This window comes from Exiguobacterium sp. N4-1P, assembly GCF_002214325.1.
This window is the reverse complement of the sequence record NZ_CP022236.1, coordinates 2,916,166-2,973,836: the sequence shown is the minus strand read 5'-3', so window position 1 is coordinate 2,973,836 and position 57,671 is coordinate 2,916,166. Positions and strand designations below refer to the sequence as shown.

Here is a 57,671-nt window from a genome sequence, read left to right as displayed (position 1 = left end):
TTGCTAGAGGACGACAGGACGGAAGTGAGACGGCAATTCATAGTATTCAAACAGGTTGATCATGTGGATGATGCGTTTCATTTGGGTTCTCCTTCCTTTTGCCAATACCGCTCAAATAACGCAGTGTGCCCGGTGTCATACATGGATGATGTTCTCCGAACTGGTAAAACAGTTCGGTTTGATCTTTCGCATAATCGAGATGATCCAGATCTTGTACTTCATGATATTTATAAAACAGCTGGTAACGGTATCTTCAGCAGGTTCATATGCTTGAGGTTGGCTCTGACTATACCCTTTTTTCGCAAATTGTATCGTGGTCGTGTGAAAGAGAACAAAAAAAGAACGATCCGAAGATCGTTTTGTCTCGTTTTATTTTTTGAACGATACGCTGTGAATCTCTTGTCCGTTCGAATCAAGAATCCGCATCGATTTGTAAGGTGCCTGAATACGATCCGCTTTCTTCGCTTTCGGACCCTGGTCCTCTATGAAGGTCATCGGATAAAAAACAGCCGGATCTTCGGAGCCGACGTTGCTGACGCCAAGATAATACACCCAGTTGTACCGGGTGTCGTAACAATAGAACATGACCTTAGCTGGTCCTCTTGTTTTTTCACCGATTTTTGGATTGGTCATCAATTCCACCATTAGACTGAAGAACATGATGCGGTACTCCATTTCTTCATACGTTTGCGGGTTCTTCTCTTTAAGAGAAGCGATCGTCAGCTCGCCTGATTTGATCATGGTGTTGATCTCAAGGTTTGTCCCTAAGTTAAAATAATGCAATCCAATCAAGTGAGGGAACTGCGCATACTTGAAATGAATCTGAAGCGGAGAGACTTTATTGTCAGTCTCGTAAATAAAGGTCTTGTTTGCGAAATGTTCTTCATACATTTCGAGTAGACCAAATAAAGTAACCTGATCAAAGAAGTCAGGACGATTTTTTAGTCGTTTCATCACGATTAATCTCCTTAGAATGAAGTCTACAAAAAAGAGTGACCCTCGAAAAAGGGTCACTCCCGAAAATTAATCGTACGGTACGACTGGACATTCTCCAGTGGGATGCTCCTGTGTATTATTTCTCAGCTTGTCCTTTGTAAAAACATAAAGACAAGTGTGCCCCCAGGCGGGTCCGGATAGTACCACGTATCCTTCATAAGTATATTACCCCTAATACGACTGTTAAAACAAGCAAATTCGCTCAGTTTATGTCCTTTTTCGACAGTTTTATGTCTAAATCGGACACTTTCGTAACGTATTGGCATCGGACGACTCCACTCGCTTCGAGGAGATGGTCGTGCACATCAGGCATATACTTAGAAGACTGTCGAGGCACCAATCAGCTGATCGAAGCGTACGATTTCTTCTTGGAAATTACTTTTTCGTAGTAAAATAGTGTCTTTTTCATAATTGAGTTTCTCAACATATGCGTTGAACTTATATTCGATTTCGGTGTGATGCGTGACAATACGGAGGAGCCCTCCGTTAAAGATTGCATCATTCAACACATTTTCGATTTGTGGATCCAATAGCTCGTCGTAATTCGGGACATCCAGTTGATGTACTTCCCGGTGATACTGTTTGAGCATCGCCTCGTGTTCAGGCATGAGAAATAATACCCATTTCAAGTTTCCGCGGTTGACGTATCGCGTCATTGTGAATCACTCCTCTAGGTTTCGAAAAATAAAGAACATTCGTTCCTAATTTATACCCCAGATTCGTGATCCGCAATTCTGCTCTTCGCAACGGGTACCACGTCGAGAATGGCGTCGGCACCGCGCTAACTTTGATGGGTCTGGTTGTTTTTATGCATGTTGGCTCAGCGGCACTCAGACGACGTCTCGTCCGTTTACAGCCGATTAGAGTGCGATATTGCACCCATTTTGATAGAATTTTGCAGGAATTCGCTCGTTTTCGCTCGATTTCTGCACGTTCAGGAAAAAATGATGATTGTTATTGCGTTGAATGGCTTCGCTGCAGTCGTATGATCAAGACGAACTGAGCAGGTCTCCTTCTCGTGAAACGATGGTGACATTAAAATATATAGGAAAAATAGGAGATTTTTTTAACAACAATTTTAATTTTTTTGATTTTCATAAGCATACGCCAACGTTGATGAAGCGGAAGGGCACTTTCGTACGCCTTCACTCATTCAATTATGGGGCTGCAACATGCCTAGTAACAAGCATAACTGACCTTACTGACAAGCATAATTTTAAAATAGTGCGTTGAATTGGAGTAGCAGCAGGTGACCTACCTGATGCCGATGATAATACATGTGTTTTATTCTACTACATACGATAATTTTTGTGATGTCGATAAACGTCTTCCGAACAAATATCGGAATGCGTCAAACAGCGGAATCACGCTGTGCCAAGCTGTCATCGTACGGACGAATTGATTCGTTTCAAAGTAAAACAAATACTCCATTCGAGGCGTATTAATTGAATCCTTTAATCGTTCCCCTGAAGAATCCCTCCATGTGTACATCATAGATTAAATTATGACAGGTTTGCGACCGAAGTTCGACTCACTGATGAACTACATCTAGTAAACGAGGGGTAATCCTTACTGTGTTTCGTTGGTATTGCTGGCGTCATAAAAAAACGACATACCCGGTGAGACCGAACATCCTCAACGTGAGTTACCGCTTGCATATGATTCCCCGAACAGTGTATATAGAAAAGGAATCTGCACGAAAGGTGACATGATGGTGGAATTTGCTACCGGCCAGCTGAACCGGTAGCGCCTCCACAAGAGATATTTCGAGCATATATGAGAACTGTGACCGCGAATGGCTCGAAATGCGATTCACAGTGTAAGAGATGTATGATTGTGACGAAATCGAAGAATCCCGATTTGTAGCAAAGTGGCTCCGCGGCTTTAACGAATCCGTTTAGTGGTGTTCGCTGCTTGTTCGTCAGCCGATCAGGTGCGATTCACATTTCGAAGCGAATGCAAATGCCGAACTGGGAACTCGAAATAAAAGACCGCCGCGTGACCAAAATGGCTTGTCACCCCCGATACTTCCTCATCGAAACCATTAGAGGTTTCAAAGTCAATATACTTCGCAAACTTTATGAATATTCCGCTCAGATGTCCGAGCAGTCGGGAAAAGGTGTCTGATAATGATCCAGAAACGCACGCCCTTTTCTTCCCTGTATTCTATGCGGCGCCATCCGAAAATTTTTTTACATGATATCTATTTTTGAAAATGATTGGAGTTATAAGGAGGGGCGACGTCCTTTTTGATGTATGCTCTCCTCATGTACGTCATTGTGTCACAAAATCAAAACGAATGTGCGGTTATTCGGTGTGACGTCGAAAACGAAACTTTGGTATTGCTAGAGAAATCGATGACGACGCTGAACGAATCATCCGTCATCGTGTTCATCCTTCCTATTTCCGTACTTGCCAAAAACGCGATAAAAAGGACATTTGTTGATGAAATAGTGTATCGAAACTATAAAAGTTGTTCGATGATCTATCTTCTCGTCGTACTTCCTTTGATCTTCTCGACACTCGGATAGACTTTTTGACCGTTCCATGATTCGTCTTGTTAACTGTGATTGGTAATTTGAATCACACCAAAAGAAGGAATCATCATGAACAACACGAAGCACTCAAGACCCGCGGCAAAGTCAAGATTCATCAAATCGGTAAATGGTCATGGATTTGGAAGAAACGCTGTTTCCTGCACATTTACTAGACGCTTGGCGGGAAGAAATTCAAGTTTAACGCCCGCTATACCGACGAACCGCTCTACGGTCAACTCTGGTACAAAGGACGAGTCGATGAATATTGAGCGCGACTTCGGTCGTTCTTTTTTAAGCTGATGAAATCCGCTACCGCTTGCCACGTATAATAGAAGAGATACTAAGAAACGCGGTGATTAATTGATGGACTGGAGTGGATGAAGATGGAGGCACAGCACAAGACACGCCAACAAAAATAGACGTCGCGTCCGATTACCTTGACCGAGATCAAGAATCGCGTGAACGGTGGAACCGGCGTCCACACCTCACAGACAGCGGAAGAAGTTGTTCACGTTCGGATTCGCACGATTGACGAGCAAGAACATCAATGCCATCACGAAGATGGTGAAGTCGTCGGGACGGAGTATAATCTCCGCGTGTTCCAGATACAATTCGGTGGGGGAGAGGACTATGAGTTCAGCATGCCGCATTTCGCCGACGACCGCGATCATTGATTGATCATACAACGTCACCTTCAAACGAGGGTGGCGTTTTCTCGTGTTTAGGCAGGAGAAACGGTGGCATGAGTGGTAGTAAAGGTTGACAAGGAGGTAACGTCATTGAGGAAGCAATCAGTCAGAGCACCGCGCGTCGTCCGCTACACCGAATTAAAAGAACAGGGACTCGTCGAGATGTTGCATGAAGGAGACGACCTGATCCGTTTGCTGCAAGAGCGAGGATTCATCTGCGTAGAAGGAAAGGTCACCTTTGCTCCGTATCGTCTTATGTTGGAACTGGAGGAAGAAAGAATCGAGTATCAAGTGAAATCGTTCGGGGTCGATGATGTGCATGTGAATCCACACAGCGAATTCAGCTTGCCGCATTTCATCGATGACCGCATTATTAACGTGGATGGCTTCCGCGAACCACGACGGATCAAGCCGCCGAACTTCGTGCCGCGCAATATTTTCGACATGACGTTCAGTGAAGCGTCGGCTTACACACCGTTTCTGACGGAGGATAACAAAAAGGGGCTCTTGCAGATGATCCGAAATTTTGGATTCGTTGGGACGAATCATCTGTCGTACCGCTTAGTGCATAACTTGAATCTCCGGAAGACGGAATTCATGATGCGGAGCTATGTCGATCATGAATCCATCTCGTATGAATTCCAACTGGAAGGATTCATCGATGACCGTGAGGACTCGGATTGAAGGGAAGGGACTTGAGGTCTCTTCTTTTTATTGTCGTCGAATAACTGTGATTAGTATGGTGAATAAAAATCATCCACACAAAATGAGGAAATCGTAATACATCAATTAAAGGAGGAATGGAAAACTACGATAACTTGAATTTCATCATCAATAACATCGATTAGGTGATAGAAAGAACTATTAGACGCTATCTTGAATAAACAGACATTACTGATGGGAGATACTATGACGAATAGATTTAACCATCGGTACGGGAAGATTTACATCATTGCCTACTATGAAATAGTATCTTATCGATCTCTCGATGGGACTCGTCATTTCGAGTGTGATGGGAGATCACGATCTGACGAGGTGTTAAAGAAGAACGAAACTTTGTGAGGAACGAGAGGCAATTTCACAATCAGTTCTTTTAGATGGTGAGTGAGAAGTTGATTTATGAAGAGACGATATCTTCATTGCAATGATTAAAGAGCATTCGAAATATATCCGCTACGAATAATAAATTTATGATGTGTACAACCATACATAAATTTATGTACTCAAGTATGAATGAGTACATATATATAGTTATATTCGAGTACATATACACGCAAAATGGCTGAAGGATTTGTGATTCAACTATTAGGCGCTATGATCAAAGAAACGATCAAGACAATTAGTATAAAACGAAGGATATCACGGAACTCTATAGCATCAACGAAAGATCGTAACTTGAACTATCAACACTTGACGATATATGCCTGGAAAATATTATTTCGACAACAACAATGTTCCAAATCGATCCAAACGGTTAGTAATTTAACACCTTCAAGATGTTAAGTGACGAAGGGTGTTCCATATGGTCGTCTCCAAGACAACCGAATATCTGTACCTGAAACAATATCAGAAGGTGATGGCACAGATCGACGCCATGCTGAAAAAAATTGGAGCTTGCTCGTTCAGACTGTTCGCCGCTATTGATCCACTAAACTAAAAAAGACAGGTTTGACCTGTCTTTTCATATAGTTACCAAGCTTCTTGAATCGCATCGCGCTTGCTCGCACTGCAGCTTGCCGACTTCGAACTCCAACACCTCGATGTATTTCGTATAGTACTTCGCGATTTACTGGAGTGATTTCGATTCCGAGTCGAGCGTCTGAACATAGACGCTTGTTGTGAAGGGGATCGCATCTTAGATATACTTCATTGCCTTCTCGATGTAATCAATGCGATTGATTTTATTCACGGTCGGCGCATCCGTCATTTCTTGATGAACGGGATTGATTGACTCCAAGGTAAAGTCATCAAAAACATTAGAGAATAAGCAGTTATCTAGAAAACAAGGAAATGCATTCTTAAAAAAATGGATTTTTTTATTTCATTTACTATAATTCCAAAAATAACAACACGAAAAAAGTCTCCTTCATTATCTACAAAATGATCATAGATACATTTTCATTCTTATCTGAAGAGTGCTTGAGACCAAGATCAAAAACGACATGAAGAGATATACCCTATTTTTTAAAATTGATCTCGTGCTTCTTAAGAAATCGCTAATCCATCTTTAGTTAGTATCACGCTTGATCAATTACTTGTACGATTTCGCTAACGCCTGGAACTCCTATAATTGGTTTCTTTCTTCCTTTTTTGACGCCAATCGTTCATACACGTTAGATTTGCATCTATAAACACCTATTTTTAATTTCGCTCTCAGTTGCATCGACAATCAATTCAATGACCAACCACCTGACTCGATGCAACTGAACGAAAAAACGACTTATTCCCTTATTTTAATTGTAAATCGACGATTAGTAGATTCTTCCTCGAATTTCAGATCGCTCTCTTTTTTTTGCTATTTTTCACATCATTGCGTGAAATGATAATTTCACGACATTTTATTATTGGTATTAAGCCAATTACTATTTCACGCATCTAGATACTGAGATGCGAACATACTTTCACCTGGTTGTATGATTTACATAATTTTTTTATTGTAATTAAGGTGTTTGAAATAAATATTTTAATTCCTAAATATTGGATAGAGTATAATCACTCAGATACATAACCCGATTTGATCCATACGAAAATGTGTCCAAAACCGACGTATCGATAATTTTACGAGGATTAAATAGTTTTTATGATTAAACGTGGTGAAGGGAAGATAAATTTTATAATTGGAAATAAAATTGTGATTATTCAGGTGATTAATAGCACTTAGAGTGTCCTTTGTAGGATTACACAACACCACTTAACAACCGACGAAATGTTCGTTGTCCTCACGAACTTCGACATCCATCAAGAGGACTCGACTATGAATCAGCTAGCTACTCGCTTAATTGAAATCACATCTTTAATCTTATAAAGAGTAAAGCAGACGCTTTACTCTTTCCGAAAGGTGACACATATCATGAAGAAAATTGACGTCATTCGTATCTCCATCCGACTTCTTGAAACGAACGCTCCCCATGCCATCCTTGCCTTACCAGCAAAGAAACGAGAACTTGACCGATTGCTCGCGGACAAGGAATACGTCCCGTCAAGTTCCTGTCGACGACCTGAAAGGGGCACTTCGCATGAAGCAGATCGACAGTCGGATCGCGGAACTGAACAAGAGCCTCGAGAAGTTGGAGCACGCGATTAAAGGGTATAAATATCGGCTTCCGCAACTCAAGAAGATGCTCTAAAACCTTGAAGCGATTGAGCGACGAGAAAGCATCATACTAGCGCCTTGAGAACTATTTTCTTTGCCTGAAATTTCGTGTACATGTACTTATGTATGGTTGTACATATATATATTTTCATAGTTGTACACGCTGAAAACGGACTCATGTTAACGAATATCGGTACCCTGCATTCTTTCGAGGTCTCATCGTCTCTGATCTTCTCGAGCTACATTTCGTTTACTTTACCTCCTCGTCGTCGTTGCGAAGGAAGACGTGCAGAAAGGACTCAGCTACGATATTTTTCAGGCGACGGTCAACCAGGTATATGTCGAGTACCATCATGAGTTCGTCCGCGAAATCGCTAACTTCAATCACAACTTTGAAATCTGATATCGACCCGCTGCCTCGTCACCCAATAGGAAGAACACATTATGCAACGTGAAGAATATTATCAATCGTTTCATTTCAAAACTCGTCTCGCTCGAACTTCCACGCATCTTTGACGCTGCCATCGTCCATACCTTCGAGAAATACGGGAGCGTCGTCAAATGTCCGAAGACGTTACTCGAGCAGCGGATGATCTATGCCGACATACCTGTCTTATGCCTTAACCGAAATCGAAACAATCCTGACCTCCGAAGCACACAACGACGTCGAAGTGCATGGTCTTGAACGCATATAACTGTGATTGATAGAGTGAAGAAAGGTAGCTTGGTAAGAGCATTCGTAACAACGCGAAAGAAGTCGGTTCGAATACGACCATCCTATTTTTGACGAAGGAGGAAAGTGTCATGCTGGAGATCATTGAAGTCATCTTGGGCGAGTGCATCTGCCGGCTCTGTAACGCTGTCATCGTCAATCGCTGGTTAGGTCCTTAAATCCGAAAGGGGAATAACAACATGCCTTTATTTTATGTCGAAGAAAATCAAATAAACTTCTTACAAATAATTATCAGTCACCTCGAAAACATCCCATCCCTCGACGCTAAAGCAGAAGCTCTTCATCTCAAAGGAAAGTTCGTCGAAGAGAACAGTTGGTCCGTCATTGAAATGCAAATCGAGAATATCATCAGCGAGGTCGAATAAGAAAAAGGCATCACCATCCACTACTCGAAAGACGACCTCAAAACGATTGCGCGTAACCTGCGCCATTTCGACAACTCAGACCTGTATGATTCGATTGAGGGAGGGATTCACGATACCTTGTTGTGAATATGGAGGTAGTGCTTCAATCCGCATGTCTTATAATATAGGAGACACCAATGAGAGGAGCACTCCCACGGAACCATTCGAACTCGAAGAAGAACAACGCCAGCAAGTCGATACTGTCTATGACATCGACATTCATGGTCCCATATCGATCGACGTCGTCACAGGACAACCGTTAGGCGTCGGTGACCACCTCTCAAGGTCATCGACAAGGGAACGTCGGATCGACAAGTACTTGTCGAGCTGACCGTCGCTGGCCCCGCCTACCTGGTACTCGATCGACTCCGCTTCGCACTCTTGAACTTCATGAACGGCAACATCCAGCGGAGCGAAATCGAAACGTACTTCCGCTCATTGTAAGACGCCCTCTAAAGAAGAATCATCATGAAAAAACCGAAGACACTGGAGCAATCCGTATCCCTGAAGAAGACCTATCGTTCCATTCGTATGTACAAGGTCGAAGAGGTACTCGATGAGCAATTGAGCTATGACCCGGTTCGTAACCCTAAGACGCTCGCCACAGTCGCTAAGAAATTGATCGACGACAAAGACCGGGAGCACTTCCTCTTCCTCGTCATCGCCCTCAACTAAAAAATGAGGTGATCGGTGTTCACATTGCTCACGTCGGTCAGCTCAATTCTTCCTTGATGCATCACGTGAAATTTTCAAAATTTTAATCATGTGTAAAGCTGCGTACTATGCCTTAGCGCATAACCATCCTTCCGGAATGACCGAGCCTAGCGAGGTAGACGTCCAGGCGACAGACCGCATGACCGACGCCGGATACTTGATCGGGATTCCACTCATCGACCACGTCATCGTCAGTAAAGACTATATGCGTGAATTCTCGAAACGACAACATTTCGTTATTCACGGACTGAATTTCAACAAACCCAACCCGATATTCAAAGACCCTAGTTCCATTCATATTTTATGAGAGATAACCCACTGCTTATCTGAAATAACCCGGCATGTAAGTGTCGGATTTTCTTATTATCCTCGCTTGTCAAGTTATATTTTCGACGTTCCAACTGGAAATTTTTTCCGTTTACTGAAGCTAATTTTCACACCCATAGGAGGATCACTTATGTAAATCCAACAACTCACCCGTTCACACTAGAAAGCGTCCCGACTGGTCAATTCTTCGCTCGTTCGAGCATGGTCCATCTTTCTCCGGTCATATCGAACCAATCGATTGCAGAAATCGAAGGCACTTAGCCCAATCTTCGGAAGACAACCTATACCTTCCTCGTACCAGAGAAGAAAAAACGCTTCTGTCATTGCGCCACACGACATGCTCGACGTCATCACTGACACGAACTATTGCAAAGTGAAATCTACCGGATGTATCAAGTCTTCACACATCGATAAACAAAACGCCCTCCGGATTGGAGCGCGTTCATCTTATTTCTTTTTTTCGTCTCCTTCCTGTTTCAAGGCTTCATAGGCGACAACGAGCTTCTCCAGGTCTTTCTTACTGACCGCGATCGTCACATTCCAGTCGGCACTGTTCGCTAAATCATTCTTCAATCGGTCCAGTGCTTCCATCGGTTTCTTCCCTTTCGAAGGAGGACAGTAAACATTCTTTTTCGGATCATCTAATTTGATAGTCTCATCTTAATCATAAAATCTAGCTATTCGGAATTAGATTTTGTGGATATTGCAGTTTTGAACGATTACGGATTTACAAACATATTTAACGAAATAAATACAAAAATATTGATATCAAAATTCACTTTTATTTTTATTAAGGAAAGAATAAAATAGCATTGTTATAGAACTAAAAAAATGTAAATTTTACTTTTTATGTTACTAAAGGTATTGTATAAATAACAGGTATTATATAAATAACAAGATAATAATTAAGGAGATTAATAATGCTTAAAAACCTAAGTATAAATAAATGGAATCAATTCAATACAGTTAAAATTGATTTTCATCCAAAAGTGACTATAATAACTGGATCTAATGGTGCAGGGAAAAGTACATTATTTAGAATGCTTTCTTCTGATATGGGATGGGGATACGCAGAAGTATCTAATCCTGTTCGAAGTAATAATGAAAAGGAAGTATCCTCATTTAGAGCTGGTCTTACAGAAGAAATTTATAAAAATAGTTTAAAAAAAATTAAAATAAAAGAGCTCGAAGAGCTAAACAGTCTTAAATCTAACTATTATCGTAATCGTTATATTCCCTATGATGGCAATCTAGAAGTTCGACTCATCGAATTAAACAACCGGGAAAGAGAGATACTTTTAGGTAGTGGCTTTTTAGATGATTTTGATGAAGAAATTCATGAACCTTATGCTCATATAACTGATAATCATGCAAAAATAGGGAAAATAGAACTAGATGAAGGTGTCTTTTCATATTATGTTCCAGTTAAAATTGAAGACAGTTCATATAACTTCACATCAAAATATGAGCCAATCGACTATTATAATCTAAAAAATAAAAAAGATAAATCTATAGAGGAGGAACAATCGTTCTCAAATTCTGTCATGGAGTATGTTAGAGGAGCTCATTTAAGAATTCCCGGTCTAAATATTCCTTCGCATAGGCACACTTATACTTATGAAAAGATTGAATCTGTTCCAATTCATGCATCGGATACTAATGAACTAATTAAAGACTATTTTGAGAGCATCAAGAGAAGAGCATTAAATTATGCTGACGCAGAATCTCCTATTATTACTATGAAGAAATCTATAATATCCTTAGCTTTGTTTAGTGAAAGTAATAGTTTTGTAGAAGGAAATTTGGATTTTAAAAATATGTTTAATAGATTTAATCAAATTCTTAGAAAAATGTTACCCGATCATATAAAGTTTAAAAGTTTATATATTGGTTCAGGAGAAGTAGTATTAGAGACAGAGTCAGGAAACTATCTTTTAGATGCTGTTTCTGGAGGAATAGGTGCTTTGATAGATATAATTTGGCAAGTTTTTATAGTTGATTTTGAGAGTGATAATTATGTCGTCTTAATTGATGAATTAGAAAATCATCTTCATCCATCTATGCAAAGAGAAATTCTTCCCAAACTTCTTGAAACGTTTCCTAATGCACAATTTGTAATAAGTACACATAGTCCTTTTGTAATTAATTCAGTGAATGATTGTAAAGTTTATGCGCTTAAATACAATAATGAAAATATGATTAATAGTCACGAATTAGATTTTGATACTAATTCCGGAGATGCATTCGAGATACTAAAAGAAGTTTTAGGTGTTTCAGTTACAATGCCAATTTGGATGGAAAAAGAGTTAAAAAGTACAATAAATCAACTTGAAAACAAAACTTCATCTTCTTTGACATTAGAGGATTATAATAAATTAAAAAAAACATTACATGAAAAAGGACTTATTAATAAACTACCAGACCTATTAAACCTTCTTTTGGAGAATGATAATGATAACATTAATTAAATTAGATGAGCCTAAAATTTTATCTGATAATTATCAAATTTGGACAGACGAATTAAAATTACATCAACTTAAAGAAAAGGCAAAAGGGAAAAAAATACGATCATATATAAAAAGTAAATATAGTCATAAAGACATAAAAGATCAGTTAAAAAAAGAAACTTTTAAAAAATGTGCATATTGCGAGAGTAAATTTTTAGCTACTGGATTTGGTGATATCGAGCATGTTATTCCCAAAACACATGATAGCGACATGTGGTTCAAATGGGAAAATCTAACTATAGGATGTCAAGTGTGTAATAATAACAAAGGAAGTTATTATGATGTTAATCTTCCTATTTTAGATCCATACGTTGATGATATTGATAAACATATTTTTTTTGCAGGAAGCTTTTTAGTTGGTAGAACACAGAAAGGAAGTCATACTATAAGACTTCTTCAGTTAAATCGGATTGAACTTTTAGAAGCGAGAGAAAGATATTTAAGCAAAACAATACAACCTTTTATTGAGCTCATAGTATCTCATTCGAATCAAGCTTTAAAACAAATTGTTTTAACGGATTTAATTGAACTGACAAGAGAGTTTAATGAATTTAGTAAAATGGCATCTACAGTAGTTTCTCAATTTAATGATCCTACGAAATCTGCATCTTAAAATTGAACTGAACCCTGAAATTATAGAAACTTTATAAAAGACCTCCATTCGGGGGTTTTTTTGTGTTTAATGATAAAATAAAATATATTAATAAAATTAAAAAGTAGAAGAAAAAATAAAGAAATGATGAAAATTAGGAAAACAATAAAAGCTTAATTTCAAAATCATCCATAAAGTACAATTACAGTTTTGTTGCGGAGTACAAAATAATGAGTGAAATATATAGAGAAACCGTTGAAGCTGTTATGTCTGACATAATTCGACATTAGTAATCATACTGACATATTGAAATAGTTGTTGAATTGACAGAATAATCTGCTATATTCTAACTATCACTAGGAAAACATTGTCATACTTTAGTTCTCGAAGGAAAGGAGCATGTATATGTACCGATTCGGAGAGTGGTTACGACGAGAACGTCTAGAACATGGTTGGAGTCAGGTACAGTTAGCTGAAAAGACATATGGAGAGATTTCACAAGCAGCCATCAGTTCCTATGAGCGAAGTCGTTCACTTCCTTCTATCCTAGATGTCCAAATCCTTGCGACAGCCTGTGAACAGACACTAGGATCCATCCCTTGGGATGAATTCGACTTGAGGATGGAGAAGAAACGAAATTGGTCGCACCTGAAGCAGGAACGTTTCGATCTAGCGGAGCTCCCACTCGCGGATTCTGTCCGCACATTTGATGGCAAGACTTATCAACTACATGGTCGAATTGCAATCGAGCAAGAGAGTAAGGAGACAAAAGAGATTGCGCAACTCTATTATCGGATCCGGACCGTCGTCGGAGAGAATCAAGTCATCGCCAAACGAAAGCATCCGGATGACGAGTTGATCCACGTCTCGCGTCGCAGATTGATTCAATAATGACGACGAATGAATACGTATCCACTTACGAAGTGAAATGAACAATCATCGAGGAAATGATGACCGTAGCAGCATATCGCTAAGGACAGTCACTCCAATCACATACCGGCGTGTCCCTCATATGTGACCGGATGAGCGGGATATACGCAGAAATGGTTCGGCGAGAGTCGCCTAAAACTCGCCTACAGGTCACGTATTCGTTGAGGGTCAGCGAAAAACCCTAGACAGATGTTCCGGTATTTGGATATCAGAGTTCGTGGGGGAACGTGCTCTAAACCCACCGCCTTGCTTCACTTCGACTGTCCTTAAGGATGTGCTGCTGCGCATCGACCTCAAGGAAGGAGTGTACGCCATGCCGACACGTGAACAGAAGCAGAACAAGACCTTTGCCGAGAAGTTGCTCCGGATTCAAGGAAAAGACTATGAAGAGTGGCTCGACGCCCAGCATCAACTCGTCATCCAAGAGAACCAAGAACTAATCTTAGAAGCACTCGACTCAAAACTGAACTTCACATCGACTGCATCCGCGTCACGGGATTGAAAGGAGGAAAACAGATGGGATTGAATGAGACAGGACTCAGCTTACTCCAGTTCTTTCAAGGACTCGCTGTCATCGCAGCAGCCATTGCTTTCGCAGTTGGTGGCTTTTACTTCATCTTCGGGGGAGATCGTGGACGATCGAAAGCAGTCGGTTGGCTCGTCGGTGGTGCCGTCGGTCTGATCATCGTCATGGGTGCCTTTACGCTGGCTGAGATGGTCAACGATAATATCAAATTTTAATTGAAGAAGTGATCACACAGACCGTCATTCCAAAGTGGATGGCTTTTTTTATTGCTTTCGTTTCGATGTCTCGTTTTAAAGGAGGAGAATGTATGCTCTTCGTCCGTTTCACGGATGTACCGAAAGATGCCTTTCCGAACTATGAGCGTCTCCCATATGAGGAAGCGCTTTTATTATCGACTCAAGTCCATCAAGAAGCTCAACAAGCGAACGAACGGTTTGCGAGCGAGTTCCGGATCTTTGATGATGCCGACCAGCTCGTCTACAAAGGAACGTTCCAGTTTGGTGATCTGACCTATCCGAACCTTTATCTGCAGCTGAAGGATCGAATCCCGCGTATCCGGATCCGAAAGGAGGATGCGACGAAAAAGATTCTATTACTCGAGAACCTAGAACGTTTGACACCGGAATCCTACAAGACGATGACGGCGTCGGCAATTCAGCAACATCCGGATACGACACATGTCTCCCGCTTACGTCGCGGGCAACGTCGTCTCGTCTATAGCGTCAGTGGTGTGTGTCTTTTGCTCCTCGGTGCGCTATCCATCGTTCAACTGACACAGCCCGACTCACCAAGCAATGTCCGTGCAGCATCGTCAGGGGATTGGCAACCACTTTATGAAGAAGCGTTAAATGGCAAGACCGATGCACTCATGCAGCGTCTGGAAAAACAAAAGTCATTGAGTAACGAACAACAACAGTTCCTGATTACCCAGTACGTCGAAAATCAAGACTACGATCAGGCGGTTGCTGTGACGAACAATCCGATCGATGTCGAGACGATCATCATGCAGTCGAAGCCATTCGCAACAGACCGTCAAGAGACACTGCAAGCCTTCCAAGCGGTCCATCCGACGGATGAAGGTGCCTTCGATCTCGCCATCCTAGAGAAAGACTATAAACGTGCGGTCTCAATCCCGGACGTCGAGATGACGACCGTGCGCAAGGAGGCGAAGACACGTGCCTACATCGCGTTGAAAGATGTGACGAAGGCACAAGAAAGCGTCAAGATGATCCAAGACGAACAACTGAAACAGCAAGTGGTAACACTTGTCCAACTGGATGAAGAGATTCAAGCACTCGAAGATCAAAAACGACAGTTATCGGAGAAAACGGACAAAAAAGAGCTCGAGAAGCTCAATGAGTCGCTCGAAGCGAAGCAAAGACAAGCTTCTTCTCTTCTGTAATGAAAGTGTGGTGAATGAAATAATGATGAACTTCTCACTTCGTTCCCTCGCTACATCCACTTGGCTGTGGCGATGCCTTGCCTTTTTGATCGCTTTACCCATTGTATTGTTCTTAGTACTCAATGTGGTGTTTCAGTTCCTGCAGCAGACAATCCAAAATCTCTTTCAGGACGGGAAGTTGACGACCGGTTCCCCACTTCAATACGATCCGAGTTGGTGGACGACGCTCGCATGGTCGACCTCCCTCGCGTTCGCGCTTTTCGGTGCCTGCTTCCTCCTGGGAGGGTTTCTCTTATGGAAGTATTGGCTCAACTTCCGCGATCTTAAGGCAGCCCAGAAAGGAAGTGCTCGCTTTACGACGTTCCGAGAGCTGAAACAGCAGTATCGGGACGTTCCAGACCGCAAAGAGACGTACACCGGATCCGGTGGCGTCCCGGTCGGTCGCTATCGTGATCGCCTCTACATCGATGACAGTGACGTCAACAATCTCGTCATCGGGACGACCCGATCCGGGAAAGGCGAGACGTTCGTCTTCTCGACGATCGATCTCTACAGCCGTGCCGAACGGCAAGCGAGTTTAATCATCAATGATCCGAAAGGCGAACTGTTCGCTGCCTCCAAAGAAACACTCGAGGCACGTGGGTATCAAGTCGAGGTCCTGAATCTGATGAACCCGTCTCAATCGATGTCCTATAACCTGTTGCAGCTGACGATCGACGCTTACCTGGACGAGAACTACTCCCTCGCCCAACAGTATGCGCGTTCGGTCGCCTACATGCTCTACCATGATCCGAAAGCGAAGGATCCATTTTGGAGCAATTCCTCGACGGACCTCTGTACCGCCTTGATTCTTGGACTTTGTGAACAGGGGAAACACGAACCGGAGAAAATCACGATGTATAACGTCGCCCTGATGCTGTCCGATCTCGGATCTCGGATAGTCACGGATGACATGGGACAGGAACAATCGGCGCTCGACGCCTTCTTCGCGTCGTTCCCAGAGAATCATCCGGCACGCATGCAGTATGCGACGCTTCATTTCTCCGGTGGCCAGACGCGCGCCAGTATCCTGGCGAACACGAATGCCAAACTTGGGATCTTCACTCTTGATGCGACGGCACGATTGACGGCACAAAACTCACTCGACATGAAGCTGATTGGCTTCAACCGCTGGATTCGTGGACGTGCCCTCCCCTTGTCACGACTGTCCTTCTGCTTTCCGAGCGGAAAACAGCTCGCCTTGACGACGGACGACGATGGGAGTTTCGTGCTGCATCATGAAGAAACACTCGATGTCGGATCTTCCATCACAGTAGAAAGTGAAGGGCAAAAGTACACCGTGGCACTATCGGGTTGGAAGGACGAGGTGAATGGGATCTTCGACGGTACGACCGATGCTCCGATCGACATCCGTGAGATCCGCCAACATCCGCGTCCAGTTGCCGTTTTCCTGATCGTCCCGGACTACGATCCGACGTTAAACGTCATCGCCTCACTGTACGTCAAACAAGTCTATACCTCACTCGCTCGTGTCGCCTCGCAAGCGACGAGCGGACGTTGTGAACGCCAGGTTATCTTCCTGCTCGACGAATTTGGGAACATGCCAGCGATTGAAGGGATGGCGAACATCATCACCGTCTGTCTCGGTCGGAACATTCGTTTCAACCTCGTCATCCAGTCCTACGCGCAACTCGAGAACCTTTACGGAGAGGATTGGAAGACAATCGACGGGAACTGCGGAAACACGCATTACCTACTGACAGCAGATGAATCAACAGCAGAACTAATTTCGAAGAAACTCGGCGAGCAGACAATCGTCACGAAGTCGCGTTCCGGACAGACCTTCTCACTCTCGAAATCGAAGACGGAAAGCGTTGATGGCCGACGCTTGCTGACGGCAACAGAAGTGATGGGATTGAAGGAAGGCGAGATGCTGATCATCCGTGTCATCAAACGACAAGATAAACAAAAGAAACGGATCCAGTCCTATCCCCTCTTCCTGACTGGACGGACGGCGATGAAATACCGCTATGAATACTTAGCGGATGACTTTAATACAGAACGTTCCATCAACGATCTCGTGATTCCATGCGCGCATGCCCATCTCGACCTGAATACGCTCCGAATCCCGTTCCAACTCGGTCCCTCAGTGGCATCGAAGAGCATTGAGACGAAAGAGGAGACATCTGATGCAACAGAATGGCGTGTCTGTGAGGTTCTGCAACCGAAAATCCTGCGCTCCATCTTCGAGACGACAGAATACGACACCCTATCTATCACTGTGTTCGAGCAAGGCATTACGGATAAAACGATTCCTGTGACGGACAACCAGCGCCACTTTTTGAAGACGATCATCAGTAAACGACTTGAAAAACTTCGTCATGGCGTCTAAGGAGGGCATCATATGACAGAACTGACACGCACCGAACGCGTCCAGCGCGAACTCCGGGTCATCGCGACCATCATCAAGGAGAACAAGAAGCGCCTCCGTCGTGGTGAAGTTTTAAACATCCAGACCCAAGATGGCTTTTTAGTCGTATTTGAGGAAGAAGACCCAGACTCAGGCGACCGAAAAACTGTTACGCTTATAGACACATTCGATTTCCGGGTCCACGTCAGCAATGATGACCTGACAGGTCCGGAACAAGTGTCATCATAGGAAAAGGGGTGGAGGCATGCAAACGAAACGAGTACTCTCCGGACTATTGATTTCCTCTGCGTTACTTTTAGTCGGTTGTAGTGAAAAGAGTGAAGCGAAGTCTTTTAAACAAGTCTCTGTAAAAGAAATAGATCAGTTGAAAGACAGTAATAAAAATGAGTTCATACTTGTCGATAGCGACAGCAAAGCAGAATTTGAGTCTTATGTAGATAAAGTGAAAGAAGTCGCCGAAAAGGAGGAAGTACAAGTAAAATTGTTTAATCCTTTTCAACCTAACGGGAAAGACTTAGAAGATCGTGCAACAGATGATCATGGGGAATTAAAGGGTGGTCGCCTTTATAAGTTGCAGGATGGTAAATTCGTCAGTTCTCTAGACCTTACGACGTTAAGTGATAACACGCTCGAAGATGAAGTAACTTCTTTCATTGATTAAATAGGCAGAGAAAGGAGGGCCATCATGGCTAATGGAGATGTAGCATCCAAACTAGAAGAATTTCAAGACTTATTAAGCATCAGTGATTTGGTAAGCGATGCGCTTCGTTCTGTTGGTTGGCTTTTCGTTAGAGGTCTCTCCTTCATCATCGATGGTCTTGAACAGATTACGAATGACATACTTCTCCTAAAAACATTCTTTAATAATCCTCAAGTGGTTGAATTCGTTCAGACGATTCAACCATTTTTATATGTTATTTTAGCTGGTAGCTTTTTATTTACCGGTTACTTGATGATTTTTCAGAAAAAATTTGATCGAGAAGGCTTTTTAATTAATCTGTTCATCACGCTGTTAGTTTTAGGGTTACTGTCTCCTACGATGGTAAAAACAAGTGAATTTACGGACACTGCCATTACAAGCTTCAATCAAGATGGCATGTATGAAAATCAGGATCATACTTTATCACAATCAGTGCTTCAAAAAAATGTACATGATTTAGTCGAGTATGATAAAACCGCTTTCGAAGATACGAAAATTAAAAAAACGAACTCCATTCCAGCAAGTCAAATTAAGAATATAGACATCAATGATGTATTTGATAGCGATGAGTACCGATTGAGTAAAGAAGGTGAAGACATTTCACAAAACAAGCTAGCTTGGAATGGGAAAGAAATGACTGAAATTGAATTAGATCAAAGTGGCGTTGAATGGAACAATCAATATTACTATCGGTATCACCCGAACTGGCTGACAATCCTCGTCACACTTGGAGTGATGGGCTTTACTCTCTTCTCGATTGCCTATAAGCTGGCTCGACTCTCGTTCGAGTTGGCTTTTAATTATGTCTTGGCGATTTTGATAGCACCTGCTGATCTACACAGCGGACAAAAGACGAAGAAGGTCATTCAAAGCATCTTGAACACCTTTCTCGTCATCATTCTGATCTTCGTTTCGATCAAACTCTATACGATTGGAACGGCATACCTGGCCGATACACTGGACGGACTCGCTTATTTGATTGCGTTGATTGCCTTCTCTGCCGCTTTGATTGATGGACCAAACATGGTCGAACGTCTCTTCGGGATTGATGCCGGTCTGAAGCGTGGTTGGGGTGTCGCACTCGGTGCGTATGCTGTCGGGAAAGGAACAGCGAAAGCGGGCGCTCGTGTCGCCGGTCAGACGATGAAGATGGCATCACACCCTTCCACTCCTTCTGTATCGGAAGCAGCGAGTACGAAATTGCCACCGAATCCGCCACCGAATGGCGGTACACCCGCGAGTCGTCCAGATCGTTCGCCTGAAATTGTTCAGAATCCATCACAAGCACAAGAGCGGACATCTCGTCCAGCAGAACCAGAGAATCAACAAATCGAGTCAGTTGAGATGTCAATGCATGGTACGGCGCAAGAGGCTCAGACTGCGGCAGCATCACCGGAATCCATTCCACATCGTCCAGACTCTGACTCACAAGCAAAACCTGTGCCATCGACTTCGCAATCGACAATACCTGCTACGCAACCGAAGATGTCCAATATGTCGTCGAATGAACAACAGGTTACTTTACCTGAGGAGCTCGAAGCGCCTGAAATGCCTACGACATCTCATCAGGTCACACAGTCTCCACAGACTTCCGAAGTAAATCGCAATTCTGTTACTTCTTCAGCGAATTCGACACCATTCGACAAAACGACTACTAGTGCGTCCGCTCATTCTGTGGAAACAACAGAGAATGTGTTACCGAACGTCACATCATCTAACTCTTCCAGTGGATCACCATCCATCAGTGAATCATCGCAGGAGACATCATCCGGAACGCAACGTCAGCGAAAATCAATCTATCAGACACTCGAGACCACGACACAAAAAGAACTCAAGCATGTCGAACAAGCCCAGACGCGCGTGACGCAGGAATCGTCCCGGATGTACTCGACAGATATTCCGCGTCCAGATCCGAAAAAGGAGTGAGAATATGCAACAGCGCCAATACCGGATTCCGAAAGAAGTCACGACCGAACTGAAAATCAATAAGATGCTCTACCTCTATGATTTACTGTTTCTCGTCGCCTTGATCATCGTCCGGTTGATCGCCCTGCCGTTCATTCCGTACGTCTTGCATCTCCCATTCACGTGCTTCCTCGTCGGCTTCGGACTCTTTCTCGTCATCCGACCGACAACGAATCCGGAAAAGCGGATGGTCCACGTGCTCTATTACGCACTGATCAAGAAGAAAGACACCTATATGGCGTTGGCCGACCGGAATGAATCTTCGAAAGGAGCGTGATCAGATGAGTTTATCGGAAGATACACGATTGAAAACAAGTCCCATGACCGATATCGCATGGCTCGACGAGGTTCAGTTGACGACACCACCAACACGCAAGGAGAAGCGTGTCCGCATCCCGCCGTCTGTCGCCTCCATTTTGCCGATTATCGACTCAACGGCGCTCGATGTTCTCGAGATGCAGGACGGGACGTTTTGCGACATCATTCAACTGACTTCAAAGGATATTTACGGACTATCTGAGACGGAGAAGGACCATGATATCTTCTCCCTCGCCTATCTCTTACAGGCATATATCCATCCATTGAAGGTGATCCCGCTCAATACACCGCTTAATCTAGAAAAACAGAAACAACGAATCGAGCGACAGCTGCGGCAGAATCAGATTGCCGCCTATCGTCCGTTTCTTCAAAAGAAGAAACAAGAACTGATCTACCTTGAGGAGCATCGCACGAATCGCGATTATCTCCTCTTTTTTTATGCGCCGGACGAGGCAATGCTCCGGGAACGGAAGCATCAATTGACGAAACTCCTTCGACGTAGCAACCCGATGGTCGAACTGACGATCGAGCAGAAAATCCATGTATTGTTCCAACTGCACAACCCGAATACGAAACCGACCCAGGACGGAAAGGAGTGATGACGTCATGTGGCGTACACGTTTTCTACGAAAGCAGGATCCTGAGACAATTAAACAACAGGACGGCTACAATCCGACATTCGTCCAAGCGATCCAGCCGCAAGGCGGACTCCGCTTCGAACCGAACTATGTCCGGACCGGTGACGGTTATCTCGCCTGCCTCCATGTCTATAAGTATCAGTCGACCGTCTATGATTTTTGGCTCGAGCCAATCCTTAACCTGCCCGGTGTCCTGACGACGCTCGACATCGGGACGGCGGACAAGCGAGAGATGATCCGGACAATCAACAAGTCGATGGCCGAGCAGAATACGCGCTTCGAGAATGCGAAAGATAATGTCGACCGGATTGATGCGCGCGAGACGTATAAGGAACTGAACGAACTCTACGAACAGATCACGCAGGGCGAAACGATGAAGTATCTGCACCTCCGACTCTACGTCAAAGCGAAGACACTCAACGCACTCGAACGACAAGTCCAGGACGTGATGGAGGAACTGGAAGCGCGGAACTTCCGTGCTACTGTCTTCCTCAACGAACAGGAGTGGGAATGGCAGAGCCTCTTCCTCAGCTATGAGCAACAGCAAAAGCTACCAAACCGCCGTCGTGGGAAAGAGATTCCATCGCTCTCGATCGCGGGTGGTTATCCGTTCCACTTCACGTCGCTACAGGATCCGACTGGGACCTACTACGGGACGACCGACACGAACGGGAGTGTCATCTTCGATCTGTTCCATAAGGATAAGCAACGGAAGTTTTATAACGCCTTGATGATTGGGAAGATGGGTTCCGGGAAGTCGACACTGCTCAAGAAGACGGTCCTCGATCAAGCGATCAAAGGCAATCACGTCCGGATTTTGGACGTGACAGGGGAGTTCTCCGACCTCGTGCGGCAACTCGGCGGAAAAGAGATCGCACTCGACGGTTCCGCTGGACGAATCAACCCACTCCATGTCTATAAGACGGTGACACATGCCGATGGAGCCGCAGACGAAGCCCTCTCGTTCATGCAACACCTGTCGAAGATTGCTGTCTTCTATCATTACATCAATCCGGCAGCCTCACAGGAAGAAGCGAACGAGTTCGAGATTCTGCTCCGTCAGCTCTATCTGGAAAAGGGACTCTGGAATGAGGACGGTGACGCCCCAATCACGACGCATCCAGCGAACACCTATCCTGTTTTCTCCGACTTCTTAGCGCTGGTTCGCTCCGAATTGTATACGGACGCAATGCGGACATCGATCCGCGAGACCATCAGCACGAACCGTGTCAGACGGCTCGAGAACATCGAACTCGCAATCACGAACCTCGTCCATAACTACGGCAACATCTTTGACGGACATTCCTCGATCGAGCGGTTCGATGAGGAAGCGATTGTCTCGTTTCCCTTACGCAACCTGACGAACTTAAAGGACGAAATCTTTCAGGCACAGGTCTTCAACCTGATGAACATGCTCTGGGACGGGATGATCCTCAACGGTGCCGGGCAACTTCGGAGCTACAACCAGGGCGAGTTGTTGATTGAGGATGCCTTCAAGTATCTGATCGTCATCGATGAGGCTCATCACTTAATCAACACGCGCGATATTGCGCAACCGGCGATTCTATACCTGCAACAGTTCATGCGCGAAGCGCGGAAATACTTCGGCGGCATCTTCTTCGCTTCCCATTTGATTACGGACTTTGTTCCGACCGGTTCGAAGTCGGAGAACGCCGAGAACGTCAAGACCCTGTTCCAGCTGACGCAGTATAAGTTCATCGGCGAGCAGGATGCCGAGAGCATCCCGACGATCCAGACCGTCTTCGACGGACAACTGACCGAGAGTGAGACGCGGTTGATTCCGTCGCTCGAAACTGGTCGAATTGTCCTTAGTATCTCCGGTGTGAAGACGTTGATCTTCGATGTCGATGTCTCACCCGAGGAGCTGACCTTGTTCGGAGGTGGTGCCTGATGTGGAGTACGGTCCGGCAATCGGCATGCGTCGCCGTCCGGATGAAGTGGCGACTCTTGACCTTGAAATATCGTTTGATTGCGCTTGGTATCGCGCTACTATTGTTGCTTCTGATTATCATCGTCGCAGGCATTCTCGATGCGTTGACCGAGATCGAGAACGATCAGGCGACCGAGACACCGATTGCTTATTCGGACGCGAGTCTACAAGTCAGTGATGACGTCTTACAATATCGCGAGACAATCGCACGCGAATTAAAGAAGCAACAACTCGAGGCACAGACGAACGTCGTCCTCGCCTTGATGATGCAGGAAAGCGGTGGACGTGGGAATGATCCGATGCAAGCCAGTGAATCAAAGTGCGGACTGATCGGCTGCATCACCTCTCCCGATGAGAGCATTCGTTATGGGGTGAAACACTTCGCATCCGTCTTCCGACAAGCGAACCAAGACGTCAAGTTGACGCTCCAGAGTTACAACTTCGGGAGCGGCTTCATTGATTACGTCCAAGAAAAAGGTGGACGCTATACGAAAAAACTTGCAATCTCTTTTTCACAGATGATGTACCAACGCGTCAAGAAAAGTGGCATCTATCAATGTCATCGTCCGAGCGCGATCGAGCATCAAGCCTGTTACGGTGACATCGAATATGTCGATGCCGTCCTCCGGTATCTGACGCCGACGGTACTGGCAGAAGGCAAGACGGGACCGATCAAAGGGAAGCTTCATGCGCCCCTCGACATCCCGCTTCAGATGACGTCGGGATTCGGATCACGGGTCGTTTTCGGAAAGACGGACGTTCATACGGGCATCGACTTCAGTTGTCACGATACCGATACCGTCCACGCCGTCCGCTCCGGTACCGTCACGTATAGCGGCTTACGCGGACCTTATGGGCAGCTCATCCAGATCAAACAAGGAGAATGGATCACTGCCTACGCCCACCTTTCCGCGCGCCAAGTCAAGACGGGTCAGAAGATTGAAGCCGGTCAAGCAATCGGGATATGTGGATCGACCGGTCGATCGACGGGCAACCATCTGCATATCGAATTCAAAACCAGCGACTGGTCTGGACACATCGATCCGGCACCACTGTTTTCGCTATAAGGAGGGATGCACCATGGCATTGACGAGTCGTCATCTCCTGTGGCTCGTGTTGTTCTGTCTGCTGCTATCGATCAGTGCCAATGTCTATCAATATCGTTCAATGGCATCAGATAGACCGCATCGAATCGAAGAGAAAGCTGAGAAGAATGTGTTACCAAAAACGACGGTGTCAGATCCACCCATCTCGACTGACAAACAAGAGCAAGAACAGAACTCGACCATTTCTAAGACCGCAGAACGCTTCATCACGTTCGCCTTCACATGGGAAGACGGAACCTATCCGACACGCAAACGTCAAGCCGGTCAGTATATGTCGGAGTCCCTCAAACGGACGGTGTTCGCGAGTAGCGGAAGCGATGACAAGTTCACTGCTTCCGTTTCTGAGATCGAAGTCTTTCTGAACCGTGACGATCCGAAACATTGCCTTGTCCGCTTCAAACGGACGTTAACAATCGATTCAAACGGTTATGAAGAGACATCCGATGAGCTGGTCGAACTGACGTTTACGAACCAAGATAGTCGTTACATCGTCGACCAAATGAAGAGTCTCAAGTCGTCAGGGGGTGTTTAAATGCAGACAGGAAAACGAAAGACGTTGACCCGTGACTGGTCTCGCTTGTATCTCGGAACAGGGATGTTTTTCTTAATCGGCTTTCTGTTTTTCGGTTTCTCTTCACTCTTCTTTGCTGAAGAACAACCGATCAATGCGACGCCGATTGGTGAAGAACAACGATTGACGAATGGTCAGACCGTCACGCTTCTTGACTGGTCGCATGATGAGGAGCGGAAACAGATGCGTGTCCGCCTCCAGTTCGATCAACCCCAAGACTACGCGACGAAACTTGTCGCGCACGTCGCTTACAAGGAACAACCGACGGATGAGAAGCGCGTCCACATCGTCTACCACCAGGACGAGCACTATGTCTTCGAAATCGAAGATGTACCGCGCGACTTTGATCAGCTAGCCCTTCGCTTATATGTCATTGAATCTCAACAGTCACTCGAGAAGCTGAGTGCTACAAAGAGAGAAGAGGCGCTCGTCGAATCACTTTATATGGATCAGCGACGTGTCTTAAGGACATCACTTTCTACTCAACAAGCGAACGATTATGCACAACTTTTTCTCGCTGACGAGCACGTGCAAAGTCAAAAACGGATCAAGAAAATGAAGCGCGAACAGATGGAGCAAGCTTCTCTCATCCAGAAAATCGAACAGGATATCGAGACGAAACAAGCCACCTTACCCGACCTGACACTCGATGAACAAGTCGAACGTGAGGACGAGATTTTCAATCTGAAGCAGGATAAAGAGGACGCACTGTTACGACAAACGGAATTGAAAAAACAACTCACGCAAGAAGAAAAAAGACAAGATCAACTACGCATTAAAGCACGTGAACTGAAATGGTAAGGTGGCACACGCCGTGCCAAAATACCGTTTTTAGTGGCACGCGGTGTGACCTTTTTGCGATTTTGATGATATCAGGGAAACACTAGGCTCCGCCTAGGCTAGCACGCTTCGTGATAGCAGTTTCCCCTTATGCTCTTTTTTCACGGTTTTAGGTCCATCTCTGTTTCTACGGTTTCTAAGTTTTGATTGGAGACAACTCATTTTTTCTGTTTGATTGAATAAAAAAACGAGCATCGCAGCTCGTTGAATTCGCTCCATGATTAATTTTTAAACGTCTCAAATACTTTAAACATGACATAAAACGAACCGAAGCTACAGGCTAATCCGAACAAAGCGAGTGTCCAAACCGTCATCCTCAATTCCCCCTTTCATCCTTATACATGATTTGGGAGAGCGAGGTTTCAACAAATGGAAATTTTTCTTAATTCACTCTTATCTGATCTTTATTCGATTAATGGACGTCACTCATATTTGGTGAATCAGATTCACGTGTGCGCGTTCTCGAATACATGTTTTTCAGGAGTTCGATGATCAAGGAGACGATCAAGGCTTCTCCGAGTGTATAACTATGTTCGATGATTGACTGCATGTAGTTCCCTCCGTTCTTCGTCTGGGTAGTATTACCTTTCTCACTTCTAATGACAGGAAGAACGGTCGAATTGTTCGGAAAGAATTTCATTTTTTTAGAAAGCCGAGACTTACTTTCCTAAAGGAAGGAGGTAAAGAGATGGATCTCTTGATTCGCGACATCGACTCCGTATTCGTCAAACAACTCGACGAGCAGGCGGAGAAACAGATGTGTTCCCGACAAGAATTATTGAAAGGATTACTGACTACTTGGTGCGTAGACGGCATCCAGTCGACACAGGTTGCGCGCCTCGAACGACAACTCGAAGCGAACACGTTACACCTAAAGCGGAGTGCAACAGAACTTGAACAATTGACCAAACTCTTTCGTGAGGTGATGCAGGATGACTAACGTTCCTGGTGTCATCATCAAGTCGAAGTTCAAACTCCCTCAAACAATCCGACGTGCGCGTCGCTATACGACGTACCTCAGTTACATCGATCGACCGGAGACGAAAGCACGGTCGCAACAGTTTGAGAACTATCACGATTATATGGAGGATGAACTGAAATCGAGCGGTCTGTTCACAGCGACGCAAGACCGATTGAGTGCGATTGAACGAGAGCAATTGCGTGAAGTCTTTCGACGGGCACAAGAGAACGGCAGCATCCTGTGGCAAGATGTCATCTCTTTCGACGAAACCTGGTTACAAGAAGTCGGTGTCAAAGAAAATCACTACATCGATGAGCAACGTTTGATGCAGGCGACAAGGAATGCCACCAATTTGATGATCGAAAAGGAACAGATGCTGCATGCGACATGGACTGCTGCGATCCATTACAACACGGATAACATTCATGTCCATGTTGCGACGGTCGAGACGGTTCATCCGCGCGAACGGGGCAAGCGCAAACCGAAAACGATCGAGAAGATGAAGGCACAAGTCGTCCATACCCTTGCCGATCGAACACGTGAACAAGAGAAACTGAATACCTTCATCCGGGAAGAAGTCCTAGCCCACAAACGAAATCGTTCGACGACGTCCGCTTCGAATCGAATCCTGCATCCGGAACTCGTTCGGCAGTACAAAACGATTCAGAAACAATTACCGGACGACAAGCGGCAGTGGTATTACAACATGAACGGCATGCACGAACTGCGTCCTTCACTCAATCAATTTACCGACACGTATCTTGCGACCTACTTCGAGAAAGAGCACAGCGAGTTTAAACAACAACTCGATACCGAGGTCGCATTCTACGAGCGAAGTTATGGATCGGCATCCCAAGCATCGGCTTATCGAAAGACGAAAGAACAGGATCTCTACACACGGATGGGAAATGCCGTCCTGTCCGAGATGCGTGAGTCGTCCAAGCCACCTCAGAAGCTTGCGAAGAAAGCTGCATCCTCACCCAAACAAAGAATCCGGTCAGCGTTTCGACGTGAACGGATCATGCAAGAGACGCTTTATCGGATCGGACGACACATGAATGATGAGTGGGACCACATCAAGAACCAGCATGCTTTTGAACAACTCGAACAGGAAGTCCAACATGAAAGGTAAGGTGAAATGGGATGGAAGAGACGAAGCAAGTCCGGATCCGGCTGAGTGCCGTAACCGCTGAATTTTTAGAGGAGTATCGTGAGAGAGAACGACTGTCAGGAATCGGTCCGGCAATCGATCACATCATCCGCGACTATCAAGAGATGATCAAGAAGCAATGGGATTTGAACTATATCAATCGTTCCGTATCAAAACAGATCGAACAAGAGTTGACCACGTTCTGGGAAGAACAAATCACAAAAAGTCTCTCTCCGTTACGAAAGAGCGTCCACCAGACGGACCTCCAGACACAGGTATTGATCGAACTGGTACAAGCCTTGATGCAGACGGAGAGTATCGAGGATATCATCCCGACGACCGAATACCGTCCTTCGTTCCTTGAGACAGCGGAGACGGCCGTCAAATCACGGATCGAACAACGAAAGCAGCATAAGCATTCCGATGAGGAAAGGATGACCCACAAATGAGACGACTAGAAGCTTTCACACTCGCAACGTTTCTCGAACTGCAACCGACCCACGTCACAGTCTTGATTCATCAAGCGCGATACGACATCCCTGTCTCATATGACGAATATTCGTTCCTTGCGATCCTGCAAGAAGAGCCTCTGTTGTTGCTACCGGTATCACGTGATCGTCGTCATCTACTACTGGATCGACTTGCTACCGACCCGATGGTTTTAGAAGAGTTGAACGACTTTGAAGGTGCTGCTGATTCATCCGTTTCGTCTGAAGGAGCGTGAGACACATGGCATATAAGAAGAAAACACGTGAGGATTATCAGAAGGAAGTACAAGCGTTGACCGACAAGATGGAGACGCAGCTCGCTTCTCACTTCGTCAGTCAGGAGAGCATCAAGGAACATCTCAACTTCATGAGCCGGTTCCATCGCTACTCGACTCGGAACATGTTACTGATAGAGGAACAGTTCCAAGGCGCACATGCTGTCGGTTCTTATGCGTATTGGGAAAAGCAAGGTGTCCAGGTCCAAAAAGGAGAGAAAGGCATCAAGATTTTCGTGCCCTCCCCTGTCACCTTCATTAAACGAGAAAAGGATTGGGTTTCATGGAAGGACGCGACGAAGACAGAGCAAAAACGTGCGAAGGAAGGTGCTCTTCCGATACGCAAAGCAATGTATTACAAGATCGGTCATGTCTTTGAGTACACGCAGACCGATGCTCGTGAGAAGGGTCTCGAAGTCTCCGAGCTGTTTGCTTCGTATCATCGGAACGGTTCAATTCGTGAAGCAGAATCATTTCGCCGTGCGTTGAACGGGATTGCTGAGACACAAGACGTGACGTTACTTGATAAACCGTTGAATGAGCTTGGTACAGCGAAGGGATGCTTCTATCCAGATTTAAACGCGATTGCCCTGAATCCACGGAACTCGGACATCGAGAATGTCACCGTCATGATCCATGAACTCGCGCATGCGAATCTGCATAACACAGAACGAAACGAAGAGCGTGGAATCGAGTTGAATCCGCACGAGAAGGAATTCCAAGCGGAGATGGTCGCCTACACGGTTGCAGCTCATTTTGATTTTCCGACAGATGAGTTTTCGTTATCGTACCTCGCCAGTTGGACACAAGGGAAAGACTTACGCGATAAAGAAGACTTGTTGTACGAAGTCCATCAGACATCTGGTCACTTCATCCGCGAAATCCATACTTCGCTCGAGCACGAACAAGTACTTGAACGGGAAGCATCGCCTCTCAAGATGATCGAACATATAGAGAACGTTGCACAAATTACAGATCAAAGGATGCCATTAGCCGAACGACTCGAGCGGATCATGCAGCACACACCGGAGAATGTCGGAGCTTACTTGACGAGCATCGCCAAGCAGGACACGCAGCAAGACCTATCAACGTTTGACGAACCGATGATGCTCGTCCATGGGTCGACAGACTTCTTCGAACCGTTCGCGAAAGCCAATGACCGTGACTTCGACGAACACGAGACGATTGCCTATACATTGGTTATTCCTGGAGAAGAACCGATCAGTCAACACTTCCAGGGTCTTGAGGAAGCCAGTAGCCCGTTACATCATATCCTTAAAACAGAGGTCGTCAGCAAAGAGACAGAGCAAGTACTTGAGAACGCATGGTATGACGAGATGATTTCGACGGAAGACCGCGACTTAGAAAAAGTGAGAAAGATTGTGACACGTCACTTTAAAGTACCCGAACAGGATTTCCGAAGTCGCTAAAAATACATCTTATTCCCTTTTAAAATCAAGTACTATAAAGGAGCAGGATAAAACTGACAATATAGGTGAGATGGAGGAATGGTCATGAATAATAATCAAGCGATAGCTTATGCCATCATCGCAATGGCGCAACTCGGCTATACACGTGAACAGATCGAAAAGGTTCAAGCGAGTATGCTGTCTGAGATGGATTGGTCGGATGAAGAAACAGCAGAAAAGAAAGCAGCTACTATCTTAAAGGGATAAAACAAAACAGCAACATCGCTTTAAAAAAAAATGAACTGCTCCCCGTCAAGTAGACAGGTCAAATAATATAAATTTTTTAAACGGCTTGAGCCCTGAATTCCAGCGGACTTAAGCCGTTTAATCGTTTTTGATACCGCAGCTCATTATAAAATCGAATGTAGCGTCGGATTGCATCGTGGAGTTCATCGAACTCCTCGAATGTATGAAGATAGTAGCTTTCACACTTTAGCGCTCCCCAAAAAGATTCGATTGGACCATTATCGATGCATTTACCGGCACGGGACATGCTTTGTGTGATCCCAGCTTGTTGAGTCATATGATGAAAGGCATTTGACGTATATTGAAACCCACGGTCACTATGAAGAAGAGGGAAACTACCAGGATCATCATCCAAGGCGAGTTTTAGCGTATCAAAGACGAGCTGACTGTTATTCGAACGACTTAGCACAAATGAACGAATTGATCCATCATACAAATCGAGAATTGCACTTAAATAAGCCTTTTTTGAGGTGCCGTATTTGAATTCCGTGATATCTGTTAACCATTTCTGATTCGGTTTTTCCGCATGGAATTCACGATTCAGAAGATTTTCTGCCGTTTGTCCGGGTATAGTTCTCATATATTTCGGTCGTGTTCGACGAATGACGCAACGAATGCCGGCGATTCGCATCAAGCGACGAACCCGTTTATGATTAACCGTTCTGTTAAATTGGCGATCTAGATTCAAGACCATTCGTTCACATCCATAGACTCCATCTACCGACTCATGAATAGATGTCAGCTCTTCAATGATCATGATGTTCTCTTCTTCGCGTACCGTCGGTACACGATTTAACCATTTATAATAGGCAGCACGGGATACGTCCGCAAAACGACAGAGGGCGACAATCGAATAGCCGAACTGGTCCGCCAACGATTGTATAGCCTTGTACTTATCCAAATTTCGGACTTGGTCTAACCTCTCCCCCTTTCGAACTCCTCTAGCTTTTTTAAGAACTCATTTTCCATTCGAAGAAGCTCGTTCTCTTGCTCAATCTTTTTCATCTCGATGGAGAGGCGTTCCACGTCCGTCAGTTCCTCAAACGGTTTCGTACGTCCACGGCTATCCATCAGTCCGTCAATCCCATTCTTTTCATACTTTTGAACCCACTTGTAGATTTGTTGGTAGGAGACCCGGTGGGTCTTCGCAGTTTCTTTATACTTCTTTCCATTTTTAAGACAGTCGCTGACTATACTAACGCGTTCTTCGAATGTCGTGATTCTTCCTCTGGTCATAGCGAATCGCTCCTTTAGTAGTGTGTCTTCACTACGACCATTATAGTTTGAAATCCAACGTCTGAGTACGCTTGCACTGGAGATGTTTAATTTTATGATGACGTCCATGACGGGCTCACCTTTTTCTAGCACGTCGCGTACGGCTCGCTCTTTAAACTCATTGGAATACTTCGTGCATACCGACCGTTTCTCCAAAGCTGAGATACCGCCTTGACGATACATCTGTCTCCATCTGAGTAGGGTCGATTGTGTGACCCCGAAGAGTCTTGCGACTTCCCACAACGTGGACACTCCTTCTTCATAAGTTTGGATGGCATATAGTTTCTCACTAGCGGAACGCTTGAATTTGGACATAGAAAAAAGCTCCTTTCAAAAGTAAACAGTTTTTCTTATTTCAACTGTCTACTTTTTGGGGAGCATATCATCTCCATAAAGTGTTTGACTTGCTCGTTTTTGTGACTAAAAGTCACGTTGACGAAGCTTGCGCTTCATTCATTGTTTGTATCCGAAGATACGTTTTTTGCCTCATCGTTCAGTTTTCAAAGTTCGTCCGCGCCTGTTTTGGCGACTCAATTAGAATACCAAGTCTGGAACGATAAGTCAACAACTTTTTAAAAGAAGTTTTTTCGTTCGTTTCAAGCGTGCGTCCTCTTTAGGACATGAAATAATATACCATGCGATTTATTATTGTGCAAGCATTTTTGATAATTAATTTTAATTTCATAAAAAATTGTTTTATAACTTTTGACTAGACTTTCATTTTTTGTTGGTATAAGTGGCTTTTGCCACGTCTTCCTGTTTTTGAGCCGTACCTTTCGACTTTTAGCATTCACCTTTTTTAGGACACCTGTCACATACGGCTCAAACAGAAAACTAACCTATTCCTAGCAGATCCACCTAAATGTTTCCCTCTTCATAAAAGTTGATCTACAGACTGATTAAACTACGCGTTTCTTCTATATAGTAAGTCTGCTTTAATCCATCAGCTGCATAATGTTCAACTGCCGGTCTTCCATTAAGTCTTTCACGACTTGCTGGTTCTGCTCATCATAGACGATGACAGGACGATCAAAGATGACATTCTTCCGCACGACAGTTGCAATTTTTCCGTTACTCATCAAAACACGATCTCCGATTCCAATCGGCAATAGAAGTTGTCCGAGTAATGTAACGTACTTCGAATCGTACTGCATCGGCCGCGCTTTTAGGTGAACGTATGCATCGTATGCCGTATAAGCCTCTCGGTATGGACGCCAGCTTGTCATTGCCGCAAAAACATCTGCTACGATGAAAAGACGTGTATGATCCATGATTTTATCACCCGTGGCTTTTAATGGGTAACCGGATCCGTCTAGACGTTCATGGTGTTGGACGATTAAACGTTTGACCGTATCTGAAATGACCGTATCGTTTTGTAAGGCTTGATAAGCCATCGCCGGATGTCGATGGAAAATCTCTTGTTGCATTGCTTCATATCGTTTTGTATGTCGCCACTCCATGATGCGTGCGAGTCCATAGTCTGCAAAGTAAGAGGCTGTCCATAAGTCTTGAATCATCTTTCGTTCTTTTCTGACTGCTTCCGCTAACAGCTGAGCGAGTGCCCCTCGATAAACCGCATGGCGAACTGTATATGCTTCCGTTCCCCGTTCAAGGAAAAACGGTAAAATGTCTTCCCGACGAACTGTGTCTGGCATCGAGTTTTTAACCCATTTCAAAGCTTCATATGTATTCGGGGTGAAACCTTGTTCCCATGAGGTGAAGACTTGATTATAGGAATCAACAAGTTCTTCGAATGGATTTTCGCTTACTTCTTGAAGACGAACCATCTCTTGTTGACTTTCTTCGACTAGACCTTCTGGTCGTTCCTCAATATCGATTTCCTTAATCAAAAACCGTTTCAGGCGTCTTAGTTCGTCTGTCCCTAGTTTTTTTCCAGCTTCGACAATCGGTATATCGGTATGTAAAAAGACTGACTCCGTTACCCGGTCGCCGATGATGAGTCGCTCGCTTGCGATACGCATCTTACCTCGTCCCTTTCTCTCATCAGTTTTATTTGTAGAAAAACAGCAGAGTAGGGACATCTACCGTCCGACTCTGCTGTACCTCTTTATTCCATACTGATGTTATTCTTCTGTTTCTTCGATTACTGTTTCTGCTTCAACAACCGGAGAAACGTTTTCTTCATCCACGACAGTCGACAGCTCATCAACGATCGCTTCTTCGTTTTCTTCTTTTTTCAGTTTCGCGACGGTAGCGACACGGTCACCTTCTTCAATCCGGATGACTTTGACACCTTGTGTGTTACGTCCGACACGTGAAATATTTTGTGAATCGGTCCGGATGACGATTCCGCCTTCTGTCATGATCATGATGTCGTCATCGACGTCAACAATCCGTAGGGCAGCGATTTGACCAATCCGGTCGTTCACTTTACTTGCAATCAATCCTTTACCACCACGCGTCTGGCTTCGGAACTCAGTCATTGGTGTCCGCTTCCCGAATCCTTTTTCCGTGATGACGAGGACATCTTGTTCGTCACGCGCAAGCTCCATGCCGATGACGATATCTTCTTCTGCTAGTTTCATCGCTTTGACACCACGCGCACCACGTCCCATTGAACGAACGTTTGTGATCGGGAAACGAATCGCCTTACCACGGTTTGAAACGGTAAAGACTTCATCGTCTGTCGATGCGAGACGGACAGATGTCAATTCGTCGTCTTCGAACAGACGAATCGCAATCAGACCGTTTTTATTAATCCGGGCATAAGCAGAGAGTGGCGAACGTTTAACGCGTCCTTTACGTGTCATGAAGATTAATGATTTTTGCTCATCCTGCATGACTTCTTCTGCATCAAGTATCTCTTCCGCTTCTTCTTCCGGTGCTACGTCGTCATCCGATTCGATTGTCGCTTCGATGATGGATTCTTCGACGACATTTTGCTCTTCCAGGTATCGTTTAAAGTTAACTGGAATCATCGTCTCGACCTTTTCACCGCGTTCAATCTGAATCAGGTTGATGATCGGCACACCTTTTGAAGTCCGGCTCATCTCAGGTACTTCATACCCACGGATGCGGTAGACTTTCCCGCGGTTTGTAAAGAACAGGATCGTATCATGCGTCGAACACGATAAGAGACGTGTTACATAATCCGCATCATTCGTACCGATTCCTTGGACACCACGACCACCACGACGTTGTGCACGATACGAATCCGTCGTGAGACGTTTAATGTATCCACTGCTCGTCAATGTGATGATGATATCTTTTTCAGGAATCAAATCTTCATCTTCGAATTCGATGTGGTCCATCCGAATTTCAGTCCGGCGTTTGTCGTTGAAGCGTTCTTTCACTTCTTCGAGTTCCGTCCGAATCAATTCAAGCAATTCTTCATCGCTTTCGAGAATTTTTTTGAGTTCCGTGATCAGCTGCATGATTTCATCATATTCAGCATCGATTTTCTCACGTTCGAGTCCTGTTAGACGTTGAAGACGCATATCAAGAATCGCTTGCGATTGTTTCTCAGACAAAGCAAACCGATCCATCAACTGTTCGCGTGCCGCATCAGCCGTTCGGTTCGCTCGGATGATTTTGATGACTTCATCCAAGTGATCGAGTGCGATGCGAAGACCCGCAAGAAGATGTTCCCGTGCTTCCGCCTTCTCAAGGTCGAACTGTGTCCGGCGACGGACGATTTCTTTTTGGTGCTCGAGGTAATGATAGAGCATCTCTTTGAGTGTCAGCGTTTTCGGACGACCACCCACGATCGCAAGCATGTTGACACCAAACGTCGTTTGCATCGATGTCTGTTTATATAAGTTATTTAGGATGACACTTGCGTTCGCATCACGACGAATTTCCATGACGATCCGCATACCACGACGATCGGATTCGTCACGTAAGTCCGTAATGCCTTCAATTTTCTTCTCACGGACGAGATCGGCGATTTTTTCTACGAGACGCGCCTTGTTGACTTGATATGGCAGTTCCGTCACGATGATCCGTTCGCGGTCTTTTTTAGCTTGTTCGATTTCTGCTTTCGCACGAACGATGATTGACCCACGTCCCGTTTCATAGGCACGGCGAATCCCGCTCCGACCTAAGATTTCACCGGCTGTCGGGAAATCAGGACCTGGAATGTGTTGCATCAACTCGGAAATCGTAATCTCCGGGTTATGCGTTAGCGCAAGTACGCCATCGATGACTTCACCTAATTGGTGCGGCGGAATGTTTGTTGCCATCCCGACCGCAATCCCGCTTGATCCATTGACGAGCAAGTTTGGAAAACGCGACGGTAAGACTTCTGGTTCGCGCTCTGATCCATCATAGTTATCTTTGAAATCAACGGTATTTTTATTGATATCGCGAACGATTTCCATCGCGATTTTTGACATACGGGCTTCCGTATATCGCATCGCAGCGGCAGAGTCGCCGTCGACAGAACCGAAGTTTCCGTGTCCATCCACGAGCTCATACCGGTAGCTGAAGTCCTGTGCCATCCGAACCATCGTGTCGTAAACAGCAGAATCACCGTGTGGGTGGTACTTACCGATAACTTCACCGACGATACGGGCAGATTTTTTATGTGGCTTATCTGCGCGGATACCGAGATCGTTCATCGCATAAAGAATACGACGATGTCCTGGCTTCAGACCGTCACGTACGTCAGGAAGTGCACGTGCGACGATGACGCTCATCGCGTAATCCATGAAGGATGTACGCATTTCTTGACTAATATTTATATCTTTAATGATTCCTTGTTGATCGGACATTCGTCTGGCCACCCTCTCTATTCAACGTTAAATATCCAAGTTCTTCACGTAATGCGCGTGCGACTGGATAAAGTCACGACGTGGTTCTACCTGATCTCCCATCAAGATATCGAATACTTCATCCGCTTCGATGGCATCTTGAAGTTCAACCCGAAGCATTTGACGACCACTCGGATCCATCGTCGTTTCCCAAAGTTGCTCTGGATCCATCTCACCGAGACCTTTATAACGCTGAATGTCGTAACGCGCGTTTTCTGGAAGTGCGGCTAAGGCCTCGTTCAGCTCACGTTCGTTATGCACATACGTGATGTTTTTCCCTTGCTTGATTCCGTATAGCGGCGGTTGTGCGATATAGACATAACCATGCTCGACGAGCGGACGCATATAACGGTAGAAGAACGTCAACAGGAGTGTCCGGATGTGGGCACCATCGACGTCGGCATCGGTCATGATGATGACTTTATGATACCGTGCTTTTTCGATGTTGAATTCTGAACCGATACTCGTTCCGAGTGCGGTAATGATCGTCCGGATCTCGTTACTGCCGAGAATTTTATCGAGACGGGCTTTTTCAACGTTCAAAATTTTACCACGGATCGGTAAAATCGCTTGGAAGTGACGGTCACGACCTGATTTCGCAGAACCACCCGCTGAGTCACCCTCAACGATATAAATTTCTGAAATCGTTGCATCCCGCGATGAACAGTCGGCCAATTTACCAGGAAGTGAACTTACTTCAAGGACACCTTTACGACGTGTCAATTCACGCGCGCGTTTCGCTGCCATCCGGGCACGCGAGGCCATCATTCCTTTTTCGACGATTGCACGAGCATTCGACGGGTTTTCCATCATGAACTGTTCAAAGATGGAAGAGAATAACGTATCGGTCGCTGTTCGAGCATCCGAGTTACCGAGCTTCGTTTTCGTTTGTCCTTCGAATTGGGGGTTCGGGTGTTTGATCGAGACGATTGCCGTCATTCCTTCACGGACGTCTTCCCCAGACAACGTACCGTCTGCTTCTTTCATCAAACCGAACTTCTTCGCATAGTCATTGATGACACGCGTCAACGCCGTCTTAAAGCCCGTTTCATGCGTACCACCTTCATGCGTCGGAATGTTGTTCGTAAACGAATAGATGTTGGCTGCAAAGCCATCGTTGTATTGAAGCGCAACTTCGACTTCGATGCCATCCTTCGTTCCGTGGACGTAGACCGGTTCCGGGTGAACAACTTCTTTCGAGCGGTTCAAGTGTTCAACGTACGACTTGATTCCACCTTCGTAATGGAAGTGCCGCGTAATCGGTTCTTCTGCACGATCGTCCGTAATGACGATGTTCAGACCTTTATTCAAGAAAGCGAGTTCACGTAAACGTGTCGCAAGTAAATCGTAATCGTATTCGAGTGTTTCCTGGAAGATTTCACTGTCCGGGAAGAAACGAATCATTGTCCCTGTCTCTTCTGAAGTCCCGATGATTTCGAGATCTTGTGTTGGAACACCACGATGATACGATTGATAATAGAGCTTCTCGTTCCGCTTAACGAATACTTCAAGCTTCGTCGACAACGCATTGACGACCGAAGCCCCGACACCGTGAAGACCACCTGATACTTTGTAGCCTCCGCCACCAAACTTACCGCCGGCATGGAGGACCGTTAAAATGACTTCGACTGCAGGACGTCCCATTTTTTCTTGAATATCAATCGGAATCCCCCGACCGTTATCCTCAACTAGAATCGAGTTCCCTGGTTCAATCGTGACTTTAATCGTGTCACAGTATCCAGCCAGTGCTTCATCAATCGAGTTATCGACGATTTCCCAAACTAAATGGTGGAGCCCTTTCGACGCGGTTGATCCAATATACATACCTGGACGTTTTCGAACGGCTTCAAGACCTTCAAGTACCTGAATCTGATCGGCACCGTACCCTTGTTCCAATTCCATATCTTCATGATTACTCATCGGTTTTCTCACCTACTGTTTCTTTATAGGATGTCTCTTCCAAAATAACTGCTCCTTGTTTCACGTGGAACAACTTCGCTTGTCTAATCGTTTCATGTGCGATTCCCTCGACACTCGTCGTCGTCAGGATCGTCTGAACCTTTTGTTGCATCGTATCGAGTAAATGGGTTTGACGATGATCATCGAGTTCCGATAACACATCGTCTAGAAGAAGTAGCGGGTATTCCCCGACCTCCTCATGAATCAACTCAATCTCTGCTAGCTTCAACGAGAGCGCAGCCGTCCGTTGCTGTCCTTGTGAACCGTATGTCTGGACATTTCGTCCATTGACCTCCATTTCGAAGTCATCACGGTGTGGACCAAATAACGTCACGCCTCGTCTAATTTCATTTTCTTTTATTTTACCAAACTTCTGCGTATAAGAAGCAGTCATTCCTTCGACATCCAGCGAATCATCACTAAATGTATCGGATCGATAGCGTAGAACGAGTTCTTCCTGTCCACGACTGATTCCATCATGAATCGGTCGCGCCCACTTTTCGAGCTGGGCAATGAAATGATGACGGCGTTGAACGATTTTAACGGCAAGCGTAATCATCTGTTCCGTCAAAATGTCGAGGAACGTCTCGTCCCCCCCTTTAATTGACAACTGCTTTAACAACGCATTTCGTTGTTTCAACACTTTCAGGTATTGACTTAATTCATGCAGGTAGACCGGACTGACTTGACCAATCTCCATATCTAAAAAGCGACGCCGTACTTGTGGACTGCCTTTGACGATGTGCAAATCCTCTGGTGCGAACAACACGATATTGAGCGCCCCGATATAATCACTGAGGCGCCGCTGTTCGAGATGATTGAGCTTCGCCTTCTTCCCACGACTCGAAATCTGGATTTCCTGCGAATGGGGACCCATCCGCTTCATGACACGTCCTTCGACGCGCGCTGCTTCCGCATCCCACTGGATCAGTTCCTTATCGTGTGTCGTCCGGTGCGATTTCGCGAGCGCCAATACGTGGATCGCTTCGAGCAAGTTCGTCTTGCCTTGAGCATTTTCCCCGATTAAGACGTTCGTCTTTTCAGAAAAGAACAATTCCAGCGACTCATAGTTGCGATAATGACTGAGTCGTACCGAATCTAGTCGCACGTTAGTTCGCCTCGTTCTTGATGACGAATTGACCGTAGTCTTCTACGTCAATAACATCTCCATCCCGCAACTTACGACCACGTCGCTGATCGACCTCACCGTTGACGAGAATAGGTACCTCCGCTAGAAATGGTTTTGCTTGTCCTCCGCTCGAGATAATATCAGACAGCTTCAAGAACTGACCTAATGTGACATATTCCGACGTGATTTTGATTTGATTCATGGATTGACTCCTCCTACCTACATATTATAAATGACATACTCTTTATTGTACTAAAAAACTCGTGATTTAGCAAAATGAACGAACATATATACGGATTACAAAAAAAACCCAAGAAACCAAGTCGGTTTCTCGGGGAGGGAATCAAGCCGTACGGACAGGTAAAATCAATTGCAAGACGTTATCTTGGTCGACCGGATGGAGAATGAATGGTCGAATCGATCCCGTGAATTGAATTTCAATATCCGTCGCATCAAGTGCTTTTAAGGCATCCATCATGTATTTCGAGTTGAAAGAAATCTTCAGCTCTTCGCCTTCAAGCGACAAGATGCTCACTTGTTCCGAAACTTTCCCAACTTCTGGTGAGTGCGATGAAATTTCGACAGCTGTCGTACCTTCTGCTGCGAACTTGATGACGTTGTTGCGGTCTTCACGTGCAAGAAGTGATGCCCGGTCGATTGCCTGAAGCAATTCCTTTGCATTCATACGGACAGCCGTCCGGTACTCTTCCGGAATTAAACGCGACGTATCCGGATAGTTCCCGTCGAGTAAGCGAGAGAAGAATAGGACATGTTTCATTTTGAAGAGGATTTGCTGGTTCGTGATCGTGACATCGACATGACCATCACCTAACAGTTTCGATAATTCGTTTAAGCTCTTACCCGGCACGATGACATTTTGGAACGAAATCTCGTTCTCTGTCTCAAACTGTGCCCGGCGTAGTGCAAGGCGATGACTATCCGTCGATACGCATGTCAAAATGCCTTTATCTGCTGAGAAGTTAACCCCTGTCAAAACAGGACGTGTTTCTTGAACCGCGACGGCAAAACTCGTCTGACGGATCATTGAACGTAATAGATCTGCGGGTAAACGGAACTGTTGTCCCCCATCGACTTGTGGAAGACGCGGAAACTCGTCTGAATCAAGACCGTTCAGATGAAATTCAGCTGTCCCGGATTGAATCCGTGTCATGAAGTTTGGAGAGACTTCGATGATGACTTCGTCTGTTGGTAACTTTTTAACGATATCACCAAAGAAACGGGCATTGAGGACGACACTACCGGCGCGGTGGACGGTTACATAAGAAGTACCATTCTCTTCCGCATAGATTGTCCGTTCAATTGAAATCTCGGTATCGCTTCCTGTTAACGTCATTCCGTCACCATGCGCTTCAAGTTTGATTCCCGTTAAGATTGGAATCGTTGTTCTTGATGAGACAGCTTTCGCTACGTCCTGGATGGCTTGGATTAAAGTATCGCGTTGAATTGTAATATGCATATTGTCGTTAAGCTCCTCTCAAAATGGGCGTTACATCATCATAACATAATAATATATTTTTTTAATAATAGTATTAGGGGCTGTGGATAGTGTGGATAAGTCGGTGGATAACTTGGTATAGAGCCAAACTGCGTGTGGATAACTTGTGGATAACTAGCCTCTTTTATCCACAGCTTATCCACAGGTTCAGGAATGTTTCAATTCATGCTTAATTTGTTCGATGACTTTTCCTGTTTCTCCATCCGATTTAACGAGCATACTGATTTTCTCATGTGCATGGATGACTGTCGTGTGATCCCGTCCACCAAATTCCTCACCAATCTTCGGTAAAGAGCTTTCCGTCATCTCTCGCGAGAGGTACATCGCAATCTGGCGTGGAAAGGCAATCGATTTTGTTCGTTTTTTAGCCTTTAAGTCGTCAAACGGTAAGTTGAAGTGTTTACTGACGGACTCCTGGATGTCGCGGATCGTGACTTTTCGCGGCTCCGTGACCGGCATGATGTTATGCAACGCTTCTGCTGCAACATTCGGATCAATCGTCCGTCCGACCAGGTTCGCATAAGCGATGACACGCGTCAGTGCCCCTTCGAGCTCGCGGATGTTCGTGTCGATTTGACTCGCGATATAGAGCATGACTTCATTAGAAACATCAAGTTGCTCGGCATTGGCTTTTTTTCGCAAAATCGCAATCCGTGTCTCAAGGTCAGGAGGTGTGATGTCTGTTATCAATCCCCACTCGAACCTAGAGCGAAGCCGATCTTCAAGTGTCGGAATTTCTTTTGGTGGTCGATCACTCGAGATGATGATTTGTTTTTGATCATTGTGCAGGGCATTGAATGTGTGGAAAAACTCCTCTTGCGTCTGCTCTTTTCCTGCGAGAAATTGAATGTCATCTATTAATAGAACATCGATATTCCGGTATTTGTTCCGAAACTCAACGGTTTTATTGTCCCGAATCGAGTTAATGAAGTCATTTGTAAAACGTTCCGAGGAGACATAGGCGATCCGCGTCCCAAGGTTTTGATCTTGGACGTACTGGCCAATCGCGTGCATCAAATGGGTTTTACCAAGTCCGACTCCTCCATAGATGAATAAAGGATTATAGGCTTTCGCAGGTGCTTCTGCTACAGCCAAGGAAGCGGCATGGGCAAAACGGTTACCTGATCCAATGACAAACGTATCGAACGTGTATTTTGTATTCAATTGACCGAGTTCACTCATGACCAGCTCATCGGTTGGTTTTCGTGACGATTGTGCACGATTTGGTGTTTTAGACGGTGGTACCGTCTCAGACGCTTCCTCATTTTGACGATCGAGCATCTTCTTTGCTTGGCCTTCCTCGATAAATTGAATATCAAGTCGACTCCCTGTCACTTCTTCAACCGTATCTTCGAGTAACGATAAGTATTGACGTTCCAGCCAAGTAACGGTAAATGCAGCTGGTGCTGAGATGATCAGTGTCGTTCCATTCAGCGTGACGCCTTCAGTGGATTTTAACCACATGTCATAACTTGCCTTAGGTGTCCGTTCTTCTTCCTCGATCACAGACAATACATTATGCCAAAGTTCGGCAGCGTTTTTCATAAATACCCCCCTTTTTCTATCATGATATAAAAAACTATACACAGGTTTATGCACAGGACAAAGTTAATGAAGAAACTCGACTTATCCCCACAACATAAAAACTGTGTATAAAGTTATCCACAGGCAAGTAAAACTGTGTATAAAGTTATCCACAGGGTGTGTATAACTTGAAAATTCAATTTGGTTCGTATCGTTGTTATGCACAATTAGTGTATCAAATGAAATGAGCCCTGGCAATGCCTAGAGTGATTTATCCACAAGTAAATAAAGATATACACAGGTAGTTACCCACAGGCTGTGGATAGTGTGGATAAGGTGTGGATAACGTGTGTATAACTTTTTGAAAGAGGAAGCGTAAAAAAATAGTTATACACAAAATCAAAAATAGTTGGAGAATCGAGTCGAAAATCAAACCTTGACGTTGATTTTAAAAAATACTATTGTAGACAAAGTGAAGAGTTATCCACGGAAAGTGTGGATAGTGTGGATAAGTCTGTGGATAGTTTTAACTTGGGGAATTTCCTAGTGTTCATGCAGATCGGATTCCTATCTTGTAATACGAACCCTCATCCAGATTCCTATCGTAACGAATCGTATAGAATCGAACGAGATAATTCTTACGAACTTTCATTGACAAGGTCCCTTTTGATTTATATAATGTACAAGACTGCCTTAAAGTAGAAAACGATGTTTTTTAATAGAGTAATTTTTAAAGGAGGTGCAGACTAAAATGAAACCAACTTTCAACCCAAACAACCGTAAGCGCAAAAAAGTTCACGGATTCCGTGCGCGCATGGCAACGAAGAGTGGCCGCCGGATCTTGGCTGCTCGCCGTCTTAAAGGCCGCAAAGCCTTGACTGTATAATCGAGCGATGATGAGATCACTTCTGGCGATGCCTGAGGTGATCTTTTTTTTGCTTTTTTTAAGGGTGTTCGTGCTTTTGTCACAACCCCCTCTCGCGAAGCAGGATTATTCTATGATATGATGAAAGACGACGAATTTTCGTGATGTCAGGATGGAGTGTGATCAAGGTGAAGAAGGAATACCGCGTCAAGAAAGACAAGGAGTTCCAAGCGGTGTTTACTCGAGGAGCCTCTGTCGCCAATCGGCAATTTGTCGTATACGCACTAAAAAAAGACCAGCAAGCTCATTTTCGGATTGGTTTATCAGTGAGTAAGAAAATCGGAAATGCTGTCGTACGTAATCAGGTAAAACGGTACCTTCGTGAAGCATTTTTGTTACATGAAGCTTCGATTGCACCAGATTATGATCTTGTAATCATCGCCCGCAATCCAGCTGCGAAGATGACTGCGCAAGAAGTCGCAGATAGTTTGCGGCATGTATTAAAGCGTTCCGGCGTCTGGAAGCGGCAAGTTAAATAAATACGTAATATATTCTGTTTGATTTGTAACGGTCTTTCCTGATTCTATCTATAGAAGGAGTCTGACCGACAAAGGGTAAACATCATTAGGAGGAATTATGAACAAGAGAACTAAGATTTGGTTGACACTTGGACTGATGTCAGTACTCGCGGTTGTTCTATCGGGTTGTACACCTGGAACATACGGAACAGGTGAACCGATTACTGCTGACACAGAAGGTTTCTGGAAACATTATTTTGTTTGGCCGATGGCTTGGTTGATTGGAAAAATTGCAGAATACTTTAACGGGGATTACGGGATTGCAATCGTGATTACGACATTGATTGTTCGTCTCGTCATTTTACCGTTGATGATTAAACAGACGAAGAGTATGGGTGGTATGCAAGTCATCCAGCCAGAAATGATGAAACTGCGTGAGAAATACAGTTCAAAAGATCAGGAAACACAACAGAAATTGCAACAGGAAATGATGAAGCTTTATCAGGAGCATAACGTCAATCCACTTGCAGGTTGTTTACCGATCTTAATTCAAATGCCAATCCTGATTGCCTTCTATAACGCAATCATTTACACGCCGGATATTTTCAAGCATACGTTCCTTTGGTTCGATCTTGGAAAGCCAGATCCATATTTTATCTTACCGATTCTTTCAGCGGTCTTTACGTACCTGCAACAGAAACTCTCGATGGCAGGGCAAGAAGATAATCCGCAGATGAAAATCATGTTGTACATCTTCCCGGTCATGATCTTCGTCATGGGTGTGACGTTACCCTCTGCCTTGTCACTTTACTGGGTCGTTGGTTATATCTTCTCGATCATCGTGACGATCGTGATCATGAAGCCGATGCGTGAGAAGATCAAATTACAGACTGAAGCAACGATTGCTTCAAAACGTGAAAAAGAAGCGGCCGAAGCAGCTCCTGCTCCGAAAAAGCCGAAAAAGAAACGTTAATCACAAATGAGGGCGATACTCCGTTTTTACAGAGTGTCGCTCTTTTTCTTTGAGTCATTTTCGTGTATAGTTGTCACGTTATACCCATTTATAACTAACTCATCAATTAATCATAGAAACGATAGAAGAAAACGAGGTGTGAATGACGAATGATGGAATTTGATACGATAGCCGCGATTTCGACACCGATGGGCGAAGGGGCGATTGCAATCGTCCGCTTATCAGGTCCGCAAGCAGTAGCAACGGCAAACCGAGTGTACCGAGGTGCGAATCAGTTAACGGAAGTACCAACCCACACGATTCATTACGGGAAATTAGTCGACCACGAGACGGAGCAGGTCGTCGATGAAGTAATGGTCAGTGTCATGCGGGCGCCGAAGACGTTTACGCGCGAAGATGTCGTCGAATTGAATTGCCATGGTGGAGTCGTCGCGGTCAATCGTGTACTCGAACTCATTCTGGCACAACCTGATGTTCGTCTAGCAGAACCAGGTGAATTCACGAAACGCGCCTTTTTGAACGGGCGCATCGACTTATCACAAGCTGAAGCCGTGATGGACTTAATCCGTGCGAAAACGGACCGGGCGATGACGGTTGCAATCGGTCAAATCGAAGGGCGGCTCTCGAAGCTTGTCCAAGAATTGCGCGAACAGCTGTTACAGACGATCGCTTCGATTGAAGTCAACATCGACTACCCGGAATACGATGCGGAAGAAATGACGCAACAAATCGTCCAAAAAGATGCTGGGGAAGTCCGCCGCATCCTGACGGAACTGCTCCGGACGGCGCGCCAAGGAAAAATTCTACGTGAAGGCCTGTCGACAGCAATCATCGGGCGACCGAACGTCGGGAAATCATCTTTGCTCAACACATTGGTGCAAGAAGCAAAAGCAATCGTCACGGATATCGCAGGGACGACCCGTGATACGATTGAGGAATATGTGAATGTCCGCGGTGTACCGCTCAAGTTGATCGATACGGCAGGGATTCGGGAAACGGAAGATATCGTCGAACGAATGGGTGTCGAAAAATCACGCCAGGCACTCAATTCGGCGGATTTGATTTTACTCGTCTTAAACGGGAATGACGAATTGACGCAAGAAGATATTTTGTTGTTTGAAGCGATTCGCGATATGAACGCGATCATCATCGTCAACAAGAGTGACCTTGCGCAACAAATCGACTTAACACGTGTTGAAGAACTGGCTGCAGGACGCCCGGTCGTCACGACATCCTTGCTTGAAGAAGCAGGCGTCAACGACCTCGAAGCAGCAATCGCAGCCCTCTTCTTCGAACAAGGTGTTGAAAGCCAAGACATGACGTACGTCTCGAATGCACGTCATATTCAATTGATTAAACAAGCGAGTCAGATGATTGAAGATGCGCTCGGGGCGGCAGAAGCAGCGATGCCGATCGACATGGTCCAAATCGATTTACGCCGGGCATGGGATACGCTTGGCGAAATCAATGGGGATACGGCGCAAGATAGTCTACTCGATAAACTTTTCTCCCAGTTTTGTTTAGGGAAATAATTGCACTGTCAGGTTGTTGATTCATAAAAGGAGGAACCGAAATTATGGCTTATCAAGCAGGTGAATTCGACGTCATCGTCGTCGGAGCCGGACATGCTGGAATCGAAGCGTCACTCGCATCAGCGCGAATGGGTTCGAAAACGGTGATGTTAACGATGAATCCCGACATGGTCGGATTCATGTACTGTAACCCGTCGATTGGTGGTCCCGCAAAAGGGATTGTCGTCCGGGAAATTGATGCATTAGGTGGCGAGATGGCACGGGCGATCGACGCGACTTACATCCAAATGAAAATGCTCAATACATCAAAAGGTCCGGCCGTCCGTGCACTCCGGGCGCAGGCAGATAAATTTGAGTATCAAAATCGAATGAAAAAAGCCCTTGAGGATGAACCGAACCTCTTGTTACGTCAAGCACTCGTCGAACGTCTATTGATTGAAGATGGACGCTGTGTCGGTGTCGTGACGAATACGGGAGCAGAGTACCGGGCGAATGCTGTCGTCATTACGACAGGAACGTTCATGCGTGGGAAAATCATCATCGGCGAACTCTCATACGAGAGTGGTCCGAACAATCAGATGCCGTCCGTCAACCTATCGAAGCATCTCGAGGAACTCGGGTTCGAGCTCGCGCGCTTCAAAACAGGGACACCACCCCGAATCGATGGAAAAACAATTGATTATTCAAAAACCGAAATCCAACCAGGGGATGCGGTCGCTTTACCGTTCAGCCATGAAACGACTCAGATGATCACGGAGCAGATTCCATGTTGGTTAACGTATACGACAGAGTATACACACCAATTGATTGACGCGAACTTACACCGTTCACCGATGTTCTCAGGCATGATTAAAGGAACAGGCCCACGCTACTGTCCTTCAATCGAGGACAAAGTCGTCCGGTTCAATGATAAACCGCGTCACCAAATCTTCCTCGAGCCGGAAGGTCGCGATACGGAAGAAGTCTATGTCCAAGGGTTATCAACAAGCTTACCGGAAGATGTCCAACATGATATCTTACGTTCGATTCCCGGTCTTGAAAAATCAGAAATGATGCGTCCCGGCTATGCAATCGAATACGATGCGGTCATTCCGACACAACTGTGGCCGACACTTGAAACGAAACGGGTCGAAGGGTTATTCACAGCAGGACAAATTAACGGTACGAGCGGCTACGAAGAAGCTGCCGGACAAGGCATCATGGCTGGAATCAATGCGTCGCTTAAAGTTCAAGGCAAAGAGCCATTGATTTTGTCGCGTTCGCAAGGGTATATCGGTGTCATGATTGATGATCTCGTCACAAAAGGGACGAACGAACCGTATCGCCTCTTGACGTCACGTGCTGAATACCGTCTCTTACTCCGTCATGACAATGCCGATCTTCGCTTATCTGAAATCGGGCATGAACTCGGTCTGATCAATGACACGCGTCATGCGAAACTCGAACTGAAAAAAGACGAAATCAGTCGCGAAATGAAACGTCTTGAAAAAGTCGTCATCAAAGCGACACCAGACGTCAACGAAAAACTGACGGCAATCGGTGTCTCACCGTTGAAAGAAGCGTTGCACGCAATTACGTTATTGAAACGTCCGGAAATCACGTACGCAATGATTGCAGACATGACAGAGCCACCTGTCGCATTGTCAGCGGAAGCGGCCGAGCAAGTCGAAATCCAAGTCAAGTACGCAGGTTATATCGACAAACAACTCGACCAAGTCGAACGTATGATGCGGATGGAACAAAAACGAATTCCGGATCGACTCGATTACGATGTCATCAATGGTCTCGCGATTGAAGCAAAACAGAAACTAAACCAAGTGCGTCCGCTCTCGATTGGACAAGCATCACGGATTTCTGGGGTTAACCCGTCAGATATCTCGATTTTGCTAATTTATATCGAGCAAGGCCAATACGCATTGACTGCGGAGTGATAACATGAACGAACAGCAATTCGTAACGGCTTTAGCCGAGCAAGGTCTCGACGTCTCAGAACAACAATTACACCAGTTCAAACGCTACTATGAACTGCTCGTCGAATGGAATGAAAAAATGAACCTGACGGCGATCACGGATAAAGAAGATGTTTACTTGAAACACTTTTATGATTCGATCACAGCGGCTTTCTACTTTGATTTCACAGAAGTCGAAACCGTTTGTGATGTCGGAGCCGGTGCCGGTTTCCCGAGCCTCCCGATTAAAATCATGTTCCCGCACTTAAAAGTCACGATCATCGATTCACTGAATAAACGAATCGGCTTCTTGAACATGCTCGCGACAGAACTTGAACTTGAAGGTGTCGCGTTCCATCATGGTCGGGCCGAAGAGTTCGGTAAAAACAAACAGTTCCGGGAACATTTTGATGTCGTGACGGCACGCGCCGTCGCCCGCATGTCAGTCCTTGCAGAATACTGTTTGCCACTCGCGAAAGTCGGCGGACAGTTTGTTGCCTTGAAGGCAGCGAAGTTAGGGCAAGAGTTAGAAGAAGGCGCAACGGCACTCAAAGTACTTGGTGGTAATTTACGGGAAAGTTTCCAGTTCCAATTGCCAGGTGAGGAAAGTGAGCGTAATATCGTTATTGTAGATAAAAAACGATTAACACCCGGGAAATATCCGCGTAAGGCGGGAACACCGGCTAAAGATCCACTGAGTTAAACACCGTTTCACGTGAAACGATGACTGATAAAGGTGAGGTGCGCGAACGTGAAAAATGCAATTGCTAAACTGCTTGGTAAAGGGGGACAGCCTGTCCCGCTTGAGCTTGATCCCCGAGACACGCTTCAGGAGCTAAAGCTGACAGAGCTTGTTGCCAATCAATTCCAACCCCGAACGATTTTTGATGGGGAGCGGATTGAAGAATTGGCGATGACGATTGAAGAACATGGGTTACTACAGCCAATCGTAGTACGAAAACAGGGGCTAGGTTATGAAATCATCGCAGGTGAGCGTCGTTTTCGAGCGGTTCAATCACTTGGGTGGGAAACGATTCCCGCAATTATCAAGGAAATGACCGATGAAACGACAGCTGCACTCGCATTGATTGAGAATCTACAACGGGAAGAACTGACTCCAATCGAAGAAGCAGAAGCATATGAACGATTGCTTGCGATGCAACACATTACGCAAGAAGTCTTAGCACGTAAACTAGGACGCAGTCAGTCGACGATTGCGAACAAGTTACGTCTGTTGCGTTTGCCAGCTGAAATTCGCGAGGCATTGAAGCAACGGACAATCACGGAACGTCACGCGCGCGCCTTGTTGCCTTTAAAGGATGCAGATCTTCAAATCTCAGTCTTAGCGGAAATCATGGAACGCGAATGGAATGTCAAAGAAACGGAACAGCGTGTCGAGCGTCTACTGACACCGAAAAAGCCGAAGAAGCGACATAAAAGTTTTGCACGGGATACACGGATCGCGTTGAATACACTACGTGATTCAGTCGACATGATTGAGCGGACAGGATTGACCGTCGAAAAAGAAGAAGTAGATTGTGAAGAATATGTCGAGGTGCGAATTCGCATCGTGAAGGCACGTCCGTAAACTGCGGTCGTGCCTTCCGCTACGTTTAGGAGAGATTTATGTGAATGAGATACCCCTGCGGGCGATTCGACCGAATCCAGGTCAGCCGCGCAAACAGTTTAATGAAAAAGCATTACAAGAATTAGCACATTCTTTACGGCAGCACGGGATGATTCAACCGATCGTCGTTCGACCACGTGATGGATTTTACGAAATCGTCGCCGGGGAACGCCGGTATCAGGCAGCAAAACAAGTCGGATTCGTTCATGTACCCGTCTTAATCATCGAGGCCAATGATACGCGGATGATGGAGCTTGCCTTGATTGAAAACATTCAGCGCGCTGATTTAAGTGCGATTGAAGAAGCGATGGCGTATGCCGAAATGTTGGAAGAGTTTGAGGTGACGCAAGCAGAACTTGCGAGCCGTGTCGGAAAAAGCCGTTCGCACATCACGAACAGTCTACGCTTGTTGCAGTTACCGCCACTCGTCCAACAAGCAGTCATGGAAGAACGTTTATCGATGGGGCATGCACGTGCCTTGCTCGCTTTAAAAAACCCGCAAAAAATCGAGCGGATGGCGGAACGCGTCATCACGGAGAATTGGAATGTCCGTCGTCTTGAGCAAGAGCTCCGCGAACGTAAGCAAAAGCGGCATGTTTCTGAACAGACGACTGAACTTCATTTTATTGAAGACGCGTTACGGGAGCGGATCGGGGCCAGTGTTCGAATCAAGATGACGAAGCAGGCAGGGAAACTAGAAATCGATTTTATGGACGAAGAGGATTTAAATCGGATACTTGAGATTTTGTTGCCGGAAGAAGAATGACAAAAAAATAAGGACAAGCGAGTCGTAAGGATTCGCTTGTCCTTATTTTAATTGTAGTGTGTGCTGTTTAGATCGAACGGGGCGTAAAGGAAATCGTCGTTCGTTTTGTTTCCGCTGCCATTTTCGCATCGAGTAAGGCGAAGCTGTCGGCAACAAGTTCAGCTAATTCATAGACGAGATGGAGTCGGGTATTTTGCAAAATCATCATTTCCATGAATCCACTGACGTTGACGACGGCTTTGATGTTGAAGTCGCCAACAGCAGGCAATTCTTTTTGGACACCGGCTCCGGGTGCGAGAGGACCTTCCGAGAAAAAGACATGACCGACGCTCGATAAGCGTCCGAGACAAGCATCGATGGCGATGACGAGTGGTTTGTAATGGGTCGTTTGAATCGAGTGAAGTGTTTCAGCTAAATTTAAGGCATGAACCGGTTTGGCTAATGTGCCATACACATGCATATGAGCGGGACGGGATTTTTCGAGGAATGTACCGACGAGTGGACCGAGGGAATCCCCCGTCGAACGATCGGAACCGATACAAACGAGAACGACAGGACGTGTTTCTTTCGTCGCAGCGACTTGCTCGTGTAATTGTTCAGCTAATCGTTCTTTCGCAAACGGCTCTGTATGCTCTAAAAAGAAAGAATAGGGCTTTGGCTCATGTGAATGAAAGCGGAAGTTCATCTCTAGATCATCCTTTCTTCTCTAGGTGTCTACGTCATGGTGTATTGGCGAGAGTGAAGGTGTTCTGTAATGATTTTCCTTTCCCGGTTTTTCAAGAAAACTAACGTCGAAATCGGTTCTTTAAGTTGAAACTGATTTAAAATCACGTATACTGTCGTAATAGAGAGAAATGAAAGGATGAAGAGAATGGCTACCAATCAAGATGTGAAAGAATCAGTCGCCCAGGTCGATAAGTTGATTGCGCAAGTGACGGACACAGAAATGTGGATTCGGTTTGGACTCAAGGTGACAATTGCGTTAATCATCATTGCCGGATTTTATATCCTGACACGGATCATGACGGGAGCAGTCGCCCGTTTGTTTACGATTCGAAAAATCAACGAGCATGATTATTTAGCGCAACGACAAAACGAGACGTTACTCAAATTGTTACAAAATGCGATTCGCTACGTCCTCGGAATTGTCATGTTACTGACCGTGCTCAGTCAATTCGGAATCAACATCACAGGGCTCGTCGCCAGTGCAGGGATTGCCGGTCTCGCCATTTCGTTTGGTGCGAAAAACCTGGTTCAAGATATCATCACAGGTGCCTTCATCATCTTCGAACGACAGTTCAAAGTCGGTGATTATGTCCGCGTCGGCGTGATTGAAGGGATTGTCATCGAGCTTGGTATTCGGACGACGAAGCTGAAAGGTCTGACGGGCGAGATTCATATCGTTCCGAACGGGCAAATCCTGCAAGTGACGAACTTCTCGGTCGATAACAGTTTTGCCTTAGTCGATGTCCAAGTTCCGTATGAAGAGGATCTCGATCGGGTCGAGACGATTCTGAACGACATCTCGGAAGCGACGACGAAGAAATATGCCGATATGTTCGTTGAACCGATTCAAATACTCGGTGTCCAAATGCTTGATTCTTCTGGCGTTGCGTACCGCATGATGGCAGAAGTACCACCGATGCAACATTTTCAAGCGGGCCGTTTGATGCGTAAAGAATTCAAACAAGGTCTCGAAGCGGAAGGAATCCAGATTCCGTACCCGCATATGGTCATGATGAACACTACAGATCAAGGGAATGGTGAACAAATCAATGATGCCAAAAACGTACAATCTCCATGATTATGTCGAAATGAAGAAACAACATCCATGCGGAACGAACCGGTGGCAAATCATTCGTGTCGGCATGGACATCCGCATCAAATGTCAAGGTTGTGGGGCAAGCATCTTAATGCCACGGCGCGATTTTGATAAGCGGTTAAAAAAAGTCTTACCAGAATGAGTTTTATCAAATACGACCGAAGCGCTTAATAGGTGCTTCGGTCTTTTTTAATTACAAAGCAGAACGCTAATGGGGGAAAAAAGGTTAAGGAGAAGTCTAAGTTTTGATTAAGCGGCTAGGTGAATTAGCAAACTCTTTAAAAAAGAATTCCCATCTCCTTGCTTAAAAAAATTGAACTATCTATAATTGTGAAAGATGTGCTGACGTGGTGTAATCAATCTACCCACTGCGGCCGCTAGCACGGATTTCCTAGGAAATACCGAAAAGGAGGAATTCCAAGTGGGATTAACAGCAGGAATCGTTGGCTTACCAAACGTAGGAAAATCAACACTTTTTAACGCAATTACTCAAGCAGGTGTCGAGGCGGCGAACTATCCGTTCGCAACAATCGATCCGAACGTAGGTGTCGTCGAAGTACCCGATGCACGTCTTCGTAAATTGACAGAACTCGTCAACCCGAAGAAGACCATCCCGACAGCATTCGAATTCACGGATATCGCCGGAATCGTTAAAGGCGCGTCAAAGGGTGAAGGATTAGGAAATAAATTCTTAGCAAACATTCGTGAAGTCGATGCGATTTGTCAGGTCGTCCGTTGTTTCGTCGACGAAAACATCACACACGTCTCAGGTAAAGTATCACCGATCGATGATATCGAAACAATCAACCTCGAGTTGATTTTGGCCGATCTCGAATTGGTTGAAAAACGGATCCAACGTGTCCAAAAACAAGTTAAGTCACGTGATAAAAACGCAGCAGGCGAACTCGAAGCACTTGAGATCGTCCTCGCATTGCTCGAAGACGAAAAACCAGCACGTCTTGCGGAATTAAACGAAGATCAAGCGGCAATCGTGAAACACTTCCAATTGTTGACGATGAAACCGATGCTTTATGTCGCAAACGTCGGTGAAGATGAAGTCGCGGATGCAGACAGTAACGAAAACGTTCGTCTCGTCCGTGAGTTTGCAGCAAAAGAAGGCGCGGAAGTCATCATCATCTGTGCCCGGATTGAAGAAGAAATCGCTGAACTCGAACCGGAAGAACGTCAAGAGTTCCTCGTTGACCTCGGAATCGAAGAGTCAGGTCTCGATCAATTGATCCATGCAGCCTATAACACGCTCGGTCTCGCGACATACTTCACAGCGGGCGAAAAAGAAGTTCGTGCCTGGACGTTCAAAAAAGGGATGAAAGCACCACAATGTGCCGGTGTCATCCACTCTGACTTCGAACGTGGATTCATCCGTGCTGAAGTTGTCGCATACGATGACTTAGCAGCAGCTGGAAACATGGCGACAGTCAAAGAACAAGGACGTTACCGTTCTGAAGGTAAAGAATATGTCTTCCAAGATGGCGATGTTGTCACATTCCGCTTCAACGTTTAAGCGGAGCGAACGAATCGTTATTGCATAAACCAAAATACTTTGATAGTATTAACAAATGTGAGTAATGAATTATTGCTCCTTGCTCGATGAATCGAGCCGCCAGTCCAAGAGGAGGTGACAGATATGCGTAAATACGAAGTACTTTACATCATCCGTCCGGAAGTTGATGAGGAAGCACGAAAAGCTCTAGTTGAGCGTTTCAACAAAGTCCTCACTGACAACGGTGGTACAGTTGAAAAAACAACTGAAATGGGTAAACGTCGTTTCGCTTACGAAATCAATGATATGCGTGAAGGATTCTATGTTCTTCTTAACGTGACTGCTGAACCAGCAGCTACTAAAGAACTTGACCGTCTCATGAAGATCAGTGACGATATCGTTCGCTTAATGATCACAAAAGACGAGAAATAAGCTGAAACAGGAGAGTGATTCTGATGATTAACCGCGTCGTTTTAGTCGGTCGGTTAACTCGTGACCCTGAAATGCGTTATACGCAGAGCGGGATTGCGGTAACGCGATTCACACTCGCATGTGACCGTCCATTTACGGGACAAGATGGGAAGCGAGAAGCTGATTTCATCGATTGCGTCGTATGGCGCAAGCAAGCAGAGAACGTTGCTCAGTATTTGAAAAAAGGTAGTCTCGCAGGTGTCGAGGGTCGCCTACAGATTAGCAGTTATGACGATAAAGAGGGTCAACGTCGATATCGTGCTGAAGTCGTCGCGGATAGTGTTCGATTCCTAGAATCACGCAATGCAAGCCGTTCTTCAGATAGTGACAGCTATTCTTCGAATTCAAATACAGGTGGAAACGGGAATGCTGCAGGATGGGGTTCACAGCAACAGCAGAACAACTCTTCCTCGCCAGCACCCGCTTCATCTTCATCGAACTCGGGCTTCGGCGCTGATCCGTTCAGCGGTGGAAGTTCGATCGATCTTTCAGACGACGATCTCCCATTCTAATGGGAACGTTGGACTGAAAAATTTACTCTAAAAAGGAGGTTAATCACATGGCACGTCGTCCAGGTGGAAAACGTCGTCGTAAAGTATGTTACTTCACGTCGAACCACATCACTCATATCGATTATAAAGACGTAGAACTTCTCAAACGTTTCATTTCGGAACGCGGTAAGATTCTTCCACGTCGTGTGACTGGTACTTCAGCGAAATACCAACGTCCACTTACAATCGCAATCAAACGTTCACGTCAAATGGCTTTAATCCCATACGTAGCTGACTGATTACGGTGAAGCGCTTTTCCTTTTCGAAGGAAGGGCGCTTTTTTTCGCTTCGCTTTCAACCGGTCCTATTTTTCGGTTATAATAAACAAGTTAACGAATTTTTAATTAGAAGTATTTAAGGAGGACGCGATGGAGTCAGGTCAACAAGTATCATCAGAACGGGAACGGCGGGTTGTTCGCTTCGTTCCGTATCTATTAATCGTCGGTCTACTTCTCGTCGTCGCAATTAGTAATCCAATCATCGCAGCAATTGGTGCGTTCGTGACGACTGTTCTTTTTGTCCTTCATCTATTAGAAGAGCAGCGGGCACGAAAGTCCTGGGAAGCATATGTCGAAAGAATATCGATTCAAGTCGAGGATACAGGGCAAGATGCTTTGACGAATATGCCGATTGGAATCTTACTATATGATGAGGAAACGCACGTCACATGGTTCAATGATCCGATGCGTGAAATCTTCGACGACTTGGCAATGGGGCATCTGTTACTCGATCTCGATCCCTTGTTCGTTGAAATGATGGCGACGGATGAAGATCAAGCGACACTTGAGATTGGTGAGTCCGTCTATCGTGTCTTCTCGAATCGTGAAAATCGGACGTTCTATCTATTTGATATGACAGAAGAGGCGCAAGTTGAACAACAACTCGTCGACAATCAAACCGTCATCGGCGTCATTTATCTCGATAACTATGATGAGATGACGCAGGGGATTGAAGATCAATTAAGAAGTGAATTAAATAGTCGGGTCACCCAGTTATTGAATCATTGGGCGGCGGATCACGGCACCTATATAAAACGTACCGCCTCAGACCGGTACTTTGTCGTGACGACAGAAGAGAATCTACGGATTCTTGAGCGGACGAAGTTTTCCATCTTAGACATTGTCCGAGACGAGACGAGTCAACGTGGGGTGCAATTAACGCTGTCGATCGGAATTGGCTGTGGCAGTGACGCCATACCTGTTCTCGGTCAGATGGCGCAGTCGAGTCTTGACTTAGCACTCGGACGCGGGGGCGACCAGGTCGTCATCAAACGTGACGGGAAAGTCCGCTTTTATGGTGGGAAAACGAATCCGACGGAAAAACGGACGCGTGTCCGGGCACGGGTCATCGCCAATTCGTTGCGTGACTTGATGCAGGAATCAAGTCGAATCCTCGTCATGGGTCACCGAAACCCTGACATGGATTCACTTGGAGCATCGATTGGTATTCTCAAGCTTGCCGAGATGAACGATAAGGAAGCGCATATCGTATTACCGGATGCAGAAATCGGTCAAGGGATTCGACGGATGATGTCGGAAATCAGTGAAGACGAGAAACTGGAGTCGCGTTTCATCAATTCGTTCCAAGCTGAGCAACTCGTCGACGATCAAGCGTTATTGATTATCGTCGACACGCATAAACCGTCGCTTGTCGTCGTTCCGGCATTACTGGATCAGTTCGAACGAATGGTCGTCATCGATCATCATCGTCGCGGAGAAGATTTCATCGAGGAGCCAGTGCTCGTCTATCTTGAGCCATATGCATCTTCGACGTCAGAACTCGTCACAGAGTTGATTGAATACCAACCGACGAACGAAAAGCTGTCAATGCTTGAAGCGACGGCGTTACTTGCAGGAATCATCGTCGACACGAAAGGCTTTACGATCCGGACAGGCTCGCGGACGTTTGATGCGGCCTCCTACTTGCGTTCGCAAGGCGCAGACACGGTCCTCGTCCAAGAGTTCCTTAGTCAAAACCTCGAGACGTATGTCGAACAGTCGCATATTCTCGAGCGGACGGAAATCTATAAAGCAGGTATGGCGATCGCGACAGCGGAGCCGGGGGTCATCCATGATCAAGTCTTGATCGCCCAAACGGCGGATCAACTGTTATCCTTACAAGGAATCCGTGCCGCCTTCGTCA

General features: G+C 45.4%; 59 protein-coding genes (1 of these 59 running past the window's edge). 45 read left to right on the top strand and 14 right to left on the bottom strand.

The annotated features are described in order from the left end of the window. Positions 1 to 369 precede the first annotated feature (369 nt). Positions 370 to 954: a PBECR4 domain-containing protein gene (locus tag A0126_RS15140; protein ID WP_088838335.1), complete on the bottom strand. Its 585-nt coding sequence runs from the start codon at positions 952 to 954 to the stop codon at positions 370 to 372. Positions 955 to 1,313: 359 nt separating this feature from the next. Continuing rightward, on the bottom strand, positions 1,314 to 1,652 hold the full coding sequence (locus A0126_RS15135) for a YolD-like family protein (RefSeq protein ID WP_088838334.1): 339 nt from the start codon (positions 1,650 to 1,652) through the stop codon (positions 1,314 to 1,316). A 2,339-nt stretch (positions 1,653 to 3,991) separates the two neighbouring features. On the opposite strand from A0126_RS15135, the gene A0126_RS15125 reads away from it, so the two are divergent. From A0126_RS15125 to A0126_RS19880, 8 genes are all read left to right on the top strand, one after another. Next, positions 3,992 to 4,207, top strand: a complete 216-nt coding sequence (locus A0126_RS15125; protein ID WP_088838332.1) for a hypothetical protein — start codon at positions 3,992 to 3,994, stop codon at positions 4,205 to 4,207. 105 nt (positions 4,208 to 4,312) lie between these two features. Next, positions 4,313 to 4,906, top strand: coding sequence for a hypothetical protein (locus A0126_RS15120; RefSeq protein WP_088838331.1), 594 nt, complete (start codon positions 4,313 to 4,315; stop codon positions 4,904 to 4,906). A gap of 2,386 nt (positions 4,907 to 7,292) precedes the next feature. Beyond that, complete coding sequence (locus tag A0126_RS19225) at positions 7,293 to 7,526, top strand: hypothetical protein (protein WP_157898510.1); 234 nt, start codon at positions 7,293 to 7,295, stop codon at positions 7,524 to 7,526. 460 nt (positions 7,527 to 7,986) lie between these two features. After that, entirely contained in the window at positions 7,987 to 8,220 is a 234-nt protein-coding gene (locus A0126_RS15115) for a hypothetical protein (RefSeq protein ID WP_088838330.1), read from the top strand. A gap of 227 nt (positions 8,221 to 8,447) precedes the next feature. Continuing rightward, positions 8,448 to 8,633: a hypothetical protein gene (locus tag A0126_RS15110; RefSeq protein WP_088838329.1), complete on the top strand. Its 186-nt coding sequence runs from the start codon at positions 8,448 to 8,450 to the stop codon at positions 8,631 to 8,633. Between the two features lie 151 nt (positions 8,634 to 8,784). Further along, positions 8,785 to 9,003: a hypothetical protein gene (locus A0126_RS19220; RefSeq protein ID WP_157898509.1), complete on the top strand. Its 219-nt coding sequence runs from the start codon at positions 8,785 to 8,787 to the stop codon at positions 9,001 to 9,003. A gap of 137 nt (positions 9,004 to 9,140) precedes the next feature. After that, positions 9,141 to 9,347 (top strand): hypothetical protein, encoded by a 207-nt coding sequence (locus A0126_RS15105; RefSeq protein ID WP_088838328.1) that lies wholly within the window; start codon positions 9,141 to 9,143, stop codon positions 9,345 to 9,347. A 70-nt stretch (positions 9,348 to 9,417) separates the two neighbouring features. Beyond that, positions 9,418 to 9,693, top strand: a complete 276-nt coding sequence (locus A0126_RS19880; protein ID WP_369834797.1) for a JAB domain-containing protein — start codon at positions 9,418 to 9,420, stop codon at positions 9,691 to 9,693. 467 nt (positions 9,694 to 10,160) lie between these two features. Here A0126_RS19880 and A0126_RS19215 read toward each other — a convergent pair whose 3' ends face one another. Further along, complete coding sequence (locus A0126_RS19215; RefSeq protein ID WP_157898508.1) at positions 10,161 to 10,304, bottom strand: hypothetical protein; 144 nt, start codon at positions 10,302 to 10,304, stop codon at positions 10,161 to 10,163. A 329-nt stretch (positions 10,305 to 10,633) separates the two neighbouring features. Here A0126_RS19215 and A0126_RS15095 point away from each other — a divergent pair, with 329 nt between their 5' ends. The 16 genes from A0126_RS15095 to A0126_RS15025 all read left to right on the top strand — a co-directional run bounded on the left by A0126_RS15095 (position 10,634) and on the right by A0126_RS15025 (position 26,151). Then, positions 10,634 to 12,181 (top strand): AAA family ATPase, encoded by a 1,548-nt coding sequence (locus tag A0126_RS15095; RefSeq protein ID WP_088838326.1) that lies wholly within the window; start codon positions 10,634 to 10,636, stop codon positions 12,179 to 12,181. Then, positions 12,165 to 12,833, top strand: coding sequence for an HNH endonuclease (locus A0126_RS15090; protein WP_157898507.1), 669 nt, complete (start codon positions 12,165 to 12,167; stop codon positions 12,831 to 12,833). Before A0126_RS15095 ends, A0126_RS15090 begins: the two co-directional genes overlap by 17 nt. Positions 12,834 to 13,217: 384 nt before the next feature. After that, complete coding sequence (locus A0126_RS15085; RefSeq protein WP_162288277.1) at positions 13,218 to 13,703, top strand: helix-turn-helix transcriptional regulator; 486 nt, start codon at positions 13,218 to 13,220, stop codon at positions 13,701 to 13,703. 352 nt (positions 13,704 to 14,055) lie between these two features. Next, positions 14,056 to 14,244, top strand: coding sequence for a hypothetical protein (locus A0126_RS15080; protein WP_088838323.1), 189 nt, complete (start codon positions 14,056 to 14,058; stop codon positions 14,242 to 14,244). A gap of 14 nt (positions 14,245 to 14,258) precedes the next feature. Continuing rightward, complete coding sequence (locus A0126_RS15075) at positions 14,259 to 14,483, top strand: hypothetical protein (RefSeq protein ID WP_050678812.1); 225 nt, start codon at positions 14,259 to 14,261, stop codon at positions 14,481 to 14,483. Positions 14,484 to 14,575: 92 nt separating this feature from the next. Next, positions 14,576 to 15,670: a hypothetical protein gene (locus A0126_RS19345; protein WP_162288276.1), complete on the top strand. Its 1,095-nt coding sequence runs from the start codon at positions 14,576 to 14,578 to the stop codon at positions 15,668 to 15,670. Between the two features lie 22 nt (positions 15,671 to 15,692). Beyond that, the gene (locus A0126_RS15070; protein ID WP_162288275.1) at positions 15,693 to 18,062 is read left to right on the top strand and encodes a VirD4-like conjugal transfer protein, CD1115 family; all 2,370 of its coding nucleotides are present in this window, start codon (positions 15,693 to 15,695) and stop codon (positions 18,060 to 18,062) included. Between the two features lie 12 nt (positions 18,063 to 18,074). Further along, entirely contained in the window at positions 18,075 to 18,329 is a 255-nt protein-coding gene (locus A0126_RS15065; protein ID WP_088838321.1) for a hypothetical protein, read from the top strand. 16 nt (positions 18,330 to 18,345) lie between these two features. After that, complete coding sequence (locus tag A0126_RS15060; protein ID WP_088838320.1) at positions 18,346 to 18,762, top strand: hypothetical protein; 417 nt, start codon at positions 18,346 to 18,348, stop codon at positions 18,760 to 18,762. A 24-nt stretch (positions 18,763 to 18,786) separates the two neighbouring features. Beyond that, positions 18,787 to 20,727, top strand: coding sequence for a pLS20_p028 family conjugation system transmembrane protein (locus A0126_RS15055; RefSeq protein ID WP_088838319.1), 1,941 nt, complete (start codon positions 18,787 to 18,789; stop codon positions 20,725 to 20,727). A gap of 4 nt (positions 20,728 to 20,731) precedes the next feature. After that, the gene (locus tag A0126_RS15050) at positions 20,732 to 21,043 is read left to right on the top strand and encodes a DUF5592 family protein (RefSeq protein ID WP_088838318.1); all 312 of its coding nucleotides are present in this window, start codon (positions 20,732 to 20,734) and stop codon (positions 21,041 to 21,043) included. Between the two features lie 4 nt (positions 21,044 to 21,047). Further along, on the top strand, positions 21,048 to 21,683 hold the full coding sequence (locus A0126_RS15045) for a hypothetical protein (RefSeq protein WP_088838317.1): 636 nt from the start codon (positions 21,048 to 21,050) through the stop codon (positions 21,681 to 21,683). A 7-nt stretch (positions 21,684 to 21,690) separates the two neighbouring features. Continuing rightward, positions 21,691 to 23,634: a VirB4 family type IV secretion system protein gene (locus tag A0126_RS15040; protein WP_088838316.1), complete on the top strand. Its 1,944-nt coding sequence runs from the start codon at positions 21,691 to 21,693 to the stop codon at positions 23,632 to 23,634. Further along, the gene (locus tag A0126_RS15035) at positions 23,634 to 24,740 is read left to right on the top strand and encodes a lysozyme family protein (protein WP_157898506.1); all 1,107 of its coding nucleotides are present in this window, start codon (positions 23,634 to 23,636) and stop codon (positions 24,738 to 24,740) included. The genes A0126_RS15040 and A0126_RS15035 overlap by 1 nt, the downstream gene beginning before the upstream one ends. 13 nt (positions 24,741 to 24,753) lie before the next feature. After that, positions 24,754 to 25,311, top strand: coding sequence for a hypothetical protein (locus A0126_RS15030; protein ID WP_088838315.1), 558 nt, complete (start codon positions 24,754 to 24,756; stop codon positions 25,309 to 25,311). Further along, positions 25,312 to 26,151: a hypothetical protein gene (locus A0126_RS15025; protein ID WP_088838314.1), complete on the top strand. Its 840-nt coding sequence runs from the start codon at positions 25,312 to 25,314 to the stop codon at positions 26,149 to 26,151. A 451-nt stretch (positions 26,152 to 26,602) separates the two neighbouring features. On the opposite strand, the gene A0126_RS19210 is transcribed toward A0126_RS15025, so the two are convergent. Then, a complete protein-coding gene (locus A0126_RS19210) occupies positions 26,603 to 26,740 on the bottom strand; it encodes a hypothetical protein (protein ID WP_156508413.1) in 138 nt (45 codons plus the stop codon). A gap of 138 nt (positions 26,741 to 26,878) precedes the next feature. On the opposite strand from A0126_RS19210, the gene A0126_RS15020 reads away from it, so the two are divergent. The 6 genes from A0126_RS15020 to A0126_RS19205 all read left to right on the top strand — a co-directional run bounded on the left by A0126_RS15020 (position 26,879) and on the right by A0126_RS19205 (position 30,740). Next, positions 26,879 to 27,130 (top strand): hypothetical protein, encoded by a 252-nt coding sequence (locus tag A0126_RS15020; RefSeq protein WP_035413937.1) that lies wholly within the window; start codon positions 26,879 to 26,881, stop codon positions 27,128 to 27,130. Further along, positions 27,123 to 28,283 carry a MobP2 family relaxase gene (gene mobP2 / locus A0126_RS15015; RefSeq protein WP_088838313.1) on the top strand — a complete coding sequence of 387 codons (1,161 nt, stop codon included), beginning with the start codon at positions 27,123 to 27,125 and terminating at the stop codon, positions 28,281 to 28,283. The genes A0126_RS15020 and mobP2 overlap by 8 nt, the downstream gene beginning before the upstream one ends. A gap of 11 nt (positions 28,284 to 28,294) precedes the next feature. Next, a complete protein-coding gene (locus A0126_RS15010; RefSeq protein WP_088838312.1) occupies positions 28,295 to 28,750 on the top strand; it encodes a hypothetical protein in 456 nt (151 codons plus the stop codon). Further along, positions 28,747 to 29,025 carry a hypothetical protein gene (locus tag A0126_RS15005; RefSeq protein ID WP_088838311.1) on the top strand — a complete coding sequence of 93 codons (279 nt, stop codon included), beginning with the start codon at positions 28,747 to 28,749 and terminating at the stop codon, positions 29,023 to 29,025. The genes A0126_RS15010 and A0126_RS15005 overlap by 4 nt, the downstream gene beginning before the upstream one ends. Before the next feature lie 5 nt (positions 29,026 to 29,030). Beyond that, entirely contained in the window at positions 29,031 to 30,494 is a 1,464-nt protein-coding gene (locus tag A0126_RS15000; protein ID WP_088838310.1) for an ArdC-like ssDNA-binding domain-containing protein, read from the top strand. Positions 30,495 to 30,578: 84 nt separating this feature from the next. Next, entirely contained in the window at positions 30,579 to 30,740 is a 162-nt protein-coding gene (locus A0126_RS19205) for a hypothetical protein (RefSeq protein WP_157898505.1), read from the top strand. Between the two features lie 76 nt (positions 30,741 to 30,816). Here A0126_RS19205 and A0126_RS19580 read toward each other — a convergent pair whose 3' ends face one another. From A0126_RS19580 to dnaA, 9 genes are all read right to left on the bottom strand, one after another. After that, positions 30,817 to 31,680, bottom strand: coding sequence for an IS3 family transposase (locus A0126_RS19580; RefSeq protein ID WP_235195150.1), 864 nt, complete (start codon positions 31,678 to 31,680; stop codon positions 30,817 to 30,819). Between the two features lie 14 nt (positions 31,681 to 31,694). Next, positions 31,695 to 32,369 carry a helix-turn-helix domain-containing protein gene (locus tag A0126_RS19575; RefSeq protein WP_029330182.1) on the bottom strand — a complete coding sequence of 225 codons (675 nt, stop codon included), beginning with the start codon at positions 32,367 to 32,369 and terminating at the stop codon, positions 31,695 to 31,697. 620 nt (positions 32,370 to 32,989) lie between these two features. After that, the gene (locus A0126_RS14990; protein ID WP_088838309.1) at positions 32,990 to 34,036 is read right to left on the bottom strand and encodes an HD-GYP domain-containing protein; all 1,047 of its coding nucleotides are present in this window, start codon (positions 34,034 to 34,036) and stop codon (positions 32,990 to 32,992) included. 102 nt (positions 34,037 to 34,138) lie between these two features. Then, positions 34,139 to 36,787 carry a DNA gyrase subunit A gene (gyrA, locus tag A0126_RS14985; RefSeq protein WP_088838308.1) on the bottom strand — a complete coding sequence of 883 codons (2,649 nt, stop codon included), beginning with the start codon at positions 36,785 to 36,787 and terminating at the stop codon, positions 34,139 to 34,141. A gap of 27 nt (positions 36,788 to 36,814) precedes the next feature. Next, positions 36,815 to 38,728 carry a DNA topoisomerase (ATP-hydrolyzing) subunit B gene (gyrB, locus tag A0126_RS14980; protein WP_204251446.1) on the bottom strand — a complete coding sequence of 638 codons (1,914 nt, stop codon included), beginning with the start codon at positions 38,726 to 38,728 and terminating at the stop codon, positions 36,815 to 36,817. Between the two features lie 10 nt (positions 38,729 to 38,738). Beyond that, on the bottom strand, positions 38,739 to 39,893 hold the full coding sequence (recF, locus tag A0126_RS14975) for a DNA replication/repair protein RecF (protein ID WP_029332175.1): 1,155 nt from the start codon (positions 39,891 to 39,893) through the stop codon (positions 38,739 to 38,741). Position 39,894: 1 nt separating this feature from the next. After that, positions 39,895 to 40,116: a S4 domain-containing protein YaaA gene (gene yaaA / locus A0126_RS14970; RefSeq protein WP_029332174.1), complete on the bottom strand. Its 222-nt coding sequence runs from the start codon at positions 40,114 to 40,116 to the stop codon at positions 39,895 to 39,897. A gap of 141 nt (positions 40,117 to 40,257) precedes the next feature. Further along, positions 40,258 to 41,391: a DNA polymerase III subunit beta gene (dnaN, locus tag A0126_RS14965; RefSeq protein WP_029332173.1), complete on the bottom strand. Its 1,134-nt coding sequence runs from the start codon at positions 41,389 to 41,391 to the stop codon at positions 40,258 to 40,260. A 186-nt stretch (positions 41,392 to 41,577) separates the two neighbouring features. Next, a complete protein-coding gene (dnaA, locus tag A0126_RS14960; protein ID WP_088838306.1) occupies positions 41,578 to 42,975 on the bottom strand; it encodes a chromosomal replication initiator protein DnaA in 1,398 nt (465 codons plus the stop codon). Between the two features lie 730 nt (positions 42,976 to 43,705). Between dnaA and rpmH the strand changes: the two genes are divergently transcribed. The 8 genes from rpmH to A0126_RS14920 all read left to right on the top strand — a co-directional run bounded on the left by rpmH (position 43,706) and on the right by A0126_RS14920 (position 51,184). Beyond that, entirely contained in the window at positions 43,706 to 43,840 is a 135-nt protein-coding gene (gene rpmH, locus A0126_RS14955; protein WP_012371910.1) for a 50S ribosomal protein L34, read from the top strand. A gap of 167 nt (positions 43,841 to 44,007) precedes the next feature. Further along, complete coding sequence (gene rnpA / locus A0126_RS14950) at positions 44,008 to 44,358, top strand: ribonuclease P protein component (RefSeq protein WP_029332171.1); 351 nt, start codon at positions 44,008 to 44,010, stop codon at positions 44,356 to 44,358. Positions 44,359 to 44,455: 97 nt separating this feature from the next. Then, positions 44,456 to 45,310: a membrane protein insertase YidC gene (gene yidC / locus A0126_RS14945; RefSeq protein WP_029332170.1), complete on the top strand. Its 855-nt coding sequence runs from the start codon at positions 44,456 to 44,458 to the stop codon at positions 45,308 to 45,310. A gap of 149 nt (positions 45,311 to 45,459) precedes the next feature. Next, positions 45,460 to 46,842: a tRNA uridine-5-carboxymethylaminomethyl(34) synthesis GTPase MnmE gene (gene mnmE, locus A0126_RS14940; protein ID WP_088838305.1), complete on the top strand. Its 1,383-nt coding sequence runs from the start codon at positions 45,460 to 45,462 to the stop codon at positions 46,840 to 46,842. Positions 46,843 to 46,886: 44 nt separating this feature from the next. Then, positions 46,887 to 48,773, top strand: coding sequence for a tRNA uridine-5-carboxymethylaminomethyl(34) synthesis enzyme MnmG (gene mnmG / locus A0126_RS14935; protein ID WP_088838304.1), 1,887 nt, complete (start codon positions 46,887 to 46,889; stop codon positions 48,771 to 48,773). Between the two features lie 4 nt (positions 48,774 to 48,777). After that, a complete protein-coding gene (gene rsmG, locus A0126_RS14930; protein ID WP_088838303.1) occupies positions 48,778 to 49,494 on the top strand; it encodes a 16S rRNA (guanine(527)-N(7))-methyltransferase RsmG in 717 nt (238 codons plus the stop codon). A 48-nt stretch (positions 49,495 to 49,542) separates the two neighbouring features. After that, positions 49,543 to 50,379 (top strand): nucleoid occlusion protein, encoded by an 837-nt coding sequence (gene noc, locus A0126_RS14925; protein ID WP_088838302.1) that lies wholly within the window; start codon positions 49,543 to 49,545, stop codon positions 50,377 to 50,379. A gap of 40 nt (positions 50,380 to 50,419) precedes the next feature. Beyond that, on the top strand, positions 50,420 to 51,184 hold the full coding sequence (locus A0126_RS14920; protein ID WP_088838301.1) for a ParB/RepB/Spo0J family partition protein: 765 nt from the start codon (positions 50,420 to 50,422) through the stop codon (positions 51,182 to 51,184). A gap of 67 nt (positions 51,185 to 51,251) precedes the next feature. Here A0126_RS14920 and yyaC read toward each other — a convergent pair whose 3' ends face one another. Beyond that, a complete protein-coding gene (gene yyaC / locus A0126_RS14915; RefSeq protein ID WP_088838300.1) occupies positions 51,252 to 51,869 on the bottom strand; it encodes a spore protease YyaC in 618 nt (205 codons plus the stop codon). A 186-nt stretch (positions 51,870 to 52,055) separates the two neighbouring features. Between yyaC and A0126_RS14910 the strand changes: the two genes are divergently transcribed. The 7 genes from A0126_RS14910 to A0126_RS14880 all read left to right on the top strand — a co-directional run. Further along, positions 52,056 to 52,988: a mechanosensitive ion channel family protein gene (locus tag A0126_RS14910; protein WP_088838299.1), complete on the top strand. Its 933-nt coding sequence runs from the start codon at positions 52,056 to 52,058 to the stop codon at positions 52,986 to 52,988. Continuing rightward, complete coding sequence (locus A0126_RS14905) at positions 52,960 to 53,148, top strand: DUF951 domain-containing protein (protein WP_012371900.1); 189 nt, start codon at positions 52,960 to 52,962, stop codon at positions 53,146 to 53,148. Before A0126_RS14910 ends, A0126_RS14905 begins: the two co-directional genes overlap by 29 nt. 279 nt (positions 53,149 to 53,427) lie before the next feature. Then, entirely contained in the window at positions 53,428 to 54,528 is a 1,101-nt protein-coding gene (ychF, locus tag A0126_RS14900) for a redox-regulated ATPase YchF (RefSeq protein WP_029332162.1), read from the top strand. A gap of 123 nt (positions 54,529 to 54,651) precedes the next feature. Then, positions 54,652 to 54,939 (top strand): 30S ribosomal protein S6, encoded by a 288-nt coding sequence (gene rpsF, locus A0126_RS14895; protein ID WP_012371898.1) that lies wholly within the window; start codon positions 54,652 to 54,654, stop codon positions 54,937 to 54,939. A 23-nt stretch (positions 54,940 to 54,962) separates the two neighbouring features. Beyond that, positions 54,963 to 55,490, top strand: coding sequence for a single-stranded DNA-binding protein (locus tag A0126_RS14890; protein ID WP_029332161.1), 528 nt, complete (start codon positions 54,963 to 54,965; stop codon positions 55,488 to 55,490). 47 nt (positions 55,491 to 55,537) lie between these two features. Next, a complete protein-coding gene (gene rpsR, locus A0126_RS14885; protein WP_012371896.1) occupies positions 55,538 to 55,768 on the top strand; it encodes a 30S ribosomal protein S18 in 231 nt (76 codons plus the stop codon). Between the two features lie 129 nt (positions 55,769 to 55,897). After that, positions 55,898 to 57,671, top strand: the 5' portion of a protein-coding gene (locus tag A0126_RS14880) for a DHH family phosphoesterase (RefSeq protein WP_088838298.1). 212 nt of this gene lie beyond the right edge of the window; 1,774 of the gene's 1,986 nt are visible here — the first part of the coding sequence; it begins with the start codon at positions 55,898 to 55,900; the stop codon falls past the right edge of the window.

Coding starts and splice junctions, on each gene's coding strand:
- A0126_RS15140 (WP_088838335.1), bottom strand. CDS start 954: ATGAAACGACTAAAAAATCGTCCTGACTTCTTTGATCAGGTTACTTTA.
- A0126_RS15135 (WP_088838334.1), bottom strand. CDS start 1,652: ATGACGCGATACGTCAACCGCGGAAACTTGAAATGGGTATTATTTCTC.
- A0126_RS19225 (WP_157898510.1), top strand. CDS start 7,293: ATGAAGAAAATTGACGTCATTCGTATCTCCATCCGACTTCTTGAAACG.
- A0126_RS15110 (WP_088838329.1), top strand. CDS start 8,448: ATGCCTTTATTTTATGTCGAAGAAAATCAAATAAACTTCTTACAAATA.
- A0126_RS19220 (WP_157898509.1), top strand. CDS start 8,785: ATGTCTTATAATATAGGAGACACCAATGAGAGGAGCACTCCCACGGAA.
- A0126_RS15105 (WP_088838328.1), top strand. CDS start 9,141: ATGAAAAAACCGAAGACACTGGAGCAATCCGTATCCCTGAAGAAGACC.
- A0126_RS19215 (WP_157898508.1), bottom strand. CDS start 10,304: ATGGAAGCACTGGACCGATTGAAGAATGATTTAGCGAACAGTGCCGAC.
- A0126_RS15095 (WP_088838326.1), top strand. CDS start 10,634: ATGCTTAAAAACCTAAGTATAAATAAATGGAATCAATTCAATACAGTT.
- A0126_RS15090 (WP_157898507.1), top strand. CDS start 12,165: ATGATAACATTAATTAAATTAGATGAGCCTAAAATTTTATCTGATAAT.
- A0126_RS15085 (WP_162288277.1), top strand. CDS start 13,218: ATGTACCGATTCGGAGAGTGGTTACGACGAGAACGTCTAGAACATGGT.
- A0126_RS15080 (WP_088838323.1), top strand. CDS start 14,056: ATGCCGACACGTGAACAGAAGCAGAACAAGACCTTTGCCGAGAAGTTG.
- A0126_RS15075 (WP_050678812.1), top strand. CDS start 14,259: ATGGGATTGAATGAGACAGGACTCAGCTTACTCCAGTTCTTTCAAGGA.
- A0126_RS19345 (WP_162288276.1), top strand. CDS start 14,576: ATGCTCTTCGTCCGTTTCACGGATGTACCGAAAGATGCCTTTCCGAAC.
- A0126_RS15070 (WP_162288275.1), top strand. CDS start 15,693: ATGATGAACTTCTCACTTCGTTCCCTCGCTACATCCACTTGGCTGTGG.
- A0126_RS15065 (WP_088838321.1), top strand. CDS start 18,075: ATGACAGAACTGACACGCACCGAACGCGTCCAGCGCGAACTCCGGGTC.
- A0126_RS15060 (WP_088838320.1), top strand. CDS start 18,346: ATGCAAACGAAACGAGTACTCTCCGGACTATTGATTTCCTCTGCGTTA.
- A0126_RS15055 (WP_088838319.1), top strand. CDS start 18,787: ATGGCTAATGGAGATGTAGCATCCAAACTAGAAGAATTTCAAGACTTA.
- A0126_RS15050 (WP_088838318.1), top strand. CDS start 20,732: ATGCAACAGCGCCAATACCGGATTCCGAAAGAAGTCACGACCGAACTG.
- A0126_RS15045 (WP_088838317.1), top strand. CDS start 21,048: ATGAGTTTATCGGAAGATACACGATTGAAAACAAGTCCCATGACCGAT.
- A0126_RS15040 (WP_088838316.1), top strand. CDS start 21,691: ATGTGGCGTACACGTTTTCTACGAAAGCAGGATCCTGAGACAATTAAA.
- A0126_RS15035 (WP_157898506.1), top strand. CDS start 23,634: ATGTGGAGTACGGTCCGGCAATCGGCATGCGTCGCCGTCCGGATGAAG.
- A0126_RS15030 (WP_088838315.1), top strand. CDS start 24,754: ATGGCATTGACGAGTCGTCATCTCCTGTGGCTCGTGTTGTTCTGTCTG.
- A0126_RS15025 (WP_088838314.1), top strand. CDS start 25,312: ATGCAGACAGGAAAACGAAAGACGTTGACCCGTGACTGGTCTCGCTTG.
- A0126_RS19210 (WP_156508413.1), bottom strand. CDS start 26,740: ATGCAGTCAATCATCGAACATAGTTATACACTCGGAGAAGCCTTGATC.
- A0126_RS15020 (WP_035413937.1), top strand. CDS start 26,879: ATGGATCTCTTGATTCGCGACATCGACTCCGTATTCGTCAAACAACTC.
- mobP2 (WP_088838313.1), top strand. CDS start 27,123: ATGACTAACGTTCCTGGTGTCATCATCAAGTCGAAGTTCAAACTCCCT.
- A0126_RS15010 (WP_088838312.1), top strand. CDS start 28,295: ATGGAAGAGACGAAGCAAGTCCGGATCCGGCTGAGTGCCGTAACCGCT.
- A0126_RS15005 (WP_088838311.1), top strand. CDS start 28,747: ATGAGACGACTAGAAGCTTTCACACTCGCAACGTTTCTCGAACTGCAA.
- A0126_RS15000 (WP_088838310.1), top strand. CDS start 29,031: ATGGCATATAAGAAGAAAACACGTGAGGATTATCAGAAGGAAGTACAA.
- A0126_RS19205 (WP_157898505.1), top strand. CDS start 30,579: ATGAATAATAATCAAGCGATAGCTTATGCCATCATCGCAATGGCGCAA.
- A0126_RS19575 (WP_029330182.1), bottom strand. CDS start 32,369: ATGTCCAAATTCAAGCGTTCCGCTAGTGAGAAACTATATGCCATCCAA.
- A0126_RS14990 (WP_088838309.1), bottom strand. CDS start 34,036: ATGCGTATCGCAAGCGAGCGACTCATCATCGGCGACCGGGTAACGGAG.
- gyrA (WP_088838308.1), bottom strand. CDS start 36,787: ATGTCCGATCAACAAGGAATCATTAAAGATATAAATATTAGTCAAGAA.
- gyrB (WP_204251446.1), bottom strand. CDS start 38,728: ATGGAATTGGAACAAGGGTACGGTGCCGATCAGATTCAGGTACTTGAA.
- yaaA (WP_029332174.1), bottom strand. CDS start 40,116: ATGAATCAAATCAAAATCACGTCGGAATATGTCACATTAGGTCAGTTC.
- dnaN (WP_029332173.1), bottom strand. CDS start 41,391: ATGCATATTACAATTCAACGCGATACTTTAATCCAAGCCATCCAGGAC.
- dnaA (WP_088838306.1), bottom strand. CDS start 42,975: ATGAAAAACGCTGCCGAACTTTGGCATAATGTATTGTCTGTGATCGAG.
- rpmH (WP_012371910.1), top strand. CDS start 43,706: ATGAAACCAACTTTCAACCCAAACAACCGTAAGCGCAAAAAAGTTCAC.
- yidC (WP_029332170.1), top strand. CDS start 44,456: ATGAACAAGAGAACTAAGATTTGGTTGACACTTGGACTGATGTCAGTA.
- mnmE (WP_088838305.1), top strand. CDS start 45,460: ATGATGGAATTTGATACGATAGCCGCGATTTCGACACCGATGGGCGAA.
- mnmG (WP_088838304.1), top strand. CDS start 46,887: ATGGCTTATCAAGCAGGTGAATTCGACGTCATCGTCGTCGGAGCCGGA.
- rsmG (WP_088838303.1), top strand. CDS start 48,778: ATGAACGAACAGCAATTCGTAACGGCTTTAGCCGAGCAAGGTCTCGAC.
- yyaC (WP_088838300.1), bottom strand. CDS start 51,869: ATGAACTTCCGCTTTCATTCACATGAGCCAAAGCCCTATTCTTTCTTT.
- A0126_RS14910 (WP_088838299.1), top strand. CDS start 52,056: ATGGCTACCAATCAAGATGTGAAAGAATCAGTCGCCCAGGTCGATAAG.
- A0126_RS14905 (WP_012371900.1), top strand. CDS start 52,960: ATGATGCCAAAAACGTACAATCTCCATGATTATGTCGAAATGAAGAAA.
- rpsF (WP_012371898.1), top strand. CDS start 54,652: ATGCGTAAATACGAAGTACTTTACATCATCCGTCCGGAAGTTGATGAG.
- A0126_RS14890 (WP_029332161.1), top strand. CDS start 54,963: ATGATTAACCGCGTCGTTTTAGTCGGTCGGTTAACTCGTGACCCTGAA.
- rpsR (WP_012371896.1), top strand. CDS start 55,538: ATGGCACGTCGTCCAGGTGGAAAACGTCGTCGTAAAGTATGTTACTTC.